The organism is Bradyrhizobium sp. SZCCHNPS1003 (assembly GCF_032381555.1).
Taxonomy (GTDB): Bacteria; Pseudomonadota; Alphaproteobacteria; order Rhizobiales; family Xanthobacteraceae; genus Bradyrhizobium.
Genome location: NZ_JAUHIU010000024.1, coordinates 1 through 56,335, shown reverse-complemented (window position 1 = coordinate 56,335; position 56,335 = coordinate 1). Strand labels below are relative to the sequence as shown.

Below are 56,335 nucleotides of genomic sequence, written 5' to 3'. Positions count from 1 at the left end.
TGCCGGAGGGGGCGGCGCCGGCTCGGACGGCCGCGCCGCTGCGCTCTGCGCGGCGGCCTTGGCGGCGCTGGGCTTCGATACGTAGTACCAGACACCGGTGATCGCCAACGCCGCGACGACGGTGGCCAGCAGCAAGCCTAACGCATTACGCATGGTTACTCTTCCCGAAAGCGCGAGACACTCGATGGCGGACGCAACGCTGTCCGCCTCCTTCAATTAGCTTCCATTAGTGCCAACGATTCCTTAACGCGGTGCCAACACGACCAGGATCGGGCAAGATTTCCAGGATGATGCCGGCGCCGAAGCGGCAGTTCGCCGGAGCGACATGTCGCCGCGGCCATCGGCCTGCCGGAACTGCCGACCAGGTTTGGATCTGGCGTGACCCGCATCACGGTTGCTAGAGAGCGATCAGGCCATGATGGGCGCATTGAAACACGCGGCTCCGCAAACATGCGGCGCCAATGGGAGCCAGCCATGACGACGTCCACCAATGTTCTGCGTAAGGCCGTTCTGACCGCCATCAGCGTCGCCGCCGTCTCGACCTTCAGCTCGACTGCGAGCTTCGCCTTCAGCGCCGAAGCGCAGCAGATGTGCACCGGCGACGCCTTCCGCCTGTGCAGCAGCGAGATCCCGAACATCCCGGCGATCACCGCCTGCATGATCAAGAACCGCTCGTCGCTCAGCTCCGGCTGCCGCGCCGTGCTCGACAAGGAGGTCTCCCGGCGCAGCGGCAAGGTCGCCGAGGTCAACGACGCCAATTGAGGAACCGCTCTTGGCTCCCCTGCGCGCCCCGGCTGCGACCGCGGCGCTTGCGACGGCCGGTTGTGGCCACTAAAAGCGCCGCCAACCTTTCAATGCCGGGAACGAGGCGCCAGTCATGAACAAAATCCTAACGATCATCCCTCTGGTCCTGATGGCGTCGACAGCCTCAGCCCAGCAGCAGCCCGGCCAGGATGCCTGCGCGCGCGACGTCTCGCGGCATTGCCGCGCGGTGATGAACAACGGCGATCAGGCGGTGCTGGCCTGTCTCAAGGAGCATCGGGCCAAGCTGTCGAAGGCTTGCGAAAAGGTGCTGACCGAGCACGGGCAGTAAGGTCCGTCCCGCAGCACGGACAGCAATTTTCGCGAACTGGTGCGGCCCGCCCGAAGGCGGTCGGAAGCGTCTGACTACGCGAGGCGGAACTGCTTGCGCAGGGTCTTGTCGAATAGTCCGGCGGTTGCGAACCGGCGCAGCAGACTGACCATGCGCGCCGCATTGCCTGCGGTGTAGCGCCGGCGCGGGACCTGATCGCTCGCTGCCTTGATGATCACCTTCACGACGACATCCGGCAGGTCGGCCTTGGGCATGACATCCCGCAGCAGCGCCGCGACAGCCATGCGCGCCTGATCGTATTCGGCTTTCTGCTGGTCGGGCTCCATGCCGTTCTGATCGAAAACGGTGCGGACATAGGCCGGTTCGATGACGGAAACGCGGACATTGAAGGCCCGGACCTCGTGGTCGAGCGATTCCGAATAGCCCTCGATCGCATGCTTGGCGGCCGAGTAATGCGCCGAGTACGGCGCCGGGATGACCCCGAGGATGGAGCCGATGTTGAGAATGCGGCCGCCGCCCTGGCGTTTCATCACCGGCAGTACCGCATTCGTCATCCGCATCACGCCGAAGACATTGACGTCGAAGAGCGCCTGCGATTGCGGGATCGAGGATTCCTCGGCGCCGCCGAACATGCCGATGCCGGCGTTGTTGACGAGGAGGTCGATCTTCCCCACCCGCGAGACGACGTCTGCGATCAGCGCGGAAACCGACGCCTCGTCGGTGACGTCGCAGGCCAGCATTGTGACCCCCTGGGGGCCGTCATTGGCGATTTTCCGGCTCGTTCCGAACACCGTGAAACCCGCGCGGGCTAGACCTTCGGCGGCAGCGTAGCCGATGCCGGAGGATGCCCCGGTCACGATTGCAGTTCTTGCGGCAGCCATGTGTTTTCCTCATGTGAACGTCTCGGACTCTCGCCAGAGACACATTGCATTATGATCGTTTAGTGATATTATGATCATAATGCAATAGAGATGCGGACGAAGGCGTCATGCGATACGAAAAGGGCCGAAAGGACACGTCGCGCCGCAGGATCATGGACGTCGCTGTCGAGCGCTTCCGCACGGATGGAATTGCGGGCTCAGGTCTGGCGACGATCATGAAGGATGCCGGCCTGACGAACGGCGCCTTCTATCCGCACTTCCCTTCGAAGGCCGATCTCGTCCGCGAGACGATCTCCGACTCCCTCGGCAGGCAGGCCGTATGGCTGCGCGAGGTGCTGGACGAAGGGGGACTCGATCGCTTGATCGACATCTATCTTTCCCCCGAACACCGGGACCATCCGGGGCAGGGCTGCGCCTCTGCGGCACTGTTACCGGAGCTTGCGCGGCAGCCGGAAGAGACGCGCGGCATGTATGCCCAACAGTCTCGCGCCCTTGTGCTGCAGCTCGCAGAAGCACTTCCGACCCATGTCGAAGCGAGGGAAGATGTGGCATGCGCGATCTTTGCGACCCTGATCGGGACGCTCCAGCTGGCACGCGCAGTCGACGAAGAGGCGTCGAGTGGCATCCTGCGGAGCGGAAAACTCGCGATCCGCACCTTGGCCGGCCTTCGCGCGCATCAGCTTCCTAAGCCTGAATGAACCCCCGATGCGCGCGTCGTGTGCGTTCGGATGACGTCACGCGCGGCGCCATCAGCCTCGACCACACCTGAATTTGTGCAGATCGCACGGCGGAAGCAAAACCTTGCCAGGCAAGGAACACAGACCGGAGAGTCCCAGTGAAAGCCTACGTCGTCGAGAAGTACAAGAAGATGGGCCCGCTACGCCTCGTCGAACGGGCCGATCCGCAGGTCCAGAACGCCGATGTCCTCATTCGCGTTCATGCCTCGGCCGTGAACCTGATCGACTCGAAGGTCAGGGACGGCGAGTTCAAGATCTTCCTGCCCTACCGTCCGCCCTTTGTGCTCGGTCACGACGTCGCCGGGACCGTCGTCAAGGTCGGCGATGGGGTCAGCCGCTTCAGGGTCGGCGACGAGATCTATGCCCGGCCAAGAGATCACCGCATTGGCACCTTCGCGGAATTCATCGCCATCCACCAAGACGATGTCGCACTCAAGCCCCGCACACTGACGATGGAAGAGGCGTCGTCCGTGCCGCTGGTCGCGCTGACGGCGTGGCAGGCTCTGGTCGATGTCGCGAAGGTGAAGCCGGGCGAGAAGGTCTTCATTCAGGCTGGCTCCGGCGGAGTCGGTACGATCGCGATCCAGCTTGCCAAGCATCTGGGGGCGACGGTCGCGACGACGACGAGTGCGAAGAACGCCGCCCTCGTCAACAGCCTCGGCGCCGATGTCGTGATCGACTACACGACCCAGGACTTCGAAAAAGTTCTCTCGGGCTACGACGTCGTGCTGCACAGCCAGGATCCGAAGACGCTTGCGAAATCGCTGAACGTCCTGAAGCAGGGCGGCCGCCTCGTCTCGATTTCGGGGCCGCCCGATCCGGCCTTTGCCACGGCTCTCGGGCTGAACGCCGTTCTGAAGCTTGTTATCCGGCTGTTGAGCCGCAGCGTGCGCAAGAGGGCAAAGAGCGTCGGCGTTGACTATTCATTCCTGTTCATGCACGCCGATGGCCGGCAACTCGAGCAGATCGCCGGGTTGATCGATAGCGGCGCGATTCGCCCCGTCGTCGACAAGATATTCCCCTTCACCCAGACGCCCGAGGCGCTCGCCTATGTCGAGACCGGCCGTGCAAAGGGCAAGGTCGTGATCAAGGTGCAGTAGCGGGTTTCTTGATTGCAGCTGAGAGCAGCATCCTAAAGCGGGCATAGCTCGCGAAGGCTACGCTTGCCCTCGCCGTTCTAAGGCCCGCTGCGGGCACCCGTCGCAACGGCCGGCGCCTGCTCGGCGGTGCGGTCGATGTCGTCCCTGGCCCGGACCGAGCCGAACGGCCGTTCCAGCATGCGGCGGATGCGTACCGGGTCGGTGCCGATGTGGAAGTCGATCGCGCGCTTGTGCAGCTCGCGCTCGGCGCGGGTCGAGCGGTTGCGCTGACGCAGATAGTCGATCCAGGTCGGGCAGTGATAGCGCTCTGTCCATAATTCGGGATCGGCGATGTCGCGGGCGATCGACCAGCCATAGGCGCCGTTGCGCTGGCGGCTGAGCTGCACGTCCTGCATCAGGTCGTGGAAGGCGCGGGCATTGTCCTCGGCGACGCGGTACTCGATCTCGACCACCAGCGGCCCCGAGCGCGGCGTCAGCTCGAGCTGCACCTCCGGATCGGCCAAGGTCTCGCCGTCCTCGTTGCGGGCGCCGATCGGCGGCATCCGCAGCCACAGGCCGAGCAGCGGCGACACCATCATCAGCGCGCCCGACACCAGCAGCGCGACCTCGACGCCGGCGGCGTCGGTGAGGCGGCCCCAACCCCAACTGCCGATCGCGATGCCGCCGGAGATCGCCGCCTGAAATGCCGCCAGCGCGCGGCCCGCGACCCAGCGGGGCGCCGAAAGCTGCACGCCGATGTTGAACAGCGCCACCGCCAGCATCCACACCGCGCCGGCGATGACGAGCGCCGCCGCCGTCAGCACCGGCGCGGTGCTGAGCGCGACGGCCGCGGTGGCCGCGCCCAAGGTCAGCGCGCAGGTGCGGATCGCGGCCTCACCGGACAGCCGCTTCCTGATCTCGCCGATGTTGAGCGCGCCGACCACCGCGCCCATGCCGAAGGCGCCGAGCATGATGCCGTAGGTCTGCGCGCCGCCATGCAGCAGGTCGCGCGCCACCAGCGGCATCAGCGCCGAGATCGAGCCGCCGATGATGCCGGTGACCAGCGTGCGGATCAGCACGATGCGGATCGACGGCGAATGCACGATGTAGCGTACGCCGGAGACGATGGCGCGGTTGAGCGGCTCGCGCGGCAGCCGGCTCGGCTCGACGACGCGCCGCCACAGGAACAGCGCGGCCAGCAGCGGCAGATACAGCAGGGCATTGGCCGCAAAGGCTGCGACCGCGCCGGCAGCCGCGACCACCACGCCGCCGATGGCCGGGCCGAAGCTGCGGGCGATGTTGTAGCTGATGCCGTTCAGCGCGACCGCGGCCGGCAGCGTCTCCGGCGGCACCTGCTCGCTGACCGAGGATTGCCAAGCCGGCCCCATCAGCGCCATGCCGCTGCCGATGACGAAGCACAGCGCCAGCAGCCGCTCTGGGGTCACGAGGCCGAGCCAGGCCAGCACCGTCAGGGTGGTGGCGCCGCCCAGGGCCACCGCAAGCGCAACCAGCGCGACGATGCGCCGGTCATACATGTCGGCGATGGCACCGGCCGGCATCGAGATGAACATGACCGGCAGCATCAAGGCGGTCTGCACCAGCGCCACCTTGTCGGCCGACGACGTCATCTGCGTCATCGCCCAGGCGGCGCCCACGGCCTGAATCAGCAGGCCCAGATTCGACAGCAGGCTCGCCAGCCAGATGCGACGGAACACAGCGTGCCGCAGCGGCGCGGCGATGCTCTCGGCCGCAAACAGCTCACGTTTCTGCGGCGCATTCATGCCGTTCCGTCCACGTCGTCCGTCCGCATTGAACTATCGCTTGATTCCGCCCGGACGTATGTGATGCCTGCGAATGTCCGCCGCTGTCCAGTGCTCGCTATTCAGGCTCGCATCATGGACCGCGGCCAACGAACACAAAATGAATGAGACAAAAGGGAGACCGCCGATGAAGCTGACGCGCCGCACCATTCTGCAGACCATGGGAACCCTGCCCCTGCTCACCAGCGGTCTGACCTTACCTGCACGTGCGCAAACGGCGGCGGCGACCACATCGGCAGGCGAGATTCCCCCGATCCTGTTCGTGCATGGCAATGGCGACCACGCGGCGCTCTGGCTGACGACGCTGTGGCGGATGGAATCCAACGGCGTGCCGCGAACGCGCCTTGCCGCGCTCAACTTCACCGACCCGCTGGCGCGCAATGACGACGCCGTGGCGCAGCCGGGTCGCTCGTCGACCGACGACCAGCGGCGCGAACTTGCCGAAGCGATCAAGGCGCTCAAGGAGCGCACCGGTGCAGCGCGGATCGCGCTGGTCGGCAGCTCGCGCGGCGGCAATGCGATCCGCAACGTGGTGAAGAACGGCGGCGGCGCCGATGTCAGCCATGCGGTGCTGTGCGGCACGCCCAATCATGGCGTGTTCGACTGGGAGGACAGCCCCGGCAGCGAGTTCAACGGCCGCGGCCCGTTCCTGCGCGGACTGAATGCCGGTGACAGCGAGGTGGCCGAGGGCACCGCCTTCCTCACGCTGCGCAGCGACGGCCTCGACAAATATGCGCAGGCCGATGGCCGCCTGGTCGGCAAGCCCGGCGTGCCCACCGGGATCACTGCGGAAGGGCCGGCGTTGAAGGGCGCGACCAATCTCGTGCTCGGCGCGCTGGACCATCGCGAGGTCGCGTTCCACCCGCGCGCGTTCCGCGAGATCTACAAATTCATCGCCGGCCGTGAGCCGACGCAGATCGCGATCCAGCCCGAGCAGCAGGTGCGGATCAGCGGCCTGGTGACGGGCACGCCGGGCGGCGCGCCGACCAATCGCCCAGTCGCGGGCGCAAGCGTGGAGGTCTATCGCGTCTCGAGCGAGACCGGCGCACGCAACGGCGAGCCTGTCTATCGCGGCCAGGCCGGCGCCGACGGACGCTGGGGTCCCGCGGAGGTCGATCCGACATCCTATCTCGAGATCGTCCTGACCTCGCCGGGCGCGCCGATCACGCACTTCTACCGTTCGCCGTTCCCGCGTTCGTCTGACGTCGTGCATCTGCGCGCGGCGCGGCCGCTCGGCCAGGCCGATGCCGGCGCCGGAGCGATTCTCATCATGATCAGGCCGCGCGGCTATTTCGGCCTGCCCCGCGACATCGTGCTGCTCGACGGCAAGGAACCCGGGGACGTACAGAAGGGAATACCGACCGATGCAGCGACGACATTGCGGCTGCCAGCGGGCGACGTCGGGCGCAGCGTCATCGGACTGTTCAACGAGGAACGCATCGCCGCCCGTCTTTGGCCAGCATCGGAGAGCAGGATTGCGATGATCGAGCTGACTAATTAGTTGCTGGAGTATGATGGTACATCACAGCCTCGGAGAGCGCTGAATCGCGCTCTCCCACGCATGTTGCAAGCGAGGTGACCGAATTACCTCTGGCAGGAAACCGCCGTTCCGCGGCCGGCCGGTTCGTCCTACAGCAGCCGGCGCTCGGCATGCCGCCGGTCCGCCGTTCCCCGCTCACGACAGCGTCGAGAGGCAGTGAATGAGTACCGCCGAAGTCCACTACCTGCCGCAGGCACGCGTGCCACTGGTTCCTCCAACGCCGCCGCGGGCGCCGGACAGCATGGGCGCGCTGCGCCGCGTGCTGATGATGGGCGACAACGCGATCGCGACCTGGAGCCAGCGCGCCTATGAGGACGACATCATCCGCGGCCGCTTCTTCGGCAGCTCCAGCTACATTCTCAATACGCCTGATACCATCAAGCATGTGCTGGTCGACAATTGGGAGAACTACGTCCGCACCGTCGGCGCCATCCGCGTGCTGCGTCCAGTGCTCGGCGAGGGGCTGCTGATCGCCGAAGGCAAGGCGTGGAAGCACCAGCGCCGCACCTTGGCGCCGGCTTTCACGCCGCGCGCCGTTTCCGGCCTCGTTCCGCACATGGTCGCGGTGACCGACGAGACCGTTGTCCGGCTGAGAGAGCAATGCGGTCAGCCGCTCGACCTGCGCGAGATCATGCAGCGCATGACGCTCGACATCGCCGGCCGCACGATGTTCTCGTTCGAGATGGGCCGGCACGGCGCCACCCTGCGCGATTTCGTCTACGAGTATGGCGCGCGGCTGGCCAGCCCGCATCTGCTCGACATCGTGTTGCCGCTGTCCTGGCCGACGCCGCGCGACTTCGCGCGCCGACGCTTCCGCAAGCGCTGGACCGATTTCGTCGCCATGCTGATGGCCGAGCGGCGCGCGGCCGGCAAGCTGGAGGATGCGCCGCCGCGCGACCTGTTCGACCTGATGGGCGCGGCACGCGATCCGGAAACGGGCGCTGCGTTCACCGATGCGCAGCTCGCCGATGAGGTCGCGACCATGATCCTCGCCGGGCACGAGACGACCGCGACGGCGCTGTTCTGGGCGCTGTATCTCATCGCGCTCGACCCGGCCAATCAGGACAGGCTGGCGCAGGAGGCGCGCGCCGCGACGGATCTGAGCAATCCGGATCAGTTGCCGTTCACACGCGCGGTGATCGACGAAACGCTGCGGCTTTATCCGCCCGCCTTCCTGATTGCGCGCGCCGCAAGCGGGCCGGACCGTATCGCCGAGTTCCAGGTGAAGCGCGGCGACGTCGTGCTGATCTCGCCCTGGCTGCTGCACCGGCACGAGAGGCTGTGGCAAACACCCAACGCCTTCATACCGGATCGCTTCATGCCGGGCGCGCCGCCGCCGGAGCGCTTTGCCTATCTGCCGTTCGGAGCGGGCGCGCGGGTCTGCATCGGGGCTCATTTCGCCCTGACCGAGGCGGTGCTGGCGCTGGCACGGCTGGTGGCGGCCTTCGACATCGAAATGCTCGACGCCGCACCCGTGATGCCGGTCGGCGTGGTCACGACCCAGCCGGATCGCTCGCCGCTGTTCAAGCTCACGCCCAGGGCGGGCGTCTGATCCCGGCGGCGGCCGGGCCATCGCTTCGTCTCTTGCTTGTGGGTTTGCTAGGCACCATCTTAACACGCCATGAGCGACATCCAGGCCCAGCTTTCGGTTCTGAAGCAGACCGCCGATCCGGCCGTTGCGGACGCGATCACACGGTTGATTGAGGCGGGTGAAGATCACGAACTCAACCGTATCAATGCCCTGGAGTTCTCGGCGCGCGCCGGTCTCGATGAAGAACGGGTTATTTCCGGGTTCCTGCATGCTGCACGGATCGGCTTGTTCGATCTGACCTGGAACGTGCTCTGTCCTGGCTGCAGCGGCGTGCTGGATGCGCACGCCACGCTGAAATCTCTCCGCCATGACGATTACCATTGCGGACTATGCGCTTGCGGCTACGAGCCTTCCATCGACGAGCAGGTCGAAGTTGCTTTCACCGTGAGCTCCAAGGTCAGGAGCATCGCCGCTCACGATCCGAACACGCTGCCGCTCTGGGAGTATTACAAGCAGGTCTTCTGGAGTTCCGGGATCGACCTCGACCGGGAGTCTTTTGCCTCGCTCAGCGAAGAAGTGACGCTTGATGCGCTCGAGCTGCCAGCCGGTGAGAAGGCCGTGCTCTCACTGCAGCTCCCATCCGATTTCATCATCATCTTCGAACCGGTGACGCATTCTGCGCATTTCATCGACGTTCAGGGCGAGCCCACCAGGGAGCGCCAGCAGCTCGGACTGCTATTCAACAGGGCGCATCCTCCGACCGGATCGATCACGTTGCGTCCAGGCCCGCTGCGACTGGCGCTCGACAATCAGGCCGGCGTACGGACGCTGCCGACCGTCTTCGTTGCCGGCGATGCGCTCCACCGTCTCCTCGGCAAGCGCCGGCCTTTCCTGACCGCCAAGCGCATATTGTCCAACCAGACCTTTCGCGACGTGTTCAAGGCGGACAATCTCAACATCGACCAGCGGCTGAAGATCACCTCGCTCACCTTCCTGTTCACCGACCTCAAAAGCTCGACGGCGCTGTATGAGCGCGTCGGCGATCTCGCGGCCTTCGACCTGGTGCGCGCCCATTTCCGCGCGCTGCTGGAGATCATCAATGCCGAGAAGGGCGCGGTGGTGAAGACCATCGGCGATGCCGTGATGGCGACCTTCATCCAGCCCGAGCATGCGCTGTCCGCGGGCCTGCGCATGCGCGCGGCGATGCAGCGGCTCAATGCCGAGCGCGGAACCGAGGATCTCGTGGTCAAGATCGGCATCCACGAGGGGCCGTGCCTCGCGGTGATGTTGAACGACCGCCAGGACTATTTCGGCCAGACCGTCAACATCGCGTCGCGCGTGCAGAGCCTGTCGACCGCGCAGGAGATCCATCTCACCGCGCCCGTGATCGAGAGCCCCGGCGTTGCCGACATCCTGCGGAGCGCGAAGATCGCGCCCGTCCAGAAGCACGCCGCGCTGCGCGGCATCGCCGACCGCATGATGGTGTACGAAATACCCTGAGGCTTACCGAAATGTCATGCAGTCCAACGGTCGCAGCGGATTGCCGGCGCAGCGTGGCAACTGCATATAATGAGCATTCGCCGGCCGGTTTGCGATCCGCTACGGATCTGACAGCGAAGGACGCCATGCTCGAAGGACTGCGCCAATTCATCGCTGACGTCGTTTCGCCGCAGCAGACCCCGGCGTTCGACGACAACGGCTATCAGCTCGCGGCGACGGCCCTGCTGATCCACGTCATCTCGCTGGACGGCGAGCCGAGCCAGATCGAGCGTCGCAAGCTGCACGGCCTGATCGAGCGGCGCTTCGGGCTCGATCCCGGCAGCGCCGACCGGCTGATCGCGCAAGGCATGCTGGCGGAGGGCGACGCGGTCGATCTCTATCGCTTCACCAGCGTCATCATGCGCGAGGTCGATGAAGCGGGCCGCCTGCGCATCGTCGAGATGATGTGGGAGCTGGTCTACGCCGACGGCAAGGTGACCGAATTCGAGGACAATGTGGTCTGGCGCGCCTCGGAGCTGCTCGGCGTCTCCACGCATGACCGCCTCGACCTCAAGCACCGGGTGGCGGCGCGCAAGTCCGGCGCCCCGGCTTGAACCGCGTCGCTCCGGGTGGAACCGACTTCATGCGGAGATGAACAAACTTTAATTTTGTTCCGGACACCCCCGTTCATGTAAATCCATGTGAATCTGAGGCTATTGCCGCAATCCAGCGCAAGGCCATGCATCGCGGTGTCTTGCATGTTCCCGTCCCACTATGCTCTCGTCCGCCGCAATTGGATGATGTGCGAATTGTGATCGAAGAGCAGGGATCGTGGGTGAACGTGTCACGCTCGTAACGGGTGCCTCTGCCGGAATCGGCAGCGAATTGGCGCGCGTGTTTGCCGCGAACGGGCACCGGCTCGTATTGACGGCCCGGCGCGAAGACCGGCTCGCGGCGCTGGCGCAGGAGATCGCCGCCAAGGGCGGCCCGGCGCCGCTGGTGATCCCCTGTGACCTCACCTCCCCCGACGCCGGCGCGACCATCGAGGCTGCGCTGTCGGCTGCCGGCCTGGAGCTGCAATATCTCGTCAACAACGCCGGCTTCGGCCTGTTCGGCAAGGCGGTGCAGCTCGACCGCGCCGAGCAGCTAGACATGATCTCGGTGAACGTCCGCGCCCTGACCGAGCTGTCGCTGCGTTTTTCCGACCAGTTGATCCGCAACAAGGGCGGCATCCTCAATCTGGGATCGGTGGCCGGGTTCCTGCCGGGGCCTGGCATGGCGGTCTATTACGCCTCGAAGGCCTATGTGATCTCGTTCACCGAGGCGCTGCGCAAGGAGCTGGCGCCGCATGGCGTCCGGGTCACGGTGCTGTGTCCCGGTCCGGTGCCGTCGGAATTCCAGGACCGCGCCGGCTTCAAGCCGGGCGTGGATTCGGTGATCCTCAACGTCTCGCCCAAGGCCGTGGCGGAAGCCGGCTATCGCGGCCTGATGGCCGACAAGCGCGTGGTGCTGCCCGGGCTCGGCATCAAGATCGTGCCGTTCATGCTGCGCTGGTTCCCGCGCGGCTTCATCCTCGCCGCGGTCGGCCGGCTGCAGCTGAAGCGGACCTGATCGCGCTGGCCCGGCGCTTGCTTTGCAATGTGCGCTCGCTCACGCGCCGTTAACCTTTGCTTAGCTATGATCGCCAGGTGATGCTCAGGCAAGACCCTTCGCTCCATCCGAACGGGACCCAGGCGGACGTTCGGCATCTCTACTCGAAGCTGGCCACGGCGGCTGCGCCGCAGCGGCCCGTCCTCATCATCCTGCATCAGGAAACATCGAGCCCTGGCCGCGTGGGCAACGCCCTGCGCGCCCGCGGCTATCCGCTCGACATCCGCCGGCCGCGGTTCGGTGATCCGCTACCGGAGACGCTCGATGGGCATGCGGGTGCCGTTATTTTCGGCGGTCCGATGAGCGCGAACGATCCGGACGACTTCGTCCGCCGCGAGATCGACTGGATCGAGGTGCCGCTGCGGGAGCAGCGTCCGTTTCTCGGGATCTGCCTGGGCGCGCAGATGCTGGCGATCCAGCTCGGCGCCCCCGTTGCGCCGCATCCAGAGGGACGCGCCGAGATCGGCTATTATCCGATCCGCCCGACCCGGGCCGGGCGCAGGCTTTGCCCGCATTGGCCTGATCACGTCTATCACTGGCACCGCGAGGGCTTCGATCTGCCTGATGGCGCCGATCTGCTCGCCGAGGGCGGCGACTTTCCGGTGCAGGCCTATCAATACCAGAACGCCACCGGGCTGCAGTTCCACCCCGACGTGACCTACGCGATGATGTGCCGCTGGACCACCCGCGGTCATGCCCGGCTGGACACCCCCGGCGCCCGTCTGCGCCACCACCATTTCGAGGGTCGCGCCATGCATGATGCCGCCGAGCGGGCCTGGCTGGCACATTTTCTGGATGGCTGGCTGGCGCGCGAGCCGGTGGCGGCGATGGCCGAGGCGGCGGAGTAGGATCGGCGTCCTGGTCAGTCGATTGGCTTGGAATGTTCAGACTTCAGCCCGGCTTCGCCAAGAGGCTACGCCGGGCACCACGCTTCGCCTTTTCAGGCATTGCGTGGCTGCGCCACGCGTAGCCTGAAAGGCGAAGCGTGGTGGAGCCAGGCGGGATCGAACCGCCGACCTCGTCATTGCGAACGACGCGCTCTCCCAGCTGAGCTATGGCCCCGTAACACGACCGCTTTGATGTTGGGAACAGGCGGCCGGCAGATCGGGCGCCATTTACAGTCGGTGCCCTGGTCAAGTCAAGAACGGTCACATCGCCTGTTAGCCTTGACGGGCACCTTCCCTTGTTTGCGCGGGAGGGAACAGATATCTAACCGGGTGATATCTCGTTCCAGGAACCCCGGATGATACGCCTCTTAGACTTCGTTGACTGGCTTCTCGGCCTGTACGTGTTCATCCTGGTCGTTGCGGCAATCATGTCCTGGCTGGTCGCGTTCAGCGTCATCAACGTCCGGAACGACTTGGTCCGACAGGTGCTTTACACGCTTGATGCTCTGACAGAGCCCGCGCTCCGACAGATTCGGCGCTTCGTGCCTCCTGCCGGAGCGTTGGACCTTTCGTTTCTCGTTCTCTTCATCCTCATCCAGTTCATCCGGTTCGTGATCATCCCGGCGCTTCAGGGTCTGTTTGTCTAGCGCCTGCACGCACTGACGTAGACGCGCGGGATTCAAGGGTGCTGCTTGCGTCAACTCAGGTCTGCTGCTGATTCGGATCGAGGGTCCCTATCGATGGTCCCTTGGCGATGTTCGAAGGGCGGCGTCACCCTCGCATTGCGGGTGACCCCACGCGGCGGCCGGGACGCCGTCGATGGCGTCGAGACGCTGTCCGACGGCCGCGATGTGCTGAAGGTCCGGGTGCGCGCGATCGCCGATGGCGGCGAGGCGAATCGCGCCGTGACCGAGCTGCTGGCCAAGGCGATCGGCGTCACCAAGGCCTCGGTGCGAATCACCTCTGGCGCGACGTCACGGCTGAAACAGGTCGCCATCGACGGCGATCCATCGGCGCTCGATCAGGTCTTGCGCGACCTCACCGCAGCCCATAAGCCGACCCGGAAACAACGAGAATAGACGCAAGAAGCGCGAGCCGAGGCCTTTCGGCTTCGCAAGCGGCGATCTTCACCCTCCCCTGGAGGGGGAGGGTGGGAGCACGCGGCCAGCATCTTGCTCGATGAACAGCCTTTGAACCGAGGATAGAGCAAAATGACCGCGATCATCATCGACGGAAAGATCATTGCAGCCGACCTGCGCGCGCAGGTCGCCCGTGAGGTCGAGCGGGTCAAGCGCGACCATGGCCTGACACCAGGCCTTGCCGTGGTGCTGGTCGGCAACGATCCGGCCTCCGAGGTCTATGTCCGCAGCAAGCACACCCAGACCCAGGCTGCCGGCATGGCCTCGTTCGAGCACAAGCTGCCCGCCGACGTCTCGCAGGACGCGCTGCTGGCCTTGATCGGCAAGCTCAACCGCGATCCCGCCGTGCACGGCATCCTGGTGCAACTGCCGCTGCCGAAGGGGCTGGAGACCGAGGCCGTCATCAACGCCATCGATCCGGCCAAGGACGTCGACGGTCTGCATCCGCACAATGCCGGCCGTCTCGCCGGCGGCCGGCCGGCGCTGGCGCCGTGCACGCCGCTCGGCTGCATCATCCTCAGCAAGACCGTGCACGGCTCGCTCGAGGGCCTGAACGCGATCGTGATCGGCCGCTCCAACCTGGTCGGCCGTCCGCTGGTGCAGTTGCTGCTGAACGAGAACGCCACGGTGACGATCGCGCATTCGCGCTCGCGCGACCTGCCAGCGCTGACCGCGCGCGCCGATCTGGTCTACGCCGCCGTGGGCCGCCCGGAGATGGTGAAGCGCGACTGGATCAAGCCGGGCGCGACCGTGATCGACGTCGGCATCAACCGTATCCCAACGGCTGACGGCAAGACGAAGTTGGTCGGCGATGTCGCCTATGCGGAAGTGGCGGAGGTCGCCGGCGCGATCACGCCGGTGCCCGGCGGCGTCGGCCAGATGACGGTCGCGTGCCTCTTGGTCAATACGCTGCGCGCCGCCTGCGCCATTGCCGGGCTGCCGAGGCCGGCGGTGTAACCACCTGCGTCATTCCGGGTTCAGCCGCTGCGCGGCTGCCCCGGAATGACGTCAATCATTTCACTTCTTCGCGGCCTTGGCGCGCGCGATGCCTTCGGCGATCAGCTGGTGGGCGTCGTCGGCATTGCCCCAACGCAGCACCTTCACCCATTTGCCGGGCTCGAGATCCTTGTAGTGCTCGTAGAAGTGCTGGATCTGCTGCAGCGTAATGTCCGGCAGGTCGGAATAGGTGCGGACCTTGTCGTAGCGCTGGGTCAGCTTCGAGGACGGCACCGCGATGATCTTCTCATCGCCGCCAGCCTCGTCCTCCATCAGCAGCACGCCGACCGGGCGCACGCTCATGACCGCGCCGGGCACGATCGCGCGCGTGTTGGCCACCAGCACGTCGCAGGGATCGCCGTCGTTGGACAGCGTATGCGGGATGAAGCCGTAATTGCCGGGGTAGCGCATCGCCGTATAGAGGAAGCGGTCGACGAACAGCGTGCCGGCTTCCTTGTCGAGCTCGTACTTGATCGGCTCGCCGCCGACCGGCACTTCGATGACGACGTTGACCTCGCGCGGCGGATCTTTCCCGATCGGGATGGCGTCGATGCGCATGGATGCTCCGTAGAACTTGAACGTTTGGGAACTTGAACGTTGAGGGTCGGACGCTCGACAGGCGAGCGCTGGCATTCGCAGTCGCAAAAAAATCGCGGCTGCGCAACAGCTACCTCAGGCCAACACTTTCAGTTCAATTCGAGGGCGCGTTAACGCCTAACGCGCACAGAGCACAGCCGGTCCAGGCTCAGTTGGTCCAGGCAAAGGCGACCTTGTCGAGCGACTTCGGCCCGAAGCGCTCCGACGACCGCGCGACCATGCGGCCGCCCAATGCGCGGTAGAACTCGGTGGCGGGATCGTTGTCGGACAACGCCCACACCACCATGCTCTTCAGGCCGCTCTGCGCGAGGTCGCGCTTGGCGGACTGAAAGAGCCGGCGACCGAACCCCAGCCCCTGAAATTCCGGTCGCAGATAAAGCTCGTAGACTTCGCCGTCAAAATGCAGGCTGCGGGCGCGATTGCGGCCGTAATTCGCATAGCCTGCGACCTTGTCGTTGAACACCAGCACGCTGACGCGGCTGCCTTTGCGGATCGCGCTGTCCCACCATTGGGGGCCGCGCCGGTTGATCAGCTTCTCCAGCTCTGCGCCAGGGATGATCCCCTGGTAGGCGGAACGCCAGGCTTCATCATGGGCTGACGCCACCGCAGCCGCATCTGCAGCCTTGGCCGGACGGACTTCGATCAGGGTTGTGCTCATGACGAGATCAAAGCAAGTCGGCGGTCCGCCTTCAAGGTGCCACGTTAAAGATCGGTTAACCTGTGGACTTTCGGCATCACCGTGGCGGAAAGCTGTGCCGAAAAGGGACAATTTCGCAACATTGTCGGGCGCCGGCGGTGTCCTGTCACCGCCGATTCATACGTCGCAGGAAAAACTGCATCTGACCGGCCGCGGCGTGGGCTAGTGTGGCACAAGCTCAACATCTTCCCGTTCGGCTGAATGGTGCTGCTTCGCTGCGTCTCATGGTTGCTCGCACTGGTCGTCCTGTCGGCAGCCGGCGCAACGGCACAGTCGTTCGGTCCCGCGTCGCCCGAAGCCGAGCCGGCGCGCCGGCAGCAATGGCTGATACCGTCCATCAAGACCGTAATTCCCGCGCATGCGATCCTCTATCGGCCTGCCGGCCACGGGCCGTTTCCGCTGGCCGTGATCGCGCATGCCTCGACGCAGAATCCGCTGTGGCGGGCACAGCTGCCGCAGCCCACCTACACGGCGCTGGCGCGTCTCCTGGTGGGGCGGGGCTATGCCGTGCTGGTCCCAGAGCGGCTCGGGCACGGCCGCACGGGCGGTCCCTACGTCGAAGACCAGGGCGGCTGCGCCGACGCGGACTATGAGAAAGCAGGACGCGCGACCGCGGCGCAGATTTTGCGCGCGCTCGCGGACATGCGCGAGCAGCCGTTCGCCGCGAAGGGCGGCGCCGTCATCGTCGGCCATTCGGCCGGCGGCTGGGGCGCGCTGGCACTCGCCGATCAGCCGCCGCAGATCGTCTCAGCAATCGTCGTGTTCGCGCCCGGCCGTGGCGGGCATGCCGACGACGTGCCCGGGCGTGTCTGTGCAGAGGCGCGCCTGCTTGATACGGCCCGCGCATTCGGACGCGGCGCGCGCGTGCCGGTCACGTGGCTGGTTGCGGCCAATGACAGCTACTTTCCACCACCGCTTTCGCGTCGGCTTGCGGATGCCTTCACGTCGGCTGGAGGCCAGGCGGGCTTCAAGCTGTTGCCACCTTCCGGCGAGGAGGGGCATTGGATGATCGAGCACGACGACGGCGTGGCTCTGGCGGCGGATTTGCTGTCGAGGGCGCTGACAACGACACGTCGATCGACGCATCCGATGCCGCCGAACTAGCAGGACACGATGACGCTGTATTTCCTGGTCAAATATCTGCACGTGCTCGGCGCCATCGTCATTCTCGGCACCGGCACGGGGATCGCATTCTTCATGCTGATGGCGCATCTGAGTGGCGAGGCCGCGTTCATCGCTCGCACCGCCGGCGTGGTCGTGATCGCCGACATGCTCTTCACATTGTCCGCGGTGTTGCTGCAGCCGGTCACGGGCGGCACGCTGATGTGGCTGTCGTCGACCGCGGTGACTGACGGCTGGCTGCTCACCTCGCTCGCGCTCTACGCGGTCGCCGGGCTGTTCTGGGTGCCGGTGATCTTCATGCAGATCGAGCTGCGCGACCTGGCGCGCCTCGCGGACGTCGGCGCCGAGGAGCTGCCGCCGCGCTACTTCATCGTCTTCCGCCGCTGGTTCCTGTGCGGCATCCCCGGTTTCGGCGCGGTCATGGCCATTCTCTGGCTGATGATCGCAAAGCCGTTCTGACGAGACGCGCATGATCACGTCGACCAACCACCGCATCCTCGTGCTTGGCGCTTCCGGCCTGATCGGGCGCTTCATCACCGACGATCTGCGCCAGCGTGGCTTTGCGACGGTCGGTGTGGCGCGCGCGTTCTCGCCATCACAACGCGTGTCACCGTTCGACATCGAGCTGCCGATCATGGCGCTCGATGCGCCGGCTTTGGCGAGTCTGATCCGCGCCCACGAGATCGATGTCGTCGTCAACTGCCTCGGCGTGCTGCAGGATGGTCCTGGCAGCGACACTACGGCCGTGCATCGTGAGTTCGTCGCGCGCGTGCTCGCAGCGATCACAGCCTGCGGCCGTCGCGTGCGCTTCATTCACATCTCGATCCCCGGCACGGCCGATGAGGATCACACCGCCTTCGCCACCACCAAGCGCGACGCGGAGCGGCTGATTGCATCCTCAGGCGTCGCCCACGCCGTCCTGCGCCCGGGCTTCGTGATCGCACCGTCGGCCTATGGTGGCAGCGCGATGGTCCGCGCGCTCGCGGCGCTTCCGGTCGACCTGCCGGCGAAGGATGCGGCGACACCGTTCCAGCCGGTGGCGGTCGCGGACATCGCCGCGACGATCGCCTGGCTCGCGATGCGGCCGATCGATGACGAGACGACGCGCGCGGTGAGCTGGGACCTGATGCAGCCCGAGGCGATGACGCTTGGCGACGTCGTCGATGCGTTTCGGCGCAGTTTCGGCACAATGGATTGGCCACGCGTTGCCGTGCCCGCGCCGCTGATCAATCTCGGCGCTTTCGCCGGTGACCTCTGCAGCCGGCTCGGCTGGATGCCGCCGATGCGCACCACGGCGATCGCCGAGCTTCGCCGCGGGGTGCACGGCGATCCCGCACCGTGGATCGCTGCGACCGGCATCACACCCACGACGCTGGACCGCGCCGTCGGCGCACATGGCGCCACGATTCAGGACAAATGGTTCGCACGCCTGTTCCTGATCAAGGCGCTGATCATTGCCGGCTTGGTGTTGTTCTGGGTCGCGTCGGGGTCGATCGCACTGTTGGTCTCGTTCCCCGCGACCACGGCGATCCTGACCACGCGCGGCTGGCCCGACTGGTTCGCCGCCCCGTTTGCGGCGATCACCAGCATGATGGACATTTCGGTCGGCGTATTGATCGCGTTCCGCAGAACCGCAGCATTCGGGCTCGCCGCCGGCATCCTCGTCTCGCTCGGCTACATGCTCGGCTGCGCGATCCTCACGCCCGACCTCTGGCTCGAGCCGCTCGGCGCGCTGGTGAAGACGGGACCAGCGATCGTGCTGATGCTGGTCGCGCTGCTCATGATGGACAATCGATGATGACCCACTGGCCCGACGACGACGTGATCCTCTACGACGGCGTCTGCGTGTTCTGCTCCCGCTGGGTGCAGTTCGTGATCGCGCGCGACACCGCAAAGCGCTTCCGCTTCACGCCGATCCAGTCGCCTTACGGCACCCGGTTGGCGCAGGCCTTCGGCATCGATCCCCAGGAGCCCGACACCAATGCGGTGGTGCATGGCGGCAAGGCGCATCTGAAATCCGATGCTGCGCTGACCGTATTGTCGAACCTGCCGGGCTGGGGCTGGACGCGCGCGCTGCGCGCCATCCCGAAGCCGCTGCGCGATGCGGTCTACAGCCTGGTCGCGCGCAACCGCTACCGCATCTTCGGCAAATACGAATCCTGCTTCGTGCCCGATGCCGAGCTCCGGAGGCGGGTGCTGGAGTCGTGATCCGATCCGCGGGTGAGATGCGGGAGCGAGCCAGGAATTGATCGATTTGATCGAATGATATATACGATATAATCTGTTGGATCGATTGATAGCAGCATGAAATTCTCCTCTCCAGACCCTGTTTGGGAGAGTTTTCCATGGCTGCCCCGTCGCATGATCTGATCGCCGATGCGCCCGTTGCCATTCATCATCGACCTGCCCACGCGCCTGCGACGCCGGGGGCACCGACGCTGCTGCCCGGGCTCGCGCTGTCCGCGGCGCTCGCGGCCGGCGCCTTCGGGCTGCGCTTGGTGCCGGGCCTCGGCCTGTTCAGCCCGATGATCCTCGCGATCGTGGCAGGGATGGCACTGCATAACGTCATCGGCACGCCGGCGCGAGCCAAGCCCGGCGTCGCCTTCTCGATGCGCCGCGTGCTGCGGCTGGCGATCATCCTGCTCGGCCTGCAACTGACGGCCGCCCAGATCATCGAGGTCGGCGCGCGTGGTCTCGCCGTGATCGCGCTGAGCCTCACCGGCACCTTCGTGTTCACGGTGTGGATGGGACGGCTGCTCGGCATCGATCGCAAGCTGGCGGAGCTGATCGCCGCGGGCACCTCGATCTGCGGCGCATCGGCCGTGATCGCGACCAACACGGTCACGCGCGCCCATGACGAGGACGTCGCCTATGCGGTGGCCTGCGTCACGGTGTTCGGCTCGATCGCAATGTTCATCTATCCGCTGCTTCCGGCGCTGCTGCATCTCGACGCGCACGCCTTCGGCCTGTGGAGCGGCGCCTCCATTCACGAGATCGCCCAGGTGGTCGCGGCCGCGTTTCAGCAGGGCCAGCAGGCCGGCGAGTTCGGCACCATCGCCAAGCTGGCCCGCGTGATGCTGCTGGCACCGGTCGTGCTCACGCTCGGCCTGCTGGCAACGCGGCGCGCGCGCCATGGCGGCGAGACCCGGAGCAATGCGCAGCCGCCGCTGCCCTGGTTCGTATTCGGCTTCATTGCGCTGGTCGGCCTCAACAGCGTGATCAGCATACCCGCCGAGATGAAGACCGTGATCGTGACGGCGACCACGTTCCTGCTGTCGATGGCGCTGGCCGCGATGGGACTGGAAACGGATTTCGCCAAGCTCAAGGCCAAGGGCCTGCGGCCCCTGGCGCTGGGCCTGCTCGCCTTCCTGTTCATCGCAGGCTTCAGCCTGGCCCTGGTGAAGCTGACCACATAGGACGCACGTGACGCTCGAACAGCTCAGGATCTTCGTGGCGGTCGCGACCCGCGAGCACGTCACGCAGGCGGCCCGCGACCTCAATTTGACCCAGTCGGCGACATCCGCGGCTGTGGCCGCGCTCGAAGCCCGCTACGAGACCAAGCTGTTCGATCGCGTCGGACGCCGCATCGTGCTCACGGCGACCGGGAAGGCGTTTCTCGTCGAAGCAAAGGCGGTGCTGGCGCGCGCGGCCGCCGCCGAGACCGTGCTGAACGATCTCGCCGGCCTGAAACGGGGGCAGCTGGCGCTGGCGGCCAGCCAGACCATCGCGGGCTATTGGCTGCCGGCCTTCATTCACCGCTTCAATGCCGCGCATCCAGCGATCAAGCTGCAACTGTCGATCGGCAATACCGAGCAGGTTGCGACCCAGGTCCGCGAGGGCTCTGCCGATCTCGGCTTCGTCGAGGGCGATGTCGACGATCCCGTGCTCACGGCCCAGCCGGTCGCGGACGACGACATGGTGCTGGTCGGCCCGATCGATCATCCGCTGTGCCGCGGCAGGTCAGTGACAACCAGCGACCTGAGGACGGCGCGCTGGGTGTTGCGCGAGCGGGGCTCCGGCACGCGCGCCGCGCTCGAAACAGCGCTGGGCCGCTTCGGAATCACTCCGGCCGAGCTCGATGTGGTGTTCGACCTGCCGTCCAACGAGGCCGTGCGCGGCGCCGTCGAAGCCGGCGCCGGCGTCACGGTGCTGTCGCGCCTGGTGGCAATGCGCGCCGTCAAGGCGGGGCTGCTCGCCGTCGCCAACATCGAGCTGCCCAAGCGGCACTTCTACAGCCTGCGCCACAAAGAGCATCACCAGACGCAGGCCGCACGGGAGTTTCTGCGGATGGTGGGGGAGACGCATTGATTGGGGCAGGTCATCCCGAGCGCAGCGAACGCGATCCAGAAATCCCACCGCGGTGACAGTCTGGAGTGCCTCGTTGTGCTCGCAACGACGGTGGATGTGCTAGCGCCTGGCTACTGACGCCAGAGCTTCCCGCGCCGCGCGCTCGCCGCTGTCGCGCGCGCCATGGGCGGTCGAGAAGAAATCCACGGGCGTCGCCTCGCCGGCGAAGAACAGCCGATCATCAACCGGCGCGGCCAGCACGGCGCGCTTGTCGGCATGTCCGGGCAGTGCATGCGAATAGGCACCGCGCGCGAACGGGTCGGCGCCCCAGCGGGACTCGGCGAGCGGACGGAGGCTCTTGCGGATGTCGTTGCCGAGCAGGGCCACGATGTCGTCGATCGCCTGCGCCGCCAAGGCCCCCTCGCCCGCCACTTCGATCTCGCGAGCGAAGCTGCCGCCATAAAAACCTTCGATGCAGGGCTGGCCGAACGGGCGCAGCTGGAAGCTGCCGACCCGCGCGGTGTGGCTTCGGCCGCGCATGCCCGAATCCCTCGGCAGGTGCTCCCAGCCGTCGAGCGCCAGCGTCACCTTGTTGTCGAGACCGAGCGGCAGGCCAGCGGCGGCTTCGACCTTGCTCGGCAGGGCCGGCGAAAAGCGGAGCGCTTCGTCGACGATGAGACTGGTCGGCACGGTCACGATGACCTTGTCGGCCGTCACCGTGCCCCGCGAGGTCGTCAAGCGAATGCGCGTGTCGCCGTGATCGATCAGGGTCACGTTGCAGTTCAAGGCGATCGGCAGGTCCCCGCCATAGGCGGCGACCAGCGCGCCATAGCCGTGGCGAACGCGCCAGTTCAGCTCGGTGTCCTCATAGGCTTCGAAGTCGAGCAGCGACATCTGGTCGAGCTCGCAGCCGTTGAGATAGGTGCAGATCGCATCGATCATGCCGTTCCAGCGATTGCCAGGCTCCAGGCAGACGCTCGCCGGGGCATCTCGGCCACTCTTGGCGGCCTCTGCGGTGCGCGTAAAGAACGCCTCCAGCGCCCGCAAGAACTCCTCGCGCTCGTCGCGCGGAAATGCCGCGTCATAGGCCTGGTCGCGCCAGGGCGGCCGGCTGGTGTCGATAGTGAAAGCACGCTGCTCGGCGATGCCGACGAAGGAGTTGCGATCAGCCGAATGCAGCCAGCCGCAGCCGAGATCGAAGGTGACGTCAGGCGAAGCCATGATGGTGTGAGCACGGCCGCCGATGCGGTCGCGGGCCTCCAGGACGATGAACGAGACGCCCTTGTCCTGCAGCGCATGTGCGGCGCCGAGGCCCGCGGCACCCGCGCCGATGATGGCGATGTCGATGGAGGATGGGAAAGACATTGGCTCATCCAACTCCGTCGTCATGCCCGGCCTTGTGCCGGGCATCCACGTCGTCCACGCAAGCCCCAAAACGTGGATGGCCGGGACAAGCCCGGCCATGACGCATTTGAGGATGGAGGGCGGAAATTACGCCACCGCCTCCTTCTGTTTCTCGGCGCGCTTGCGCTCGTTCGGATCGAGATGCTTCTTGCGCAGGCGGATCGACTTCGGCGTAACCTCGACCAGCTCGTCGTCCTCGATATAGGCCAGCGCCTTCTCCAGCGTCATTCGGATCGGCGGCGTCAAACGGACCGCCTCGTCCTTCGACGTGGTGCGGATGTTGGTGAGCTGCTTGCCCTTCAGCACGTTGATCTCGAGATCGTTGTCGCGGGTGTGCTCGCCGACGATCATGCCGCGATAGACCTTCCAGCCCGGCTCGATCATCATCGGGCCGCGGTCCTCCAGCTTGAACATCGCGTAGGCCACCGCCTCGCCCTGGTCGTTGGAGATCAGGACGCCGTTGCGGCGGCCGGCGATCTCGCCCTTGAACGGGGCATAACCGTGGAACAGGCGGTTCATGATCGCGGTACCGCGGGTGTCCGTCAGCAGCTCGCCCTGATAGCCGATCAGGCCGCGGGTCGGCGCGTAGAACACCAGCCGCAGGCGGTTGCCGCCGGACGGGCGCATCTCGATCATCTCGGACTTGCGCTCGCTCATCTTCTGCACGACGACGCCGGAATGCTCCTCGTCGACGTCGATCACGACCTCCTCGATCGGCTCCAGCCACGCGCCGGTGGCCTCGTCCTTCTGCAGCACCACGCGCGGACGCGACACCGACAGCTCGAAGCCTTCGCGGCGCATGGTCTCGATCAGGATCGCGAGCTGCAATTCGCCGCGGCCCGACACTTCCATGGCGTCCTTGTCGGCGGATTCGACGACGCGCAGCGCGACATTGCCCTCGGCCTCGCGCAGCAGGCGGTCGCGGATCATGCGGCTCGTGACCTTGTCGCCTTCGGTGCCCGCCAGCGGCGAGTTGTTGACGATGAAGGACATCGACACGGTTGGCGGGTCGATCGGCTGCGCCGGGAGCGGCGTCTCGACCGAGGGATCGCAGAACGTGTCGGCGACGGTGCCCTTGGTCAGGCCTGCGATGGCGACGATGTCACCGGCCTCGGCTTCGTCGAGCGGCACGCGCTCGATGCCGCGGAACGCGAGAATTTTGGAAATACGGCCCTGCTCGACGACCTTGCCCTCGGCGTTCAGCACCTTCACGGCCTGGTTGGGCTTGATGCTGCCCGAGGTGATGCGGCCAGTGATGATGCGACCCAGGAAGTTGTTGGCCTCCAAGATGGTGCCGATCATGCGGAACGGCCCCTCTTCGACCGACGGCGCCGGCACATGGCGCAGCACCAGGTCGAACAGCGGCTGCATCCCGGCGTCCTTCGGACCTTCCGGGCTCTCGGCCATCCAACCCTGCTTGGCCGACCCGTACAGGATCGGGAAGTCGAGCTGCTCCTCGGACGCGTCGAGTGCGGCGAACAAGTCGAACACCTCGTTGATGACCTCGGTCGGACGGGCGTCGGGACGGTCGACCTTGTTGATGACGACGATCGGCTTGAGGCCGACCTTGAGCGCCTTGGAGACCACGAACTTGGTCTGCGGCAGCGGGCCCTCGGCGGCGTCGACCAGCACCAGGGCGCCGTCCACCATGTTCAGGATGCGCTCGACCTCGCCGCCGAAATCGGCGTGGCCGGGAGTGTCGACGATGTTGATGCGGGTGTCCTTCCACTGCACCGAGGCGGCCTTGGCCAGGATGGTGATGCCGCGCTCGCGCTCCAGGTCGTTCGAGTCCATGGCGCGCTCGGCAACCTTCTGGTTCTCGCGGAAGGTACCCGACTGCTGCAGGAGACGGTCAACCAGGGTGGTCTTGCCGTGGTCGACGTGGGCGATGATGGCGATGTTGCGAAGATTCATGGTCGGTGTCTTCTAAGCTTTCTCAAGAGCCCGTGCTCTGTCCCCGGCGGGGCGCGCGCTTTGTTATAGTCGAATCAAGCTGTTAGCTTTACGACGCGCGCTCGCGAAACTCGTTCGGCGGCAGGGGCCGGCAGCCCCAAATAGGAAGCCCGGCCAATCGACCGGGCAGACCTCACGCGTTGCGGCGCAATATAGGCAGAAAATGCCAAAAAACAATGACTGCTTTCAGGAACGAGGAGCGGTTTCCGAGCGGCTGGCTAACGCCTCCGCGACCGCACGCTTCCGGGCGGCGCGGTAGAAGACGAGACCAACCACTCCGACCGGCAATCCCACGAGGACCAGCGCCGACAGCCGTCGGCTGCGCCCATGCGGCGGAAAGTAAAAAACGCCTGCGGGCTCAGCCCGTCGCGGCCTGCTCGGTCGGATAGACGCCGCGCAGGACCTCCTCGAAATGGGTCTTCACGGCCTCGTTGCACAGGCAGGAACGGCGCTTCAGCGCGTCGAAGTCGCGCACCATGAAGGCGCCGCGGCGGGTTTCGAGAATGCCCTCGGCTCGGAAGGTCTGGACGACCCGGCTGACATAGCTGCGGCCCACGCCGAGCAGCGTCGCCAGCTGCTCATGCGTCAGCGGCACGATCGGCTCGCCGTCGGTGCGGTCCATCGCGGCCACGATCCACTTCGCCGTCCGCTGCTCGATCGAATGAATCGCGTTGCAGGCGGTCGACTGGAACATCTGCGCCAGCATGCAATCGGCGTAGCGCGCGAACACGTTGCGGAGCGTCTTGGATTGCAGCTTGGCGGCCGCCAGGCGGGACAGCGGCAGCCGTGCAAACGGGCCGCCGAACTTGACGACGATCCGCGTATAGGCCGGCAGGAAGCCCTCGCTGACGATGCCGCCGACGGCGCCCTCGCGGCCGACCAGGATGGTCTCGACGTCGCGGCCGTCCTCATTGGGGACGAGATAGGACGTGAGCGCCGGCCCACAGGGAAAATGCACGATCTGCACGTCGTCCCCGGGACTGTAGAGCAGATCGTTCGGCATTGCCTCGTCCTCCACCAGATACGGCGAGATCAGCGCGTAGTCGGCCGGACTCAGCCGCAGCAGCAGATTGTTGTGGGGCCGCTCCCGGTTCAGCGTGGTCACACCCTGGCTCAGCATCGTCATCCCCCGCGCAACGCATGTGCGTGATTCGTGCTCCTTGTGTTCACAAGTGCACCGACACAGGAACTCTGATATGCTGCCTTGGTTCCAGGAACCCGCCAGCGCACTCAAGAGGAGACGCCGGCTGCGGCGCCCATCCCTCATCCTGGAACCCGCAGATCCCATGACCAGCTCGCAATCAGGCGTGCCCGAGCTTTATCAACATGTGCTGGTCGTCGAAGACGACCCTATCATTGCGCTCGGATTGGAAGACACGATCACCGACCTCGGCGTTCCCGACATCAGGATCGCAGCCGACGTCGCGACCGCACTCGCCATGATCGCGGAGCGCGCCCCGCAATTCGCATTGCTCGATGTCGGCCTGGTCCGCGAAAAGAGCTTTGCGATTGCCGAGCGGCTAACGGCGCTCGGCATTCCCTTCGCCTTCTCCACCGGCTATGGCGCCGACCGCGTGCCGGCCGCGTTCGCCGACCGGCCACGGCTGCCGAAGCCTTGCCCGACCGACGCGCTGGAGGCGGTGCTGCGGCGACGCGACTAGTTGCCGTCGCAGCACGCGATCGTCTTGCCGCCGGACAACGAGACCTCAGCCCAGCTTCGGATCGAGCGTGGTCGACCACAGCGCGACGTCGGCGCGATCCCGCAGGGTCACGGTCATCTGGCCCGTGGCGCCTTCGATCTTGACGTGGCCGAAGAACTGCATGCCGGCCGACGGCGGCAGATTCTGCTTGTCGAGGCCGGGCGCCTTGATGAACCGCACCTCGGGGCCGAAGGTGTTGTCGAGCTCGTTCGGACCGAACGTGCCGGCATGCAGCGGACCGGAGACGAACTCCCAGAATGGCTCGAAGTCCTGAAACTGCGCCTTGTTCGGATCGTAATAATGCGCGGCCGCGTAGTGCACGTCCGCCGTCAGCCACACCGTGTTCTGGATCGGCGCCGTCTTGATGAAGCGCAGGATCTCGGCAATCTCGAGCTCGCGGCCGCGCGCCGGGCCGTCACCCTGGGCGATGGCTTCCGAGCCCTTCTTGTTGGCTGCGTCGTCATAGACGATGATGCTGAGCGGCATGTCGGAGGCGATCACCTTCCAGGTCGCGCGCGAATTGAGCAGCGCCTGCTTCAGCCAGCGCATCTGCTCCGGCCCGATGAAGTAGGACGCCGGACCATATTTGTCCTCGAGATTGGGACCGTTGGCGCCGCGGTAGCTGCGCTCGTCGAGCACGAACACGTCGAGATGAGGGCCGTAATTGATCGTGCGATAGACGCGCCCCGGCTCGATGATGCTCTCGCGCATGGGATACATCTCGTGGAAGGCGCGCGCCGCGCGGGCCGCGAGCAGCTGGATGTTGCGCTCCTTGTAGCTGGCCGGCAGCTCCTTGGAGGCCGACCAGTTGTTGGTGACCTCATGATCGTCCCACTGCACGAAGATCGGCACCTCGGCATTGAAGGCGCGGACGTTCTCGTCGAGGAAATTGTATTTGTGAGCGGCACGGAACTCGTCGAGCGTCTCGGCGACCTTCGCCTTCTCTTCCACGGTGAGATTCTTCCACACCTTGTTGTCCGGCAGCTTCACCTCGGACTTGATCGGACCGTCGGCGTAGATGGTGTCGCCGGAGTGCAGGAAGAAGTCCGGGCGGTGCTTCTTCATCGTCGAGAAGGTGAACATGCCGCCATCGTCGGGGTTGATGCCCCAGCCCTGCCCCGCCACGTCGCCGCCCCAGACGAACGAGACGTCGCGCCTGTTGCCGGGCGCGGTGCGGAAGCGGCCAAGCGCGGCCTCGCTTTCGACCGCGACATGCGAAAGGTCGCGGAACTTGACGCGGTAGAAGATGTCCTGGCCGCTGGGCAGACCGTCGATCAGCATCTTGGCCGTGAAGTCGCTTTCCGGAAGTGCGGCGACCGGAGGCAGCGTACGCGCGTCCTTGAACGACTCGGTGGTCGCCACCTCGACCAGCATCTGCGACGGCCGGTCGGCACGCGCCCAGACCACGCCGCCATCCATGCCAACGTCGCCGGACTGCACGCCATGCGTGATCTGCGGCCGGTCGGCGGCGCGGCTCAGATAGGGCATCGCCAGCGTCGTGACGCCGGCTGCGGCGGCTGTCGACAGGAAGCGGCGGCGGGACAGGGCTGTGCGCGGTCGAGGAATGCGAAGCGTCATGCGGATCTCCTGGTCGGATCGCGCGCGGGAGCAGGCGCGAGCCACGGCCCGGCAGACCTAGAAAAGATTGATGACGCTGGAATTACACGCGGCGTCTTGGGCAGTGCGCGACACCGCCGCAAGGGGAGCGTGGCAGACCTCAGGTGCCGGCGGCACGCAACTGCGCGCCGGTTCGCTGCAGATTGGCGGGCATGCTCATCAGGATGAGCTTGCGATCGGCGACCGCGTTGTGGAACTGCTCGAGCGCGATGTTGAACGCGGTCAACGCCGCGTGCTCGATCGCGCCGTCCTCGAAGCAGGTCAGCGTGTTGCGCAAGATCTCGTCGGCCTCGGCCTGGAGCTGATCGAGCTCCTCGGTCGAATCGCACTTGCGCGCGATCGTGATCATCTCCAGCAGACGATCGCGCAGCGAGGTGTTGATGGTGCGTTCGTCGCGCTTGAGATAGCCGGCGAACCACGCGCCGGCCGAGCCCATCGCCGAAAGCGCCATCAGGCTCCACCAGATGTAGTCGCTGTAGCGGTCGAGGAAGGTCTTCTCCTCGCCGTCGACGAAGGCCGCCGCGCCGGGATGGACGGGGATCGCGGCGTCCTTGTCGGTGTCCGGCGTCTCGATCTTGGCGGCAAGCGGAAATTCCGACATCAGCTGCTGGCGCACCGAGAACAGCTGATGCGTGAACGTCGAGACCGCCGATTCGGCGAGGCCCTTGCGTGCCACGATGTGGTGATTGAAGCTGATCGTCTTCACTTCATCTTCAGGGCGATCGGGCGCCCCGCCGAACGCGCCGGCCGGAATCTCGGTGGCCTCGTATTCGGGATGGTTCTGTGCGATGGCTCCGGCGGAATCGATGGCCAGGAAGGTGGGGGGGCCGCCCTCCTTGGTGGCGGCGGCGATCGCATCCGCCGTGATCTTGCTGTTGATGGGACCGGCCGCCAGATAGACATCGGCCCTCTGGCTTCGGACCGCTTCGGCGGCCTCGGTGATCGGGAATTGGACGATCTCGACCTTGCCGGGGTCGACACCATATTGGCGCAGAATGACCTTCAGCAGGTTCGCGTTCGCCGGCGTCCGGCCGATGATGCCGACTTTGTGGCCCGCGAGCTGCGAGATCTTCGTGATCTTGGCGCCACCCTTGCGGCTCTTGCCCTTGCCGGACGAGGGCACCCAGAGGACGACGACGTTCTTGCGCAGCGTCGCTACCGCCTGTGCGTTCTTTGGGACCTCCAGGTCGCCCCGCACGATCGCAAGATCCACCTTGGCGGCGGCCAGCGCCTGCGCGCTCTCGGCGGCGCCCTCGGTCGGAACCGGCCGCAGCCTGACGGAGGCGTGCGACTGGGAAAAGGCCTGGGTCAAGGCCTGGACGACCTTCAGGTCGTCGCTGTTGGGCGGACCGACCGCGATCTTGAGCACCACGGGACGCATCGCAAAATAGTAGGCACCCGTCAAAGCGCCGACGACCGCGAGGATCCCGGCGATGACGATGAACACGGCAGGGCGCATCCGTGAGCGCTGCGCTGGCGTGGTCTGAGTATCTACCAGATTCCCGTCCTCCGGTGGTCCCAGGCCCGGGCGATGCCACAGGCGGCTTCGTCTGGCCACGTCGTCCTTCGATAGAGCTGAACTGTAGCAAATTTCTTGTCCGCCCGGGGTGACATCTGCGTCATGGTTACCATCGCACCAGTTACCGCAGGATCGGGACAGTTCCGAGCCCCTCCCGGCATGGCGCCTGTGACAAGGCTCTGATCGGGATGCGTTTTCGGCTAGTCTTGGCAACCGGACACCGGCGCGATCCAGCCGGAGGTAGCCCCGCAATCGCCCGGACGCTGCCACGTGTCCGGTCGATTGCACCACAAGAGGAGATCGAGATGCCGCAACGATTGTCGGCGGAGGCACGCGCCACCGCCCTGCGGGAGCTTCCCGACTGGTCCGAGCTGGAGGGCCGTGAGGCCATCGCCCGCACCTTCACGTTCAAGAACTTCAACGAAGCGTTCGGCTTCATGACCCGGGTCGCGCTGGTCGCCGAGAAGCACGACCATCATCCCGAGTGGCGCAACGTCTACCGCACCGTCGAGGTGGTCCTCACGACCCATGACGCAGGCGGCGTGACCATGCGCGACATCGAGCTCGCCAAGGCGATGAATGCGATCGCCGCGACGATGCGCGGCTGAGGCCTTGGCGACGACGGCACGCGCCTTGCGGCCGGCGTCGCCATCACCACATCCGAGGGCGAGGACCGCGCCTCCAGCGCCGTCTGGAACCGGAGATCGGACATCATGTCGGATGCGACCGACTACAACGTTGGCTTCGAGCCCGCGGAGCGGCTGGCCCGGGATCGCGAGACCCTTCGCCGCCGTTTCTGGATCAAGTTCAAGAAGGTTGTCGCGCGGTTGCCGTTCGCCGAGGAGCTGCTTGCGGCGTATTACTGCGCCTTCGACAAGGAGACACCGCGGCACGTCCAGGTCGCCCTGCTCGGCGCCATCGCCTACTTCGTCGTGCCGTTCGACTTCATGCCTGACGTGTTGCCCATCCTCGGCTTCACCGACGACGCGGCGGTGCTCGCCACCGCCATCCGCATGGTCGCCTCGAACATCACGCCCGACCATCATGCCGCGGCCCGCGCCGTACTCGCGCGGCTGGCGGCAGACAAGAACGCTGACGTCGCGAAGGACGGCGAGAATATCGGCTGACGGCGGCTCGGGCCGGCAAGCCGGGTTCCCGCAGTCAGCGCCTCGGAAGGCCACAACGGCAAACAACAGCAAAAAGCCCCGCGTCCGCGGGGCTTTTCTCCTGATGGGACCTCGTCGAACGCTACGAGCTCAGCGCTGGCCGCGCGCCTGGGCGCGGGCGCTGCCGGTCTTCTCGGCCTCCCAGGCCTGGTACTGCTTGAACAGCGCCTCGCGGTCGGCCTCGCTCGGCATCGCCCTGCCGGCGCTGCTCTGCTTCAGGAAGTCATCGAAGCGGTCGCGCTGTGCGCCTTCCATGGCATGGCTCTCCAGCCATTTGCTCGCGGACGGCAGCCGCTGCCAGCCGGCCAGCGGAGCCGACAGCGAGACCTCCTTCCACTTCGGATGGAACGGCGGATTCTGGAATGCCGGGAATTTGGTGAAGAAGGCATCGACGAAGGTCGCGAGCTTGCGATAGCGGTCGGTATTCGGCGCCCAATTATAGGCGGCGAGCACGGCCGGCACCGCGATCGTGTCGACCTTCTCGCCCTCGGCGATCAGGTTCGGATAGTCCTTCGCGGTCAAGGTCGCCGGCAGGTAGTCGGTCTGCAGCGGTCGATCGTAATCGACGTTGACGAGATGGAAGCGGCCGTCGTTGACGAAGGTGCTGACCGACTTGTAGGGCTTGCCGCCGACCACGATGACCGCATCGAGCTCGCCGCGCTTCAGCTTCTCCATCGCGATGCGCTGCTCGATATAGGCGAAGTTGGCGCGCAGGCCCAACCGCTCGAACACCGTCAGCGCCGTGACGAAGGTGCCGCCATTCGGCAGGTCGACGCTGACCCGGCGGCCTTCGAGGTCACGCAGCGTGCGCACCGCGCGTGGCGCGATGACCTGCATCTCCTCGTTGTAGAGCTTGGTGACGTAGGTGAACTGCCGCTTGATGTCCTTGGCGAAGCCCTTGCGCTCGAGATAGTCGAGCGTGTCGGCTCGGACGATGCCGAGATCGACACCCTGCAGGAACAGGATGTCGGCCACGCTCTGCACCGAGCCGCGGCCGACGATCGGCAAGACGCGCAGATTGTTGCCGTCATCGAGCAGCGAGGCCAGATCGGCGCCGAACTGCACATAGGTGCCGCCGATGGTGCCGGTGATGAGCGTCACCGTGTTGGCGTTCAGCGCCTGCTTGGTCTGCACCGAGCCGAACTGGAAGATCGCCTTGAGGCTGTCGCTCACCTTGGCGGGGTCGAACTCGCCTTCCTCGGCGTGGGCAGCAAAGCCGCACGCTATCATCATCATTGCGGCTACGGCCGCTCCAACAACACGTCGCATCTGTCCCCCTCGATGTAAGGTTGGCACATGTTTACGAGCCGGAACGCGGGCAGCACCAAGTCTCGCCTGGCGTCGCCCATGAACGGACTCGAAAATCACGCGTGAAACAAAAAAATGAAACGGGGCGGCATCGCTGCCGTCACGAGCGTTCAGTTCTGCAACTGATCGAGCCTGCGCTGCGCTTCGGTCGAGCCGAGCTGGGCGGCGCGGCGGTACCAGTTGCGCGCCGCAGCCGGATCGGCATTGATGTTGCGGATGTCCTTCGTTCCCAGCACGTGCGGATCGTAGGTCTGCGCAAGCATCAGCGCCGCGGCCGGTTCTTGCGCCTCGGCGGCGCGCTCCAGCAGCAGTCGCGCCGGCGGGATGTCGCCCGCGGCCAGCAGGCTCTTGGCGCGTTTCATGATGCCCGCGAGCTCGTCGGGATCGAGCCGGCGGACCTGCGCGGGCGGCGGAGCAGCGGTCACGGCGCCGAGGCCGGGTGCGACGATTGCCGATCCCGCGCCAGGCGAATTGATCGAGGATGGCTCCATCGCGCTCGGGGCCGGCGCGGCCGGTGCCGTGGCGAAGCTCGGTGGTGCTGCAACCGGCGCGGGCTGCGTCGCGCTACGATTCTGCAGCGCTGTCTGGTAGGCATTGGCGATGTCGTCACGCGTCGGGGCCACGGCTGCCGTCTGCACCGGCGCCGCCGCAGCCGGCGGCTCGGGCGGCAGTCGCGCCGGCTCGTTCAGCTGCATGTCGCGCGCGGTGAGCTGCGTGTTGGTGGCCTGCGGCGGGGCCGTCGGATCCGGCGTGGCGCCGATGATGGAAGCCTTGGCACTGGCGATCAGGTCGCGCGTCGCATCCGAGGTGACAAGCGCGAAGAGCACCGCGACGCCGGCCGCAGCCACCACGGCGAGAAGAATCCGGGACGAGACCGACACGCGGCGGGTCCGCACCGGCCACTGGTCCTCGAAATGCGTGCTGTCGATCTGATTGCCGCTCTCATACTCAGAGAGGAACATCGGCATCGATTCGTCGTTTGGATAGTTGTCCTGGGTCGACCGGCCGAAACGATAGTTCGGTGGGCGCTCCTGAGGGAGTTCATCGGGGAAAGGCCTGAAGTCAGGCTCCGAAGGAGTTCTGTTGTTGAAACGCCCGCGCGTCGTCCGCTCAGCCATGGCCTTCATCCCCATCTCAACTTCACGCAACATACTTTTGGTCCCAAGCCCGTCAGAAGCTCGAGACACGTCACGATTGCCAGAGGCACCCCACTGCCGACAACTAATTGACTAATTGAATCCGACTAAAAGTGGACGAGAGCCGGCATGATTCTGGAAATATTTTGATCTGATTGTGGCAACGCGAGTGCGACATCGCACCGCACCAAATCCAGAAACGTCGAAATAACAACAGCCAAGCCCTACAATTTACCATGCCACAATGTGGCTCAGTTGCGTTAACCAAGAAACGCTCGTTTTCGGATTTTCTGCTTCCGGTTGCGAATCCGTGACGCCGGCGCGGCAACCCGCAGAACAAATTTGCGGCGCCTCGCAGCGCGAGGACGTCACAGCGACCTCGGGCCGGCTCGAGCAATCCGTCCGCGGAGCAGGCAGGGCTCTGCTCGGTTTGGTTGCGCGGATCAGGGCGAGGCTACCCCGGGGATACGCCCCCCCCGGGCGCCTTCATCGCACGTCGTCAGGGGTGCAGGATCACCTTGCCCATCGCCTGGCGGCCGGCGAGCACCTTCAAGGCATCGGCGGTCTGCGCCAGCGGGAAGGTGCGGTCGACATGCGACGACAGCTTGCCCTCTGCGGTCCACCGCACGAGCTTTTCAAGGTTGGCGCGGTTCTTGGCGGGGTTGAGTCGGGTCCAGGCGCCCCAGAACACGCCGCGGATATCACAGCCCTTCAGCAGCGCGAGGTTCAGCGGCATTTTCGGGATGTCGCCGGCGGCGAAGCCGATCACCAGGAAGCGGCCCTCCCAGGCGATGGAACGCAGCGCCGCCTCGGCGTAGGCACCACCGACGGGATCGAAGATGATGTCGGCGCCCTTGCCGTCGGTGAGCCGCCGCAGCCCCTCCTTGAGATCCTCCTTGGCGTAGTTCAGCGTCAGCGTCGCGCCGTGCTGCCTGGCGAATTCGAGCTTCTCGTCCGAAGAGGCACAGGCGATGACCTTCAACCCCATCAGCTTGCCCAGCTCGCACGCCGCAAGGCCGGTGCCGCCGGCCGCGCCGAGCACGGCCAAGGTCTCGCCCGGCTTCGGACTGGCGCGATCCTCCAGCGCATGCAGCGCAGTCCCGTAGATGATGATGATGCCGGCGGCGCGGTCGAAATCGAGATTGTCCGGAATCTTGACGATCGACGCTGCTGGCAGCGCGATCTTCTCGCGCGCGCCGTTATGGCCGCAGGAGGCGACGACGCGGTCGCCGACCTTCAGGTCGGTGACGCCATCGCCAACGCTTTCGATGATGCCCGCGACCTCCGCACCCGGCGAGAACGGGAACGGCGGCTTGATCTGGTACTTGCCCTGGATCATCAGGATGTCGAAGAAGTTCAGCGCCGCCGCCTTGATCGCAATCACAGCCTCGCCGGGACCGGCCACCGGATCGGGCACCTCGGTGAGGACGAGATCGTCGGGCTGGCAGAATTGCGAGCAGAGAATGGCTTTCATTGGCGCTCCTTGGTCGTTGGTGCCGGATCGAGGTCCGGCTTTGGGAACGTCATGCCGGATTTGCCGCCGCGCCACAATCATCATGAGGCCGCGGCATGTGCGCGGCGCCGGCTCGAGGACGCGGAGCGCCGGACAATCCAGGTCTGCGGCCTTTGCAAGCGAAGCGTTTAGCCGCTATCCATCGCGACCAAGGATCAGCGATTCCGAGCCATTTTCCAGTCACAATATTGGTGGAACGAAGTCGCGGGGGAACTCAACGTATCATGTTGTTCGGGCGATTGTTGACAACGCTGGTCGGCAGCGTGCTGCTGTTCGGAGCACCGAGCCTCGCTGCAGCACAGAGCGCTGCGCCGAGGGCCGCCGCTCCGCAATCGAAGGCGGCACCGAAATCGGAACCGAAGCCAGCCGTCCCGAATATCGGCGGGGCGGAACCGACGCTGATCGGACAGTTCGGCGGCTGGGGCGCCTATACCGCGATGCCCGGCGGCAAGAAGGTTTGCTTCGCGCTGGCCAAGCCGACATCTTCCAAGACCAATCCGCCCAACCGTCCGCGCGATCCTGCCTATGCCTTCGTGTCGACTCGGCCCTCCGAGAAGGTCTTCAACGAGGTCTCGATCATGATCGGCTATGCGCTGAAGCCCGGATCCGACGCCGCGGTGGAGGTCGGCGGCGCCTCCTATGCCATGTATACCCAGGGCGACGGGCTCTGGATCAAGAACGCCGCCGAGGAAGAGCGGATGGTCGATGCCATGCGCAAGGCGCCCGAGGCGGTGGTCAAGGGCGTCTCGGTCAAGGGCACGGAAACCACCGACGTGTTCTCACTGAAGGGCCTGGCCCAGGCGCTCGACCGCATCGCGCAGGATTGCCGCCGGTAGACGGCAGCCGCCGATACCGCTCGCCGGGCGGGTCGCATTTGCCGGCCGGATCGTTATATATGCCCGCTGAAAGCCTTCGGCCGCCGCGGCCGGGCAGCACTTTGGGCCCATCGACATGGCAACGACTGCCGGGCTGCGCGATTCCTCCGCGCCCCTCGAAAAGACTCCGCTCGAAACCTACGTCCCGCCGGCGAAGCCTTCGCTGATCGGCCTGTCGCGTGCGGAGCTGGCGGCCAGGCTCGGCGACATCGGCGTGCCCGAGCGCCAGCAGAAGATGCGGGTGCAGCAACTATGGCACTGGATCTATTTCCGCGGCGCCAAGTCGTTCGACGAGATGACATCCGTGTCGAAGGACACGCGCACCGCGCTTTCCGAACGTTTCACGGTCGACCGTCCCGAGGTCGTGGCCGAACAGATTTCCAACGATGGCACCCGCAAATGGCTGCTGCGGCTGCCGAGCGGCGACGATCTGCAGAAGGCCCACGAGGTCGAGTGCGTCTACATCCCCGAGACCGATCGCGGCACCTTGTGCGTCTCGTCGCAGGTCGGCTGCACGCTGAACTGCGCGTTCTGCCATACCGGTACGCAGCGGCTGGTCCGCAACCTCACCGCGGGCGAGATCGTGGGCCAGGTCATGGTGGCGCGCGACCGGTTGAACGACTGGGCCGACCGCGAGACCCCGCTCGGCAACCGGCTGATCACCAACATCGTCATGATGGGGATGGGCGAGCCGCTGTACAATTTCGATGCGGTGCGCGACGCGCTGCTGATCGTCTCGGACAACGAGGGCATCGGCATCTCCCGCCGCCGGATCACGCTGTCGACCTCGGGCGTGGTGCCGAACATCAAGCGCGCCGGCGAGGAGATCGGCGTGATGCTGGCGATCTCGCTGCACGCCGTGCGCGACGAGCTGCGCAACGAACTGGTGCCGCTGAATCGCAAATATCCGATCCAAGAGCTGCTGCAGGCCTGCCGCGACTACCCGGGCGCCTCCAACGCGCGGCGCATCACCTTCGAATATGTGATGCTCAAGGGCGTCAACGATTCGCTCGATGACGCCAGGCTGCTGGTCAAGCTGCTCAAGGGCATCCCGGCCAAGATCAATTTGATCCCGTTCAATCCCTGGCCCGGCTCGGCCTATGAGTGCTCGGACTGGGAGCAGATCGAGAAGTTCTCCGAATACGTCTTCAACGCCGGCTACTCCTCGCCGGTGCGCACGCCGCGCGGCCGCGACATCCTCGCCGCCTGCGGCCAGTTGAAGTCGGAGACGGAGAAGCTGTCCGCGCGGGAGCGTCAGGCACTGCGCGCGATGGCGATGACGGATTGATGATTGATCGCGCCTGCATCTCCGAACAAGATCGTCATGCCCGGGCTTGACCCGGGCACCCATCAATTCATCGACTGAATGATAGATGGCCGGCTCAAGCCGGGCCATGACGAGCGAAGAAAGCGGGGCCTCGCTTGGGTAACACGGGTCTAAAGCCATGGCGCTGATTGGCCGTCTCTTCGTGATCGCTTTCGCCTTTCTCGGCGCGTGCTTCCTCGCGGGGCTGATCGTCGTGACCGCGATCCTGTTTCCGGAGTTCGCCGATCTCGGCAACGGCCCGATCGATCAGGGCGCGTTCGAGGTCATCATCGGCTTCGGCTTCATCTTCGTGTCGGGCTTCGCGCTGATCCCGGCGCTGCTGATCTCACTGATCACCGAGGCGTTCTCGATCCGCAGCGTGGTTGCTTATGCGATCGGCGGCGGGGTGGTCGGCGCAGCCTGCTATCTCGGTCTCGTCCCGTTCGATCCCGAGACCTTCCGCTTCGAAGGCATCGTGCGCCGCCATCTCGAGATCCTGACCGGCGCCGGCATCGTCGGCGGACTGGTCTATTGGCTGATTGCCGGGCGCAACGCCGGCCGCTGGCGCGAGCCGCCGCCGCGCCTGCCGCCACCGCCACCATTGCCGTCGGGATCGCCACGTTGAGCCGCCGGCCTTTCCATCGCCACCTGCTTTCGCTAAACCGCGCGTCATGAACCGGACCGGCCTCTTCATCGCATTGTCGCTCGCGCTCGTCATCGGCGTGCTGTTCGGCGTCTATCCCGAGCTCGATCTCAAGCTGGCCGCGCTGTTCTACGATCCGCGCACGCGCAGCTTCCCCTTGAAGCTCGACGGCTATGCCGCGTTCGCGCGCGATGCCGCGATGTGGCTCGCCTGGGGCATCGCGCTGCCGTCCATCGTTGCGCTGGTGGTGAAGCTCATCCGTCCCGACCGGCCCCTGCTGGTGAAGGGCCGCACCATGGCGTTCCTGCTGCTGACCTTGTCGCTCTCGGCCGGCGTGCTCACCAATTTCACCTTCAAATCCTATTGGGGCCGGCCGCGCCCGGTCGTCGTGGCCGAGTTCGGCGGCGACATGCAGTTCGTGCCGTGGTGGGATCCGCGCGGCGGCTGCGGCCGCAACTGCTCGTTCTTCTCCGGTGAGGGTGCCACCGCATTCTGGACCCTGGCGCCGGCCGCCCTGACGCCGCCGGCGATCCGGCCCGTCGCCTACGGCGCCGCCGTCCTGTTCGGCCTCGCCACCTCGGTGTTGCGGATGGCCTTCGGCGGCCACTTCCTCACCGACATCGCCGCCGCCGGCCTCGTCACCTTCATCGTGATCTGGCTGCTGCACGGCTACATCTACCGCTGGCCGTCCACCCGCCTCACTGATGCCGGCATCGACGCCGCGCTGACCCGCTTCGCCTGGCCGGGCTTCCGCCTGATGCGCCGGCTGTTCGGCCGCCGCCAGCCAGACACCAGCCCCGCGGCCTGAGCGCGGGCCGGTCACCCTCAGTCGCCATTAAAGGCGTGCCCAGCAACGCAAAATCTGTTATTCGCGCCCGAATTTCTGAACGGCGCAGCCACAAACACGGTTGGACTCTCCCATGACCACGATCCTGAAAAGCCTGCCCAAGGGCGAGAAAGTCGGCATCGCCTTTTCCGGCGGCCTCGACACCAGCGCCGCGCTGCTCTGGATGAAGCAGAAGGGCGCGCGCTGCTTTGCCTACACGGCCAATCTCGGGCAGCCCGACGAGTCCGACTACGACGAGATCCCGCGCAAGGCGCTGAGCTTCGGCGGGGAGAAGGCGCGCCTCGTGGATTGCCGCACTCAGCTGGTGCATGAGGGCATCGCCGCGATTCAGTCGGGCGCCTTCCACATCTCGACCGGCGGCATCACCTATTTCAACACCACGCCGCTCGGCCGCGCCGTCACCGGCACCATGCTGGTCGCCGCGATGAAGGAGGACGGCGTCAACATCTGGGGCGACGGCTCGACTTACAAGGGCAACGATATCGAGCGGTTCTACCGCTACGGCCTGCTCACCAATCCCAATCTCAAGATCTACAAGCCCTGGCTCGACCAGCAGTTCATCGACGAGCTCGGGGGCCGCGCCGAGATGTCGGCGTTCCTGACCGCCAACGGCTTCAATTACAAGATGAGCGCCGAGAAGGCGTATTCGACGGACAGCAATCTCCTCGGCGCCACCCACGAGGCCAAGGATCTCGAGAGCCTCAGCAGCGGCATCCGCATCGTCAATCCGATCATGGGCGTGCCGTTCTGGCGCGAGGATTGCGCCGTGAAGCCGGAGACGGTCGTGGTCCGCTTCGAGGAGGGTCAGCCGGTCGCGCTGAACGGTCAGACCTTCAGCGATCCCGTGGCGCTGTTCCTGGAGGCCAACGCGATCGGCGGCCGTCATGGTCTCGGCATGAGCGACCAGATCGAGAACCGCATCATCGAGGCCAAGAGCCGCGGCATCTACGAGGCGCCGGGCATGGCGCTGCTGCACATCGCCTATGAGCGGCTCGTCACCGGCATCCACAACGAGGATACGATCGAGCAGTACCGCATCAGCGGCATGCGCCTCGGTCGCCTGCTCTATCAGGGCCGCTGGTTCGATTCGCAGGCCCTGATGCTGCGCGAGACCGCGCAGCGCTGGGTAGCGCGCGCCGTCACCGGTGAGGTGACCCTGGAGCTGCGCCGCGGCAACGACTACTCGATCCTCAACACCGAGAGCCCAAACCTGACCTACCAGCCGGAGCGGCTGAGCATGGAGAAGGTCGAGGACGCCGCCTTCACGCCTGCCGACCGCATCGGCCAGCTGACGATGCGCAATCTCGACATCACCGACACCCGCACCAAGCTGAAGCTCTATTCGGATACGGGCCTGCTGTCGGGATCGGAAGGCGCGGAGATCTTCCAGCTCGGCCACGACAAGAGCTGAGTTGGAGCTGTCGAGCGCAATCCGCGCCGTCTCCACCGCTGTCGTCCCTGCGAACGCAGGGACCCATATCCACCGACTGACATGGTGAGAGCCGGCTGCGGCTCCAGCCGTCGCAAAACTGGATCCTGTGAGTATGGGTCCCTGCGTTCGCGGGGACGACACCGAACAGGACGAAACGGATTGCCACTTACAAAAATGGCCGGGATCGCTCCCGGCCATTTTCATTTTCAGATCGGACGCAACCTCAGCGCGGCGGTGCCACGCCCGGAGGCGGCGGCGGCAGCGCGGCCTGGCCGCCATTGAGCAGCGGCGTGATGCGGCGGACCGTGACGCGCCGGTTGATGCGGCTCGGCCCCTGCGTCTGCTCCTTCAGATACTGCTCGCCATAGCCCTGCGAGGTCAGATTCTCCGCGGGGACGCCAAACTGCTGCGTCATCAGCGTGGCGACCGATTCGGCTCGGCGATCGGAGAGCGACAAATTGTCGGTCTCGTTGCCGACCGCGTCGGTGTGGCCTTCGATCAGGAAGACCTCGCGCGGGTTGCGCTGGATCGCCTGGTTGAGGCCGTCGGCGATGACCTGCAGCTTCGCCACCTGGTCGGGACCGATCTCCCACGATCCGGTTTCGAAGGTGATCGTGTTGAGATCGATCGACGGCATCAGCTGGCGCACCGACGGGGAGTAGCGGACCTCGTCCAGCGAGTAGCGGCGCTGGACGCGCTCCACCGGTGGCGCGATCAGCGTGTCGTAGATGACATCCGGCGGCGCCTCCTCGGCGTCGACGATGTAGCGGTTGTAGGGGATGCGGATCTCCGGCGGCGGCAGGTCGACATAGAAGCCGCCGACCGCGGCGGGATCGCGATAGGCGTTGTCGATGATGATGATCTCGCGGCCGCCGATATCGCGGCGGATGCGGCGCAGCAGCCGGCCGTCGGCCGCCGTGACCGTGATGATCTGGCTGCCGTCGGGGCGGATCACCACCGTGCGCATCTCGCCGCGATCCTCCCGCTGCACGCGGATGTCACGCGCGCCGTAGCGGAAGCGCTCGAGCTCGTCGTGACGCACGAAGGACTGGCCGCTCGGATCGCGCACGATGACGCGTCCCGGCTCGTAGATCAGTGTGCGACCGCCCTCCTGGACCTCGCGGCGCTGGCCGCGGAAATCGTCCAGCCGCTGCGGCCCAGCCATCGGCGCGCCCGGCGCGATCGGCGTGAGCTGCTGTGCCGTCGGCGGTGGCGGCGCCGGGATGGGCGCAGTGACCTGCGGCGGCGGCCGATTGGACATGGCCGGGGGTCCGGCGGGCGGCACAGCGCCCGGACCGGCCTGCGGCGCGCCGGCGGGTCCCGGCCCCGGTCCAGCAGCACCGGGACCTGCCGCTGGAGGCGGCGCACCCGGAGCGCCTGGAGGCGTCCCCGGACGTCCGCCGGGCGTCGGGCTGCCGGACGGCGTTCCTTGCTGCGACGGCGTCTGGGTGGCCGCAGGCGCGGGTGGCGCCGGCGGGGTTCCCGGAGCAGGCGCGACCGTACCGGCCGGCGCGGTGGGAGCACCCCGCGGCGGGGGCCCGCCTTGCGGGGAGCCAGGCGGCGGGCCACCAGCGCCCGGCCGGCCTCCCGGCGCCGGTCCCCCCGGAGCGGGAGTCGGCGCGGCGGAAGGCTGCGGCGACGGGCTTGCGGCCGGCGGCGAATGGGGCGGCGTCGCGCCAGCCGGGGGCGGCGGCGTTCCAGGCCGCTGAGTCGGCGCCGCACTTGGAGGCGGAGCTGGGGGCGGAGGCGGAGCAACCACGGGCGGCGAAGGCGGCGTCGGCCGTGATGGTGCCGCAGCGGGCGGCGGCGGAGCAGGCGGAGCCGCCGGACGCGGAGGCTCGCGCACCACGGGCGGCGGAGCCGGCGGATGCGCCGGAGGCGCAGCGGCCGGGGGCGGCGGCGGTGTCGGACGCGGCGGAGGAGCCGCAGGCGGCTCTGCGCGCGGCGGCGGCGGTGCGGGGCGCGGTGGCTCCGCACGCGGGGGCGGCGGGGGAGGTGGCGGAGGCGCGGGCCGCGGCGCCGCTGCCGGGGGAGGCGGCGGGGGAGCAGGACGAGGCGGAGCCGCCGCGGGTGGCGGCGGAGCTGCAGGCGGTGCCTGGTGGGGCGGTGCAGCGGCCGGCGGCGGGCCACCCGGCCGCTGCGGCGGGCCTGGCGGTTGACCATGCGGCGGTTGCTTGGGCCGACCGTCCGGGCCGACCTCGCCGCCGGGGCCGCCTGGACCCTGCGCCATGATCATCGGCGCGCTCTGCGCGTGGGAGCCGGAGCTCATTAGTTGCATCGCCGACAGCGCAGTCGTCGCCAGCAGCAGGACGCGAAGTTTGCTCATGTGTCTTGTTTTCCCGGAACGATCTTTTTCAAGCACGGAGAGATCAACGAGTATGCGTTAGGCCGGATTGTGGCGCAGTTCAAATCCGCAGGCGGATTTATTTCGACGCGAAACCACCCCCGCAGGGCCGCCATTCAGGTTTCATTCAGTCTTGATTTTCAAGGGCTTGGCCCAATCGCCGAAATGCGGGACCGGCGCACGGCCAGCCCCTTCGCAGGCGATCATCATGACCACTCAATCGCGGTCAATCCGTGGCCGGATTGGGCGTGGTCGGGCCGAGCGGCCCTCGGCCGGGAATTTCGTCTGGCGTCTGCCCGGGCAGCTCGCGCGGGGGCGCCGGCGCATCGGGTTCGTACACCGGCGGCGGAATGTCGGGCTGCGGATTGCCAACCGGATCCTCCGGCGGCGGTTCGACCGGGCGGCCCGGCGTCGCCGGCGGAATCTCTGGCGGTTCTATCGGCATCACATCGCAACCTTTCGATGGTCGCCGAGGTCGGGACGCGTGCCGCTGACGGCGGCCGCCGCCATCTTGACGTAGCGCACGATGGTGCCGGGCGAGTCCCAGAACTCGGCGTCGTCAGGCGTGATCTTCAAGAGGCGGATGTTCGGATCCTCGGCGCTGTCCCACCAGGCCTTGGCCGGCGTCGAGAACAGCTCTCGGATCTTGCCGCGATCGTTGGAAATGGCCGCGGTGCCCGTCAGCGACACGTATTTCTGGCTGCCGACGTCTGCGAACGACAGGTTGACCTCGGGCGAGCGCGCGATCTCCTCGTCCTTGTGATGCCGCGCGTCAGTGAGAAAGTAGATCATGTTCTCGTCGCGCGCGAGATAGGCGCTCATCGGCCGTGCCCGCAGCCTGTCACCGTCGCGGGTGACCAGCATCGCGAAGCCGATCTTCTTCATCAGGTCCCAAACGCGACCCTGGTCGCGCGCGTCGTCGTTGCTCATGGCCGGCTCCCTCAATGTCAGGAGCGACAACGCCGCGTGGGGCGCCGATGTTCCGGACGTATTGGGGACGGCGACAGAATGCCGATTCAGCCGCGCAACAACAGCGTGTTGCTGCGCGTGCGGCCGCATTCGCGGTAGCCGCGACCGAGCATGTCGGCGAGACAATCGTTCTGCCATTCGTCGCGCGACAGGTGTTCGATGACGACGGCCCGCGGCCACAACGCGGCAGGCGCGTCACGGAAGAAGCAGGTCAGCACGCGGTCCTCGAAGCCTTCCACGTCGATCTTCAGCGCATCGACCCTGGTCGCTCCGGCCTGTTCGAGGATGGTCTGCAGCCGCAACGACGGGACCTTGAATGCTTCAGCACCCGCCTCTCCGATCACGATGTGGCTGGCGCCGAGATTGTCGCCATCGGTCTCGATCATCACCTCGCCGTCGTTCTCGCCTGCCGCCGCCGCGACGAGCCTGACCTGGGACAGCGCGGACGCATCGCGATTGAAGCTCAGCCGCGCATGCGTGACCGGATGCGGCTCCACTGCGATCACGAGACCGCCCGGCCCGACGTGACGTGCGAGCGGCAGGGCGAACGTTCCGACATTGGCGCCAACGTCCACCACCACGCCGCCCGACGGAACGTGGCTGCGCAGGAAATCCAGCTCCTCACGATTGTAGTCGGGATTGAACAGCGCACCACGTTCGGTCGCACTGACCTGATGATAGAAGCGGAAATTGGCGCCCTGATAGCCGACATCCAGAGGACCTGCCCCCAGCACGTTGACGACGCGCGTCAACATCGGCCGGAACGCGCCGCGCTTCAGGCCGGAGCCGTGCGCCAGCCGGATCACCAGCGCCTGGGCGGCATTCGGAGCGAAGGCACCAAAGGAGGGCGGAGAAGGATCGTTGTCGGGCGTCAAGGTCGCGTCCTGGGCTGAGGGCGACGTGTGATAGCCGGTTTCGCCGCGATCTCCAATGCAGGCGGCGTGGCCGCATTGTGTCGTCACCAGGACCGCGCTGAGGCAACACCCGAGCCGCTCAGGCCGCCTTGCGCTGACGCAGGAAGCGGCCGATCAGGCGACGCCGTCCCTTGCGCGGAATGAGATCAATGTCGCTGACGAGCTTGGCGCCGCCCTTGCGCCGCTCGAGCACGATCTTGCGGCTGTGGAAGGCCTCCAGCTCGGCACGATGCGCCACGCTGACGATGGTGGCCTTCGGCAGCTCGCTCGTCACGATCTCCATCATCCGGTCCTGGCTCTTCTCATCGAGCGCGGAGGTGGCTTCATCGAGCACGACGATGTCGGGGCTGTGCAGCAGCAGGCGCGCGAAGGCGAGACGCTGCTTCTCGCCGCCGGAGAGCGTCTGATCCCAGGGCGCGTCCTCCTCGATCTTGTCCTTGAGATGGTCGAGACCGACCTTGTGCAGGGCTTCGCCGACCTGCGCCACGCTCCAATCCTCGGCAGCCCCGGGATAGGCGACGGCCCGGCGCAGGGTGCCCGATGGCACGTAGGGCCGTTGGGGCAGCATGAACAGCTTGCGGTCGGGGTGGAGGTTGATGCTGCCGCCGCCCCACGGCCACAGCCCGGCGATGGCGCGCACGAGCGTGCTCTTGCCGGTGCCGGATTCGCCCGCGACGAGCAGGCGCTCGCCGGGATCGACCACGACCTCGGTCTCGCCGACCACGGCGGTGCCGTCGTCGAGGGTCACCTGCAGATCATTCAGGCTGAGCATCGCGTCGCCGGAGGTCTCGCCGCGCTTGATGCGGCCGATGCCGTCGCCTCTCTCCGCACGCTCCAGCGCATCGAGCGACATCATCAGCGAGGCGATGCGGCGGGCACAGGCATTCCAATCCGCGAGCCGCGGATAGTTGTCGACCAGCCAGCCGAACGCGGTCTGCACGATCGTGAACGCGCTCGCCGCCTGCATCACCTGCCCGAGCGTCATGCTGCCGTCGAGAAATTTCGGCGCGCACAGCAGCAGCGGCACGACAGGGGCGATGAGGCTGGAGCCCTGCGACACCAGGGTGGTGCGCATGTGCTGGCCGGCGAGCCGCGCCCATTGCTGCAGCACGTTGCCGAACGTCCGGTCGATGCCGGCGCGCTCTTCGGTCTCGCCGCCGAGCAGGGCGATGCTCTCGCCGTTTTCGCGGACGCGAGTCAGGGTGTAGCGGAAATCGGCCTCGGCCTGGTTCTTGTCCTCGGAGACCTGCACGAAGCGGCGGCCGATCGTCATGATCGAGCCCGAGGCAATGGCGGCGTAGGCGATCGCGGCGATGACCAGAAAGCCGGGAATGGTGATCTCAGCGGCGCCGAGATGCAGCGTCAGCGCGCCGCCGATGGTCCAGAGCACGACGATGAAGGTCGCAGCCGACAGCAGCGCCGAGGTCACGCCGGCGATGAAGTCGACCGGCGAATCGGTCGCGATGCGCAGGTCCTCGGCGATCCGGTATTCCGGATTCTTGTGGTCGCCGCTGACGAGATTGAGCTGATAGTAGCGCCCGCTGGCCAGCCAGCGGGTGACGACGCTGTTGGTCAGCCACGCCCGCCAGCGCCGCTGGATCGACATGCGCGCATAGACCTGGGCGACGCCGAGAATGACGCTGCCGATCGCAAGCGGGAAGAAGATCGCGGTGAGATGAAAGACGGTCGCCGAATCGCGTTTCTCGATCGCATCGAAGATCGACCGATTCCAGACGTTGACGCCGTACTGAAATCCGACAGTCGCAACGATCAGGAACAGCAGCCCGAACGTGAACGCCCACGCCAGACGGTCGCCGCTCTTGCCCCAATAGCCGCGGGCGCTGATCCAGAACCGGGTCAGCAGATAGCGCTTGCGCAGTTGCTCGGCCTCTTCGGGCGACAGCTCCGGATCAGGCTCCACCAGTTCGGGCGGCGGCGGCTCGACCTGGGCACCATTCTCAGCGGCGATCTCGATGATCGGCGCCTTCTCCGACGCCTGTGCCCCCGGCCGCGCGATGTCCTGAACCTGTCCCATTCCGCGATAACAGCAACGCAACCAGAAGGTTCCCACCCGGGTTCCCGCGCAATTCGCGGCGCTTTCAGGGCACCTGCGTGTTCGGCGCCATCGGTGGGGCGCGATACAGCGGCACGGGAACGACCTTGTGCAGCACACGCGACAGTTCCTCGATCGAATAGGGCTTGCGCAGCAGCTCGAAGCCGTGCGTGCCCTGCTGCACCAGCACATGGCTGTAACCGCTCGCCAGCACGACCGGCACGTTGAGCTCGAGCCGCCTGATTTCCTCGGCAAGCTCCAGCCCGGTCATTCCGGGCATCACGACATCGGTGAAGACGACGTCGAACCGGCTGGTGCCGCCGATAAGCTCCTCCAGCGCGTCTCTGGCGTTGTCGACCAGCGTGGTGCGATAGCCGAGCTCGGCCAGCGCTTCGGTCGCCGATCTGCCGACGTCGATGTTGTCCTCGACCACCAGCACCGACATGCCTCGACCGCCGATCGGCTCCGCATGGCTGCCGTCCTCGCCGCGCTGCACTTGGGCTGGAGCGACGCGCGGCAGATAGAGCGTGAACGTCGCGCCGCGACCCTTTTCGCTCGTGACCCCGATTTCGCCGCCGGACTGCTTGGCGAAGCCGAACACTTGCGAGAGACCGAGGCCGGTGCCCTGGCCGATGGTCTTGGTCGTAAAGAATGGCTCGAAGATGCGTCCGAAATGCTCCGACGGGATGCCGACGCCGGTGTCCTGGACGGTGATGGCGACATAGCCCAGCGGCGGACGGTCGTGCGGCGCCGACGGCGTCGGCAGCGCCGCTGCTGGGGCGACGGTGATGCTGAGACGTCCCTGGCCGGCCATCGCATCGCGGGCATTGACGGCCAGGTTGATCAGTGCCGTCTCGAACTGGCCGGCGTCGGAATTAACGTAGCACGGCTCGTCGGGAACGGAGACCACGACCTCGACGCGCGACCCGACCAGGGTCTTGGTCATGTCGCGCAGGGCGACGACGCTGCGGCCGATGTCGAAGACCTCCGGCTTCAGCGTCTGGCGCCGGGCGAACGCGAGGAGCTGCGACGTGAGCTTCGATGCGCGCGCCACCGTATCCGAGATCGCGTCGATATAGCGCTGCCGCCGCTCATCAGCCAGATTCGGCCGGCGCAACAGATCGGCCGAGGCCCGGATCACGGTCAGCAGATTGTTGAAGTCGTGCGCGACGCCGCCGGTCAGTTGTCCCAGCGCCTCCATGCGCTGACCGTGCTTGAGCGCATCCTCGGCTTCGAGGCGGCGGGCGGCCTCGACATGCAGGCGCTCGGTCCGCCGCCGGGCAAGGGCCAGGAAGACGATGAGCAGCGCGGTTGCCGGGATGCCGAAGATGAGGTGCCGGCCGATCGTGCCGAGCCAGCGGTTGCGGATGGTCGACGTCGCCAGCCCTGCCGAGACGTAGACGGAATAGCCACCGAGCCGCTGATAGCCGACGAGACGCTCGACGCCATCGACCGGCGAGATCTCGGTGACGAGCTGCTCCGTATCTGCGGCCCCGGCGGGGACGTCGCTGGGGTCCGCGGCCGCGCTTCTCCCGCCGGCCGGGAAGCGCGCCAGAATGAGGCCATCGAAGCGGCGCAGCGCGAAGTAGCTGCCGGGCGCCCGGCCGATCCGGGCATAGAAGTGCTCGAAATAATCCGGAAGCACCGAAGCCTGGATGATGCCGGTGAAGCTGCCGTCGTCGCTCTGGCGGCGGCGGCTGATGCTGAAGAACGGCGCGCCCTGATAGGGCGGCCGCGGCGTCAACTGCGCGCCGATGAAGGTGCCGATGCTGTCCTTGACGTGGGCACTGAAGTAGTCGCGGTCGAGGAACGTCATGTCCGGCGCCGGATAGATCATGCTGTTGACCAGCGGCCGGCCATTGGCATCGAACACCCAGGCGGACTTCATCTGCGGCAGCGCGTCCGACAATTGGCGCAACCGGGCATGCAGCACCTGCTCGCGCGCCTTGATATCGGCATCCGACAGGTCGCGGACGACCTCGTCGATCTCCGAGAGGCTGCGTTCGATGGTCTCGAACACCTTCAGCGCGTGCTCGTGGACGATTTCGAGCGAGCGGCGGATCTCGCGATCGGCCTCCTCATATGTCGTGCCGTGGGATACGTAGGCCGCGATCACGAACAGCGCGACGGGAAGCGCGAGGGACGCGACCATCATCCAGCGCAGCATCGTCAGCGATTTGCGTTGTGCGGTCTGCACGGTCGCTCCGGCTTCAAAGGGCCACGAGCTTAACGCAATCGACGGCAGCTACAAACTAGCCGCGCCCGGAACTTGCACCAGTTTCGGGCGCGGAAGGTCAGATCGAAAGTGGTCGGCCCGGCTAGATCTGCCGCTCGACCAGCTTGAGCTTCAGCTCGGCGATCGCCTCGGCCGGGTTGAGCCCCTTCGGGCAGGCCTTGGCGCAGTTCATGATGGTGTGGCAGCGATACAGCCGGAACGGATCCTCGAGGTTGTCGAGCCGCTCGCCGGTCGCCTCGTCGCGGCTGTCCTTGACCCAGCGGTTGGCCTGCAGCAGCGCCGCCGGACCGAGATAGCGCTCGCTGTTCCACCAGTAGCTCGGGCACGAGGTCGAGCAACAGGCGCACAGGATGCACTCGTAGAGGCCGTCGAGCTTCTCGCGATCCTCGTGGCTCTGCCGCCATTCCTTCTGCGGCGTCGGCGAGGTCGTCTTCAGCCAGGGCTCGATCGAGGCATATTGCGCGTAGAAGTTGGTGAGGTCCGGCACCAGGTCCTTCACGACAGGCTGATGCGGCAGCGGATTGATCTTGACCGCGCCGTCCTTCACGTCGTGCATCGACTTGGTGCAGGCCAGGGTGTTCTGGCCGTCGATATTCATCGCGCAGGAGCCGCACACACCCTCGCGGCAGGAGCGGCGGAAGGTGAGCGACGGATCGATGTGGTTCTTGATCCAGATCAGCCCGTCCAGCACCATCGGGCCGCAATCTTTGACGTCGACGTAATAGGTATCGACGCTCGGATTCTTGCCGTCGTCCGGATTCCAGCGATAGACCTTGAACTCGCGAACCTCGGCGGCGCCGGCCGGCTTGGGCCAGGTCTTGCCGCCGGTGATCTGAGAATTCTTCGGAAGTGCGAACTCAGCCATTTCGGAAGGCCTTCTTGGGTTTGACGGACGGGCTCAGGTCACACGCGATCAGTACACGCGCGCCTTCGGCGGAATGTACTGCACGTCGTTGGTCATGGTGTAGTTGTGCACCGGACGGTAATCGATCGTGGTCTTGCCATCCTTGCTGTCGATCCACGCGAGCGTGTGCTTCATCCAGTTCGTGTCGTCGCGATCCGGGAAGTCCTCGCGTGCATGGGCGCCGCGGCTCTCGGTCCGGTTCGCCGCCGAGTCCATCGTCACGACCGCCTGCGCGATCAGATTGTCAAACTCCAGCGTCTCGATCAGGTCGGAATTCCACACCAGCGAGCGGTCGGACACTGCGATGTCACCGATGCCGCCATACACCTTGTGGATCAGGTTGTGGCCTTCCTGCAGCACCTCGCCGGTGCGGAACACGGCACAGTTGGTCTGCATCACGTTCTGCATGCTCTCGCGAAGCTTCGCGGTCGGCGTGCCGCCGGAGGCGTGGCGATAATGATCGAGCCGGCTCAGCGCCTTATCGGCGGAGTCCTTGGGCAGGTCCGGCTGCTTGCCGTTCGGCGTCAGCTTCTCGGCCAGCCGCAGCGCCGCCGCGCGGCCGAACACCACGAGGTCGATCAGCGAGTTCGAGCCGAGCCGGTTGGCGCCGTGCACGGAGACGCAGGCCGCCTCGCCCACCGCCATCAGGCCGGGCACGATCGCGTTGTCGTCGCCGTCCTTCTTGGTCAGCACCTCGGCGCGATAGTTGGTCGGGATGCCGCCCATGTTGTAGTGCGCGGTCGGCACGATCGGGATCGGCTCGCGCGTGACGTCGACATTGGCGAAGATCTTGGCGGATTCGGAGATGCCGGGCAGGCGCTCCTGCAGCACCTTCGGATCGAGATGGTCGAGATGCAGGAAGATGTGGTCCTTCTTCCGGCCGACGCCGCGGCCTTCGCGGATCTCGACGGTCATCGCGCGCGAGACGACGTCTCGCGAGGCGAGGTCCTTTGCGGACGGCGCATAGCGCTCCATGAAGCGCTCGCCCTCGGCGTTGACGAGATAGCCGCCCTCGCCGCGCGCACCTTCGGTGACAAGACAGCCCGAGCCATAGATGCCGGTCGGGTGGAACTGCACGAACTCCATGTCCTGCAGCGGCAGGCCGGCGCGCAGCGCCATGCCGCCGCCGTCACCGGTGCAGGTGTGCGCCGAGGTGCAGGAGGCATAGGCGCGGCCATAGCCGCCCGTCGCCAGGATCGTGGTCTGGGCGCGGAAGCGGTGCAGCGTGCCGTCATCGAGCTTGAGCGCGATGACGCCACGGCAGACGCCCTGGTCGTCCATGATCAGGTCGATGGCGAAGAACTCGATGAAGAACTCCGCGGCGTGCCGCAGCGACTGGCCATACATAGTGTGCAGCATGGCGTGGCCGGTGCGGTCGGCGGCGGCGCAGGTGCGCTGCGCCTGGCCCTTGCCGTAGTCCAGGGTCATGCCGCCGAACGGCCGCTGGTAGATCTTGCCGTCCTCGGTGCGCGAGAACGGCACGCCCCAATGCTCGAGCTCGTAGACCGCCTCGGGCGCGTTGCGCACCATGTACTCGATCGCGTCCTGGTCGCCGAGCCAGTCCGACCCCTTGACGGTGTCGTACATGTGCCAGCGCCAATCGTCCTGATGCATGTTGCCGAGCGAGGCCGAGATGCCGCCCTGCGCCGCCACCGTATGCGAGCGGGTCGGGAACACCTTGGTGATGCAGGCGGTGCGCAGGCCCGCCTCGCTGCAGCCGACGACCGCGCGCAGGCCGGCGCCGCCGGCGCCGACCACGACGACGTCATAGGTGTGGTCCTCGATCGGATATGCTTTTCCGTTCGTCGCGGGCGCGCCGTTCGCGCTGCCATTTGCTCCGCCGGCCATGGCCTAGACTCCAGTGGACAGTTTGATGAGGGCGTAGATCGAGGCGAGCGCCACGGTCACCGCGAAGAAGTTGTTGGCCATGATCGCGACGAGCTTGAGCGGCTCGCTGTGCACATAGTCCTCGATCACGACCTGCATGCCGATCTTCATGTGCCAGCAGCTCGCGATCACGAACAGCAGCATGATCACGGCAATCGGAATCGAGCCCAGGATCTGCGCCGCGCCGGCCTGGTTGCGGCCGAGCAGCATGATCACCACGATCACGACCGGCACGATCAACAGGGTCATCGCGACCGCGGTGATGCGCTGGCGCCAGAAATCACCGGTGCCCGAATGGGCCGCGCCGAGGTTGCGGACGCGGCCGAGCGGGGTGCGCATCGACTTCGCGCGTGCGTTGCTCATCGGCCGCCTCCCACTGCGTAAGCCACGATCCAGACCAGGACAGTCAAGGTGATGCCGCCGATCAGGGCACCCCAGGTGAGCGTCTCGCGCTCATTGGGCTTGAAGCCGTAGCCGAGGTCCCAGACGAAGTGGCGGATGCCGGACAAGAGATGGTGCAGGAGCGCCCAGGTGTAGCCGAACACGATCAGGCGGCCGAGGAAGCTGCCCATGAACCCCTGGACGTAGGAGTAGGCGCTGGGACCAGACGCGGCGGCGATCAACCACCAGGCCAGCAGCAGCGTCCCGAAATATAGTGCAACCCCGGTGGCTCGATGGACGATCGAGAGGATCATCGTCAGCGTCCAGCGGTAGGTTTGCAGATGCGGCGAAAGCGGTCGTTCGATCCTGGCTGTCATTGGTTGCTTTGATGATTTCTTGTGGGCCGTGAACGGAAGGGGCTTGCGGCCATGTGGATCGGCAAGGCGGGGTTTATTTACGGAGAAGGAACAGGCGTTGCAACGAACAAATCGCCCAAAACCGAACGACGATTCAGTGCTAGGCGACCGGTGGAAAAAGGACCAATGGCCGCCGTGGTATACCAGAAACCCATCCTGACCGGATATGACGAACCATCGTTCATTCTTATCTCCTCACCAAGGCCGTTACCAACGCGGCGAGACTGTTGAATAGCGCCGACTGTCGAGCATTGATTCACCGCTTAACCTCGGTCTTGAGGAAGCGGGTTTCGCGACAAGAGCCAGTGCCATCTGACGATTCTGCAAACCTGCCCGGAGCGATACGCGGAGCAACAACCTGCGTCGGCGACCGCCTGCGCTGCAGCAAATCTCCCTCGATCTCCCAGGTTCCTCGCCGCGCAAACGGCCCCTCCGCCGGTCGATTTTGCCGCATGTCGCCGCCCGGCGAAGCGGCTTAGTCTCAGGCGACGTGCAACAGACGCGGTGCAGGGAGCCTTGATGCCGCTGCCGACGGTCCGACCGACAACCACCGAACGCCCGGCGGCACTGCCGGCGCGCAAGGTGTCGTCGCACGAGCCCGCCGAGGAGCCGTTGACCTGCGTGCTCGGCTTCACCGCCTCCGGCCTGTTCGCCGCCTGTCTCGCATTCGCCATCCAGCACGAGATCGCCTCGCTCGCCGTGCTCGAATTCGTGCTGATCTGCGCCGCGCCGCCGCTGGCCGCGCTCGCCGGCCTCGCGATCGGACGACGGCGCTAGGCCGCCGTCACTTCGTGTAGATGTCCTTGTACTGGTCACGCAGCACGTTCTTCTGCACCTTGCTCATCGCATTGCGCGGCAGCTCGTCGACCACGAACACGCGCTTGGGCATCTTGAACTTGGCGAGCCGGCCGTCGAGGCCCTTGAGCACGCCGGCCTCGCTGACATCAGCCCCCGGATGGCGCACCACGACCGCGGTGACACCTTCGCCGAAATCAGGATGCGGCACACCGATGACGGCGGACTCGACCACGCCCGGCATGGCGTCGATCTCGCTCTCGATCTCCTTCGGGTAGACGTTGAAGCCGCCGGAGATCACGAGGTCCTTGCCGCGGCCGACGATGTGGACGTAGCCCTGTTTGTCGATCTTGCCGAGATCGCCGGTGATGAAGAAGCCATCGTCACGGAATTCCGACTTGGTCTTCTCAGGCATGCGCCAATAGCCCTTGAACACGTTCGGGCCCTTCACCTCGATCATGCCGATCTCGTCGCGCGCGAGCTCCTTCGCCGTCTCGGGATCGGTGACGCGCACCGAGACTCCGGGCAGCGGGAAGCCGACCGCGCCGGGCACGCGCTCGCCCTCGTAAGGATTCGACGTGTTCATGTTGGTCTCGGTCATGCCGTAGCGCTCGAGCACGGCATGGCCGGTGCGCGCGAACCACTCGCGATGGGTATCGGCGAGCAGCGGCGCCGAGCCGGAGATGAAGAGCCGCATGTGGCTGGTCGTCTCCTTCGACAGCCGCGGGTTCTGCAGCAGCCGCGTGTAGAAGGTCGGCACGCCCATCAGCACTGTGGCGCGCGCCATCAGGTTGATGATCAGGTCCGGATCGAGCTTGGGCAGGAAGATCATCGACGCCCGCGCGAACAGCGTGACGTTGCTGGCCACGAACAGGCCATGGGTGTGATAGATCGGCAGCGCGTGGATCAGCACGTCGTCCTTGGTGAAGCGCCAGTAGTCGATCAGGGTCAGCGAGTTCGAGGCGAGATTGTCGTGAGACAGCATCGCGCCCTTGGAGCGACCGGTGGTGCCCGACGTATAGAGAATGGCGGCGAGATCATCGGCGCCCCGTGGCACGGTGGTGAACGCCTTGTCGGCCTTGTCGGCCGCCTCGGTCAGCGAGCCCGTGCCTGACGCATCGAGCGTTTCCACCTTGGCGCCGACCTTGGCCGCCAGCGCGCCGATGCCCTCGGCCTTGGCCGGATCGCAGACAACGACGGTCGGCTCGGCGTCGCCGATGAAATAGTCGAGCTCGTTGAGCGTATAGGCAGTGTTGAGCGGCAGATAGACGCCGCCGGCGCGCACCGTGGCGAGATAGAGCACGAGTCCGGACACCGACTTCTCGGTCTGCGCCGCGACCCGGTCGCCCGGCTTGACGCCGCGAGCCGCCAGCACGTTCGCCATCTGCCCTGCCCGCGCGATCAAATCGCCGTAGGTGGTGCGCTGGCCGTCATGGGTCTCGATCGCCAGGCGGCTGGGATCGTCGAGGCCATCGAACAGGCGGGAGAACAGATTGGCGTTGGCGGCTTGGTTCATGCAACATTCCCCTGGGAGCATCGGCAGGCCGGCAGTGCCAGCCGGCGGAACATCATGCTCGACGAAGACGAAAAGGGCCGGGACGGCGAACAAGACCGGTGACATCGCCATCACCACGGTCGCCATCTCTGATCGAGGCTGCTCTAGCAAAAACGCCCTTTCGAAGGCAACGGGAGACGCTGGGATATGGTCAAGGGAAAACGGATCGCGTGGATCACCGGCGGCGGCACCGGAATCGGCGAGGCCGGCGCACTGGCGCTCGCGGCCGACGGCTGGACGGTGATCGTCTCGGGCCGGCGCACGGCCGCGCTCCAGGCCGTGGTGGCCAAGATTGCCGCGGCCGGCGGCACGGCCGAGGCCGTTCCGCTCGACGTTGCCAAGGCCGCCGACGTGCAGGCCGCGGCCGATGCCATCCTGGCGCGGCACGGCCGAATCGATCTGCTGGTCAACTCCGCCGGCGTCAACGTGCCGAAGCGGCGCTGGGACGACATGACGATCGAGGGCTGGAACCAGCTGGTCGAGATCAACCTCAACGGTGTGCTCTACTGCATGAAGGCGGTACTGCCGGCGATGCGGGCGCAGCAGGACGGGACCATCATCAACGTCTCGTCCTGGGCCGGCCGCCATGTCTCGAAGATGCCGGGGCCGGCCTACACCTCGACCAAGCACGCGGTGCTGGCGCTGACGCACTCGTTCAACATGGAGGAATGCGTGAACGGCCTGCGCGCCTGCTGCCTGATGCCCGGCGAGGTCGCCACGCCGATCCTGGAGCAGCGCCCGGTGGTGCCGAGCGCCGCGGAGCAGGCGCGGATGCTGCAGCCGGAAGACCTCGGCCGCACCATCGCGTTCGTGGCCAACATGCCGCCGCGCGTCTGCGTCAACGAGATCCTGATCAGCCCGACATGGAATCGCGGATTCATTCAGACGCCGGGCAACAGGGATTGAGGAGCGCCGGATATCAAGCACGGCGAGCGCGCCTACAGCCCAGGACTTGGTCGTACGCGACCAGGTCCGCAACTTCGGTTCGGGCAAATACCCGGCAATGCCCCTCTCTTTATTATTATTATTTGGATCGTGAGGGCCGAGCGCGCGCCAAATAACCGGCGTCGTCCCTGCGAACGGGACCCATACCGCATCATGTTTGTAAGAGGCAGGCTGCGAGTCCCGTGCAAGACAACTGAACCCTGTGGTTATGGATCCCGGGTCGGCGCGCTTCGCGCTTGCCCGGGACGACAGCTGTGGTTGGCGCGCCCGGCGTTGCCTCCGAGAAGCAGCTCGAAGGCGAACGATCTCGTTCTCGCGACACGATGCGCCCGAGCTGTGCTGAAACTCACCGCCCTCGAATCATGAGGGCGCGGGGAAGGCCGGGCGCTGGCCGCGCCCGTGGCCCGCCTGCGAAAGAAAATGCAGGCGGCAGGTACCACAGGTCTGGCCGAGAACACCCGGCCTTCCCCGCGCAACGGCTTTAACGGCTGCTTCGCGCTCTCCTTGGTGCGCCGGGCTTGTTGGCCACCATCACGAGCGCGACACGCTAGCATCAGCACCCGCTTGATATCAGCATCGGGATATCAGGACCGCGCGACTTGACCGTGCGCGTGTCGCTGTTCGTCCGCGTGGCGACCACGCTGCAGCAACACACGCCCATCGCATCCCACTGCCAACGGTTCGTGACGGTCGCGAAACGCCCCTCATGCGGCAGCAGGGACGTGCGGAAATGTGCAGGTGATTTGCCCGACGATGCAACGTCGGCAGCGTGCGACAAAGTAGCTCGACGGGCAATTTGCGCATGGGAGGAATGCTGACGGCGTCTTCTGCGCGATACGATCTCTTTCCCCTTGGACAGTCGGCTCCCCTCCCCCTTGCGGGGAGGGGTTGGGGGTGGGGGTCCGCGGGGGTATGAACCGGGCTGAGTCCTGACAATTCAGACCGGGTTGATTCCTGACAGGCAAGCTTCGTCCGATTCGAA

At 66.2% G+C, this 56,335-nt stretch carries 53 protein-coding genes and 1 tRNA gene (1 of these 54 cut by a window edge); 29 read left to right on the top strand and 25 right to left on the bottom strand.

Translation table 11 applies throughout. The features are described from left to right. Positions 1–153, bottom strand: the start of a protein-coding gene (locus QX126_RS30100) for a polysaccharide deacetylase family protein (protein ID WP_315778206.1). The gene continues 894 nt to the left of window position 1, outside the view; only the first 153 of its 1,047 coding nucleotides appear in the window; the start codon lies at positions 151–153; the stop codon falls past the left edge of the window. Positions 154–474: 321 nt separating this feature from the next. Between QX126_RS30100 and QX126_RS30095 the strand changes: the two genes are divergently transcribed. Together QX126_RS30095 and QX126_RS30090 are read left to right on the top strand one after the other, a co-directional pair. Continuing rightward, on the top strand, positions 475–762 hold the full coding sequence (locus QX126_RS30095; RefSeq protein WP_315785845.1) for a hypothetical protein: 288 nt from the start codon (positions 475–477) through the stop codon (positions 760–762). A gap of 115 nt (positions 763–877) precedes the next feature. After that, entirely contained in the window at positions 878–1,093 is a 216-nt protein-coding gene (locus tag QX126_RS30090) for a hypothetical protein (protein WP_315778205.1), read from the top strand. Positions 1,094–1,167: 74 nt separating this feature from the next. Here the strand turns inward: QX126_RS30090 and QX126_RS30085 are convergent, their stop codons facing one another. After that, positions 1,168–1,974 (bottom strand): oxidoreductase, encoded by an 807-nt coding sequence (locus QX126_RS30085; protein ID WP_315785843.1) that lies wholly within the window; start codon positions 1,972–1,974, stop codon positions 1,168–1,170. 107 nt (positions 1,975–2,081) lie between these two features. On the opposite strand from QX126_RS30085, the gene QX126_RS30080 reads away from it, so the two are divergent. Together QX126_RS30080 and QX126_RS30075 are read left to right on the top strand one after the other, a co-directional pair. Further along, positions 2,082–2,672 carry a TetR/AcrR family transcriptional regulator gene (locus QX126_RS30080; RefSeq protein ID WP_315785841.1) on the top strand — a complete coding sequence of 197 codons (591 nt, stop codon included), beginning with the start codon at positions 2,082–2,084 and terminating at the stop codon, positions 2,670–2,672. Between the two features lie 137 nt (positions 2,673–2,809). After that, positions 2,810–3,811 (top strand): NADP-dependent oxidoreductase, encoded by a 1,002-nt coding sequence (locus tag QX126_RS30075; RefSeq protein ID WP_315785839.1) that lies wholly within the window; start codon positions 2,810–2,812, stop codon positions 3,809–3,811. 77 nt (positions 3,812–3,888) lie between these two features. Here QX126_RS30075 and QX126_RS30070 read toward each other — a convergent pair whose 3' ends face one another. Further along, complete coding sequence (locus tag QX126_RS30070; protein ID WP_315785837.1) at positions 3,889–5,571, bottom strand: MFS transporter; 1,683 nt, start codon at positions 5,569–5,571, stop codon at positions 3,889–3,891. Positions 5,572–5,737: 166 nt separating this feature from the next. On the opposite strand from QX126_RS30070, the gene QX126_RS30065 reads away from it, so the two are divergent. The 6 genes from QX126_RS30065 to QX126_RS30040 all read left to right on the top strand — a co-directional run bounded on the left by QX126_RS30065 (position 5,738) and on the right by QX126_RS30040 (position 12,658). Further along, the gene (locus tag QX126_RS30065; protein WP_315785831.1) at positions 5,738–7,111 is read left to right on the top strand and encodes a hydrolase; all 1,374 of its coding nucleotides are present in this window, start codon (positions 5,738–5,740) and stop codon (positions 7,109–7,111) included. A 199-nt stretch (positions 7,112–7,310) separates the two neighbouring features. Next, on the top strand, positions 7,311–8,702 hold the full coding sequence (locus tag QX126_RS30060) for a cytochrome P450 (protein ID WP_315778199.1): 1,392 nt from the start codon (positions 7,311–7,313) through the stop codon (positions 8,700–8,702). A 69-nt stretch (positions 8,703–8,771) separates the two neighbouring features. Further along, positions 8,772–10,181, top strand: a complete 1,410-nt coding sequence (locus QX126_RS30055) for an adenylate/guanylate cyclase domain-containing protein (RefSeq protein WP_315785829.1) — start codon at positions 8,772–8,774, stop codon at positions 10,179–10,181. A gap of 125 nt (positions 10,182–10,306) precedes the next feature. After that, complete coding sequence (locus QX126_RS30050) at positions 10,307–10,774, top strand: TerB family tellurite resistance protein (RefSeq protein ID WP_315785827.1); 468 nt, start codon at positions 10,307–10,309, stop codon at positions 10,772–10,774. A 217-nt stretch (positions 10,775–10,991) separates the two neighbouring features. Beyond that, positions 10,992–11,771, top strand: coding sequence for an SDR family oxidoreductase (locus QX126_RS30045; RefSeq protein ID WP_315785793.1), 780 nt, complete (start codon positions 10,992–10,994; stop codon positions 11,769–11,771). 80 nt (positions 11,772–11,851) lie between these two features. Then, a complete protein-coding gene (locus tag QX126_RS30040; protein WP_315785792.1) occupies positions 11,852–12,658 on the top strand; it encodes a glutamine amidotransferase in 807 nt (268 codons plus the stop codon). Positions 12,659–12,796: 138 nt separating this feature from the next. Here QX126_RS30040 and QX126_RS30035 read toward each other — a convergent pair. Then, positions 12,797–12,872, bottom strand: a tRNA-Ala gene (locus tag QX126_RS30035). A 181-nt stretch (positions 12,873–13,053) separates the two neighbouring features. Here QX126_RS30035 and QX126_RS30030 point away from each other — a divergent pair. The 3 genes from QX126_RS30030 to folD all read left to right on the top strand — a co-directional run bounded on the left by QX126_RS30030 (position 13,054) and on the right by folD (position 14,793). Continuing rightward, positions 13,054–13,344 carry a YggT family protein gene (locus tag QX126_RS30030; RefSeq protein ID WP_315740475.1) on the top strand — a complete coding sequence of 97 codons (291 nt, stop codon included), beginning with the start codon at positions 13,054–13,056 and terminating at the stop codon, positions 13,342–13,344. Between the two features lie 93 nt (positions 13,345–13,437). Continuing rightward, the gene (locus QX126_RS30025; protein WP_315785791.1) at positions 13,438–13,776 is read left to right on the top strand and encodes a DUF167 domain-containing protein; all 339 of its coding nucleotides are present in this window, start codon (positions 13,438–13,440) and stop codon (positions 13,774–13,776) included. Between the two features lie 132 nt (positions 13,777–13,908). After that, positions 13,909–14,793 carry a bifunctional methylenetetrahydrofolate dehydrogenase/methenyltetrahydrofolate cyclohydrolase FolD gene (gene folD, locus QX126_RS30020; protein WP_315785790.1) on the top strand — a complete coding sequence of 295 codons (885 nt, stop codon included), beginning with the start codon at positions 13,909–13,911 and terminating at the stop codon, positions 14,791–14,793. Between the two features lie 60 nt (positions 14,794–14,853). Here folD and ppa read toward each other — a convergent pair whose 3' ends face one another. Further along, on the bottom strand, positions 14,854–15,390 hold the full coding sequence (ppa, locus tag QX126_RS30015; protein ID WP_011923519.1) for an inorganic diphosphatase: 537 nt from the start codon (positions 15,388–15,390) through the stop codon (positions 14,854–14,856). Between the two features lie 187 nt (positions 15,391–15,577). Further along, positions 15,578–16,087: a GNAT family N-acetyltransferase gene (locus QX126_RS30010; protein WP_006611902.1), complete on the bottom strand. Its 510-nt coding sequence runs from the start codon at positions 16,085–16,087 to the stop codon at positions 15,578–15,580. Positions 16,088–16,327: 240 nt separating this feature from the next. Between QX126_RS30010 and QX126_RS30005 the strand changes: the two genes are divergently transcribed. The 6 genes from QX126_RS30005 (at position 16,328) to QX126_RS29980 (ending at position 21,556) form a co-directional block, all read left to right on the top strand. Then, positions 16,328–17,230, top strand: a complete 903-nt coding sequence (locus tag QX126_RS30005; protein ID WP_315785789.1) for an alpha/beta hydrolase family protein — start codon at positions 16,328–16,330, stop codon at positions 17,228–17,230. Between the two features lie 9 nt (positions 17,231–17,239). Next, positions 17,240–17,707, top strand: coding sequence for a DUF2269 domain-containing protein (locus QX126_RS30000; RefSeq protein ID WP_315740471.1), 468 nt, complete (start codon positions 17,240–17,242; stop codon positions 17,705–17,707). 10 nt (positions 17,708–17,717) lie between these two features. Further along, positions 17,718–19,046, top strand: a complete 1,329-nt coding sequence (locus tag QX126_RS29995; RefSeq protein WP_315785788.1) for an SDR family oxidoreductase — start codon at positions 17,718–17,720, stop codon at positions 19,044–19,046. Next, positions 19,046–19,456 carry a thiol-disulfide oxidoreductase DCC family protein gene (locus QX126_RS29990; RefSeq protein ID WP_315785786.1) on the top strand — a complete coding sequence of 137 codons (411 nt, stop codon included), beginning with the start codon at positions 19,046–19,048 and terminating at the stop codon, positions 19,454–19,456. Before QX126_RS29995 ends, QX126_RS29990 begins: the two co-directional genes overlap by 1 nt. Before the next feature lie 137 nt (positions 19,457–19,593). Then, positions 19,594–20,664: a YeiH family protein gene (locus QX126_RS29985; protein WP_409999133.1), complete on the top strand. Its 1,071-nt coding sequence runs from the start codon at positions 19,594–19,596 to the stop codon at positions 20,662–20,664. A 7-nt stretch (positions 20,665–20,671) separates the two neighbouring features. Beyond that, positions 20,672–21,556, top strand: a complete 885-nt coding sequence (locus tag QX126_RS29980; protein ID WP_315785784.1) for a LysR family transcriptional regulator — start codon at positions 20,672–20,674, stop codon at positions 21,554–21,556. Between the two features lie 99 nt (positions 21,557–21,655). Here the strand turns inward: QX126_RS29980 and QX126_RS29975 are convergent, their stop codons facing one another. The 3 genes from QX126_RS29975 to QX126_RS29965 all read right to left on the bottom strand — a co-directional run bounded on the left by QX126_RS29975 (position 21,656) and on the right by QX126_RS29965 (position 26,012). Beyond that, on the bottom strand, positions 21,656–22,900 hold the full coding sequence (locus tag QX126_RS29975; protein ID WP_315785781.1) for an NAD(P)/FAD-dependent oxidoreductase: 1,245 nt from the start codon (positions 22,898–22,900) through the stop codon (positions 21,656–21,658). A 126-nt stretch (positions 22,901–23,026) separates the two neighbouring features. After that, entirely contained in the window at positions 23,027–24,853 is a 1,827-nt protein-coding gene (gene typA, locus QX126_RS29970; protein ID WP_315740466.1) for a translational GTPase TypA, read from the bottom strand. Positions 24,854–25,250: 397 nt separating this feature from the next. Further along, positions 25,251–26,012 (bottom strand): Crp/Fnr family transcriptional regulator, encoded by a 762-nt coding sequence (locus QX126_RS29965; protein WP_315785778.1) that lies wholly within the window; start codon positions 26,010–26,012, stop codon positions 25,251–25,253. A gap of 166 nt (positions 26,013–26,178) precedes the next feature. Here QX126_RS29965 and QX126_RS29960 point away from each other — a divergent pair, with 166 nt between their 5' ends. After that, positions 26,179–26,553 carry a response regulator gene (locus tag QX126_RS29960; protein ID WP_315778187.1) on the top strand — a complete coding sequence of 125 codons (375 nt, stop codon included), beginning with the start codon at positions 26,179–26,181 and terminating at the stop codon, positions 26,551–26,553. Between the two features lie 45 nt (positions 26,554–26,598). Here QX126_RS29960 and QX126_RS29955 read toward each other — a convergent pair whose 3' ends face one another. Together QX126_RS29955 and QX126_RS29950 are read right to left on the bottom strand one after the other, a co-directional pair. After that, positions 26,599–28,170, bottom strand: coding sequence for an alkaline phosphatase D family protein (locus QX126_RS29955; protein WP_315785775.1), 1,572 nt, complete (start codon positions 28,168–28,170; stop codon positions 26,599–26,601). 139 nt (positions 28,171–28,309) lie between these two features. Then, a complete protein-coding gene (locus QX126_RS29950; protein WP_315785772.1) occupies positions 28,310–29,656 on the bottom strand; it encodes a TAXI family TRAP transporter solute-binding subunit in 1,347 nt (448 codons plus the stop codon). A 260-nt stretch (positions 29,657–29,916) separates the two neighbouring features. Between QX126_RS29950 and QX126_RS29945 the strand changes: the two genes are divergently transcribed. Both QX126_RS29945 and QX126_RS29940 read left to right on the top strand, forming a co-directional pair. Next, positions 29,917–30,336, top strand: coding sequence for a 4a-hydroxytetrahydrobiopterin dehydratase (locus QX126_RS29945; RefSeq protein WP_315740461.1), 420 nt, complete (start codon positions 29,917–29,919; stop codon positions 30,334–30,336). 105 nt (positions 30,337–30,441) lie between these two features. Beyond that, positions 30,442–30,855 (top strand): YkvA family protein, encoded by a 414-nt coding sequence (locus QX126_RS29940; RefSeq protein ID WP_315758657.1) that lies wholly within the window; start codon positions 30,442–30,444, stop codon positions 30,853–30,855. A gap of 129 nt (positions 30,856–30,984) precedes the next feature. Here the strand turns inward: QX126_RS29940 and QX126_RS29935 are convergent, their stop codons facing one another. The 3 genes from QX126_RS29935 to QX126_RS29925 all read right to left on the bottom strand — a co-directional run bounded on the left by QX126_RS29935 (position 30,985) and on the right by QX126_RS29925 (position 34,812). Further along, positions 30,985–32,163 (bottom strand): TAXI family TRAP transporter solute-binding subunit, encoded by a 1,179-nt coding sequence (locus QX126_RS29935; RefSeq protein ID WP_315740459.1) that lies wholly within the window; start codon positions 32,161–32,163, stop codon positions 30,985–30,987. 149 nt (positions 32,164–32,312) lie between these two features. Beyond that, positions 32,313–33,320 (bottom strand): hypothetical protein, encoded by a 1,008-nt coding sequence (locus tag QX126_RS29930; protein WP_315785769.1) that lies wholly within the window; start codon positions 33,318–33,320, stop codon positions 32,313–32,315. 517 nt (positions 33,321–33,837) lie between these two features. Beyond that, the gene (locus tag QX126_RS29925; RefSeq protein ID WP_315785765.1) at positions 33,838–34,812 is read right to left on the bottom strand and encodes an NADPH:quinone oxidoreductase family protein; all 975 of its coding nucleotides are present in this window, start codon (positions 34,810–34,812) and stop codon (positions 33,838–33,840) included. A gap of 263 nt (positions 34,813–35,075) precedes the next feature. On the opposite strand from QX126_RS29925, the gene QX126_RS29920 reads away from it, so the two are divergent. The 5 genes from QX126_RS29920 (at position 35,076) to argG (ending at position 39,933) form a co-directional block, all read left to right on the top strand. After that, on the top strand, positions 35,076–35,687 hold the full coding sequence (locus tag QX126_RS29920) for an invasion associated locus B family protein (protein WP_315778183.1): 612 nt from the start codon (positions 35,076–35,078) through the stop codon (positions 35,685–35,687). A 115-nt stretch (positions 35,688–35,802) separates the two neighbouring features. Then, on the top strand, positions 35,803–37,014 hold the full coding sequence (gene rlmN / locus QX126_RS29915; RefSeq protein WP_315785761.1) for a 23S rRNA (adenine(2503)-C(2))-methyltransferase RlmN: 1,212 nt from the start codon (positions 35,803–35,805) through the stop codon (positions 37,012–37,014). 157 nt (positions 37,015–37,171) lie between these two features. Continuing rightward, on the top strand, positions 37,172–37,657 hold the full coding sequence (locus QX126_RS29910) for a hypothetical protein (protein ID WP_315740454.1): 486 nt from the start codon (positions 37,172–37,174) through the stop codon (positions 37,655–37,657). Positions 37,658–37,703: 46 nt separating this feature from the next. Further along, complete coding sequence (locus QX126_RS29905) at positions 37,704–38,483, top strand: phosphatase PAP2 family protein (protein WP_315758650.1); 780 nt, start codon at positions 37,704–37,706, stop codon at positions 38,481–38,483. Between the two features lie 112 nt (positions 38,484–38,595). Next, positions 38,596–39,933: an argininosuccinate synthase gene (argG, locus tag QX126_RS29900; RefSeq protein WP_315785759.1), complete on the top strand. Its 1,338-nt coding sequence runs from the start codon at positions 38,596–38,598 to the stop codon at positions 39,931–39,933. Positions 39,934–40,177: 244 nt separating this feature from the next. Here the strand turns inward: argG and QX126_RS29895 are convergent, their stop codons facing one another. The 10 genes from QX126_RS29895 to sdhC all read right to left on the bottom strand — a co-directional run bounded on the left by QX126_RS29895 (position 40,178) and on the right by sdhC (position 52,019). Next, entirely contained in the window at positions 40,178–42,280 is a 2,103-nt protein-coding gene (locus QX126_RS29895; RefSeq protein ID WP_315785757.1) for an OmpA family protein, read from the bottom strand. A 244-nt stretch (positions 42,281–42,524) separates the two neighbouring features. After that, entirely contained in the window at positions 42,525–42,743 is a 219-nt protein-coding gene (locus QX126_RS29890; protein WP_315758646.1) for a hypothetical protein, read from the bottom strand. Then, complete coding sequence (locus QX126_RS29885) at positions 42,743–43,228, bottom strand: pyridoxamine 5'-phosphate oxidase family protein (protein WP_315778180.1); 486 nt, start codon at positions 43,226–43,228, stop codon at positions 42,743–42,745. Before QX126_RS29885 ends, QX126_RS29890 begins: the two co-directional genes overlap by 1 nt. 86 nt (positions 43,229–43,314) lie before the next feature. After that, positions 43,315–44,142 carry an FkbM family methyltransferase gene (locus tag QX126_RS29880; RefSeq protein WP_315785754.1) on the bottom strand — a complete coding sequence of 276 codons (828 nt, stop codon included), beginning with the start codon at positions 44,140–44,142 and terminating at the stop codon, positions 43,315–43,317. Between the two features lie 118 nt (positions 44,143–44,260). Continuing rightward, the gene (locus tag QX126_RS29875; protein WP_315785750.1) at positions 44,261–46,216 is read right to left on the bottom strand and encodes an ABC transporter ATP-binding protein/permease; all 1,956 of its coding nucleotides are present in this window, start codon (positions 46,214–46,216) and stop codon (positions 44,261–44,263) included. A gap of 64 nt (positions 46,217–46,280) precedes the next feature. After that, the gene (locus tag QX126_RS29870; protein ID WP_315785747.1) at positions 46,281–48,431 is read right to left on the bottom strand and encodes an ATP-binding protein; all 2,151 of its coding nucleotides are present in this window, start codon (positions 48,429–48,431) and stop codon (positions 46,281–46,283) included. Positions 48,432–48,552: 121 nt separating this feature from the next. Then, entirely contained in the window at positions 48,553–49,335 is a 783-nt protein-coding gene (locus QX126_RS29865) for a succinate dehydrogenase iron-sulfur subunit (RefSeq protein WP_315740445.1), read from the bottom strand. Between the two features lie 48 nt (positions 49,336–49,383). Then, positions 49,384–51,222 carry a succinate dehydrogenase flavoprotein subunit gene (gene sdhA / locus QX126_RS29860; protein ID WP_315785744.1) on the bottom strand — a complete coding sequence of 613 codons (1,839 nt, stop codon included), beginning with the start codon at positions 51,220–51,222 and terminating at the stop codon, positions 49,384–49,386. A 3-nt stretch (positions 51,223–51,225) separates the two neighbouring features. Further along, positions 51,226–51,600 (bottom strand): succinate dehydrogenase, hydrophobic membrane anchor protein, encoded by a 375-nt coding sequence (sdhD, locus tag QX126_RS29855; protein ID WP_315740508.1) that lies wholly within the window; start codon positions 51,598–51,600, stop codon positions 51,226–51,228. A 20-nt stretch (positions 51,601–51,620) separates the two neighbouring features. Further along, a complete protein-coding gene (sdhC, locus tag QX126_RS29850; protein WP_008965547.1) occupies positions 51,621–52,019 on the bottom strand; it encodes a succinate dehydrogenase, cytochrome b556 subunit in 399 nt (132 codons plus the stop codon). A 558-nt stretch (positions 52,020–52,577) separates the two neighbouring features. Here sdhC and QX126_RS29845 point away from each other — a divergent pair. Next, entirely contained in the window at positions 52,578–52,835 is a 258-nt protein-coding gene (locus QX126_RS29845) for a hypothetical protein (protein ID WP_315778175.1), read from the top strand. 7 nt (positions 52,836–52,842) lie between these two features. Here QX126_RS29845 and QX126_RS29840 read toward each other — a convergent pair whose 3' ends face one another. Beyond that, positions 52,843–54,369 carry a malonyl-CoA synthase gene (locus QX126_RS29840; protein WP_315785740.1) on the bottom strand — a complete coding sequence of 509 codons (1,527 nt, stop codon included), beginning with the start codon at positions 54,367–54,369 and terminating at the stop codon, positions 52,843–52,845. Between the two features lie 186 nt (positions 54,370–54,555). Between QX126_RS29840 and QX126_RS29835 the strand changes: the two genes are divergently transcribed. Beyond that, the gene (locus tag QX126_RS29835) at positions 54,556–55,314 is read left to right on the top strand and encodes an SDR family oxidoreductase (RefSeq protein WP_315785738.1); all 759 of its coding nucleotides are present in this window, start codon (positions 54,556–54,558) and stop codon (positions 55,312–55,314) included. The last annotated feature ends 1,021 nt before the right edge of the window (positions 55,315–56,335 follow it).

Bases quoted from the DNA above. Each gene is read 5' to 3' on its own strand.
- QX126_RS30095 (WP_315785845.1), top strand. From the start codon at position 475: ATGACGACGTCCACCAATGTTCTGCGTAAGGCCGTTCTGACCGCCATC.
- QX126_RS30090 (WP_315778205.1), top strand. From the start codon at position 878: ATGAACAAAATCCTAACGATCATCCCTCTGGTCCTGATGGCGTCGACA.
- QX126_RS30085 (WP_315785843.1), bottom strand. From the start codon at position 1,974: ATGGCTGCCGCAAGAACTGCAATCGTGACCGGGGCATCCTCCGGCATC.
- QX126_RS30080 (WP_315785841.1), top strand. From the start codon at position 2,082: ATGCGATACGAAAAGGGCCGAAAGGACACGTCGCGCCGCAGGATCATG.
- QX126_RS30070 (WP_315785837.1), bottom strand. From the start codon at position 5,571: ATGAATGCGCCGCAGAAACGTGAGCTGTTTGCGGCCGAGAGCATCGCC.
- QX126_RS30065 (WP_315785831.1), top strand. From the start codon at position 5,738: ATGAAGCTGACGCGCCGCACCATTCTGCAGACCATGGGAACCCTGCCC.
- QX126_RS30060 (WP_315778199.1), top strand. From the start codon at position 7,311: ATGAGTACCGCCGAAGTCCACTACCTGCCGCAGGCACGCGTGCCACTG.
- QX126_RS30055 (WP_315785829.1), top strand. From the start codon at position 8,772: ATGAGCGACATCCAGGCCCAGCTTTCGGTTCTGAAGCAGACCGCCGAT.
- QX126_RS30050 (WP_315785827.1), top strand. From the start codon at position 10,307: ATGCTCGAAGGACTGCGCCAATTCATCGCTGACGTCGTTTCGCCGCAG.
- QX126_RS30040 (WP_315785792.1), top strand. From the start codon at position 11,852: ATGCTCAGGCAAGACCCTTCGCTCCATCCGAACGGGACCCAGGCGGAC.
- QX126_RS30030 (WP_315740475.1), top strand. From the start codon at position 13,054: ATGATACGCCTCTTAGACTTCGTTGACTGGCTTCTCGGCCTGTACGTG.
- QX126_RS30025 (WP_315785791.1), top strand. From the start codon at position 13,438: ATGGTCCCTTGGCGATGTTCGAAGGGCGGCGTCACCCTCGCATTGCGG.
- folD (WP_315785790.1), top strand. From the start codon at position 13,909: ATGACCGCGATCATCATCGACGGAAAGATCATTGCAGCCGACCTGCGC.
- ppa (WP_011923519.1), bottom strand. From the start codon at position 15,390: ATGCGCATCGACGCCATCCCGATCGGGAAAGATCCGCCGCGCGAGGTC.
- QX126_RS30010 (WP_006611902.1), bottom strand. From the start codon at position 16,087: ATGAGCACAACCCTGATCGAAGTCCGTCCGGCCAAGGCTGCAGATGCG.
- QX126_RS30005 (WP_315785789.1), top strand. From the start codon at position 16,328: ATGGTGCTGCTTCGCTGCGTCTCATGGTTGCTCGCACTGGTCGTCCTG.
- QX126_RS30000 (WP_315740471.1), top strand. From the start codon at position 17,240: ATGACGCTGTATTTCCTGGTCAAATATCTGCACGTGCTCGGCGCCATC.
- QX126_RS29995 (WP_315785788.1), top strand. From the start codon at position 17,718: ATGATCACGTCGACCAACCACCGCATCCTCGTGCTTGGCGCTTCCGGC.
- QX126_RS29990 (WP_315785786.1), top strand. From the start codon at position 19,046: ATGACCCACTGGCCCGACGACGACGTGATCCTCTACGACGGCGTCTGC.
- QX126_RS29985 (WP_409999133.1), top strand. From the start codon at position 19,594: ATGGCTGCCCCGTCGCATGATCTGATCGCCGATGCGCCCGTTGCCATT.
- QX126_RS29975 (WP_315785781.1), bottom strand. From the start codon at position 22,900: ATGTCTTTCCCATCCTCCATCGACATCGCCATCATCGGCGCGGGTGCC.
- typA (WP_315740466.1), bottom strand. From the start codon at position 24,853: ATGAATCTTCGCAACATCGCCATCATCGCCCACGTCGACCACGGCAAG.
- QX126_RS29965 (WP_315785778.1), bottom strand. From the start codon at position 26,012: ATGCTGAGCCAGGGTGTGACCACGCTGAACCGGGAGCGGCCCCACAAC.
- QX126_RS29960 (WP_315778187.1), top strand. From the start codon at position 26,179: ATGACCAGCTCGCAATCAGGCGTGCCCGAGCTTTATCAACATGTGCTG.
- QX126_RS29955 (WP_315785775.1), bottom strand. From the start codon at position 28,170: ATGACGCTTCGCATTCCTCGACCGCGCACAGCCCTGTCCCGCCGCCGC.
- QX126_RS29945 (WP_315740461.1), top strand. From the start codon at position 29,917: ATGCGTTTTCGGCTAGTCTTGGCAACCGGACACCGGCGCGATCCAGCC.
- QX126_RS29940 (WP_315758657.1), top strand. From the start codon at position 30,442: ATGTCGGATGCGACCGACTACAACGTTGGCTTCGAGCCCGCGGAGCGG.
- QX126_RS29935 (WP_315740459.1), bottom strand. From the start codon at position 32,163: ATGCGACGTGTTGTTGGAGCGGCCGTAGCCGCAATGATGATGATAGCG.
- QX126_RS29930 (WP_315785769.1), bottom strand. From the start codon at position 33,320: ATGGCTGAGCGGACGACGCGCGGGCGTTTCAACAACAGAACTCCTTCG.
- QX126_RS29925 (WP_315785765.1), bottom strand. From the start codon at position 34,812: ATGAAAGCCATTCTCTGCTCGCAATTCTGCCAGCCCGACGATCTCGTC.
- QX126_RS29920 (WP_315778183.1), top strand. From the start codon at position 35,076: ATGTTGTTCGGGCGATTGTTGACAACGCTGGTCGGCAGCGTGCTGCTG.
- rlmN (WP_315785761.1), top strand. From the start codon at position 35,803: ATGGCAACGACTGCCGGGCTGCGCGATTCCTCCGCGCCCCTCGAAAAG.
- QX126_RS29910 (WP_315740454.1), top strand. From the start codon at position 37,172: ATGGCGCTGATTGGCCGTCTCTTCGTGATCGCTTTCGCCTTTCTCGGC.
- QX126_RS29905 (WP_315758650.1), top strand. From the start codon at position 37,704: ATGAACCGGACCGGCCTCTTCATCGCATTGTCGCTCGCGCTCGTCATC.
- argG (WP_315785759.1), top strand. From the start codon at position 38,596: ATGACCACGATCCTGAAAAGCCTGCCCAAGGGCGAGAAAGTCGGCATC.
- QX126_RS29895 (WP_315785757.1), bottom strand. From the start codon at position 42,280: ATGAGCAAACTTCGCGTCCTGCTGCTGGCGACGACTGCGCTGTCGGCG.
- QX126_RS29890 (WP_315758646.1), bottom strand. From the start codon at position 42,743: ATGCCGATAGAACCGCCAGAGATTCCGCCGGCGACGCCGGGCCGCCCG.
- QX126_RS29885 (WP_315778180.1), bottom strand. From the start codon at position 43,228: ATGAGCAACGACGACGCGCGCGACCAGGGTCGCGTTTGGGACCTGATG.
- QX126_RS29875 (WP_315785750.1), bottom strand. From the start codon at position 46,216: ATGGGACAGGTTCAGGACATCGCGCGGCCGGGGGCACAGGCGTCGGAG.
- QX126_RS29865 (WP_315740445.1), bottom strand. From the start codon at position 49,335: ATGGCTGAGTTCGCACTTCCGAAGAATTCTCAGATCACCGGCGGCAAG.
- sdhA (WP_315785744.1), bottom strand. From the start codon at position 51,222: ATGGCCGGCGGAGCAAATGGCAGCGCGAACGGCGCGCCCGCGACGAAC.
- sdhD (WP_315740508.1), bottom strand. From the start codon at position 51,600: ATGCGCACCCCGCTCGGCCGCGTCCGCAACCTCGGCGCGGCCCATTCG.
- sdhC (WP_008965547.1), bottom strand. From the start codon at position 52,019: ATGACAGCCAGGATCGAACGACCGCTTTCGCCGCATCTGCAAACCTAC.
- QX126_RS29845 (WP_315778175.1), top strand. From the start codon at position 52,578: ATGCCGCTGCCGACGGTCCGACCGACAACCACCGAACGCCCGGCGGCA.
- QX126_RS29840 (WP_315785740.1), bottom strand. From the start codon at position 54,369: ATGAACCAAGCCGCCAACGCCAATCTGTTCTCCCGCCTGTTCGATGGC.
- QX126_RS29835 (WP_315785738.1), top strand. From the start codon at position 54,556: ATGGTCAAGGGAAAACGGATCGCGTGGATCACCGGCGGCGGCACCGGA.